The following is a 55,737-nucleotide window of genomic DNA, read 5'->3' as shown; positions in this document are numbered from 1 at the left end:
CATGAGCCTCGCCGACCTGCGCTACGAACTCACCCGCGAGCAGGCCTACACCCTGCTGCGCCTGTTCGGCGCGCAAGACTACGCCCTCGACCTGGACGCGCTGACCACGCCGCGCCACGCCGCGGGCGACCTGGCGACAGCGACGCTGGAGCCCGCCTACGATCACTTGCTGGCCGCCGCGGAACACCCCGATGGCGCCACGCCGGCGCAGGCCATCGCGCACAGCTACGCCGCGGCATTCGCGCCGGCTCAGACCGGCGCACGACGGCACGCACTCGGCGACCGCGACGCGGAATTCCTGTTCCGCGCGGCGGAGCTGGCCTTCCGCGCCACCGGCCAACCGGGCTACCTCGCCGACCTGCGCCGCGACTTCGCCGAACTCGAGCGTCGCCACCGCGTCGACCGCCCGCACGCCAGCGACTTCCACGACGCCTTGCTCGTCGCACACCGCGACGACGAAGCCCGCGCCCTGCTCGCCGCCTACCCCGTGGTCGAGCGCAGCCCGCCGCCGCAGATGCGCTCGTTCAGTCGCATCCGCGACGGCCAGCCCAGCCTGTGGGTCGCCACTCCGGGCGCGCGCAAGCGCGAGCTGGTGCGCTTCCGCTTCAACATCCGCGCGCCGGCGCAGGTGATCGTGCTGGCCTCGACCGGCTGCCACTTCTCCGCAACCGCCGCGCGCGACATCGAGGCCGATCCGTTGCTGCGCGAGGTATTCCGCCAATACGGACAATGGGTGGCACCGCCTGACGAGATCATCGCCTTCGATGCCGTGCGCGACTGGAACGAAGCACACCCCGCACTGCGCCTCGGCATCGCCTACGACGACGCCAGCCTGCCGATGGTCGAGCGCGTCGAGACGCCGGTGTTCTACTTCCTCGACCACGGCACCGTCGTCGACACGGTGGTCGGCTGGCCGCCCGGCGGCAACCTCGACGCGATCCGCAGCGGCCTGCGCAGGATCGACCTGCTGCGCTGACGCAGCCTCCACGGAGAAACCCATGCCCCGCCACGACACCGCCTTCCTGTTCGACCTCGACGGCACCCTGATCGACAGCGTCTACCAGCACGTGCTGGCGTGGAAGGAGGCCCTGGATCGCGAAGGCGTGGAGCTGTCGGTGTGGCGCATCCACCGCAAGATCGGCATGAGCGGCGGGCTGTTCACCAACATCCTGCTGCGCGAAACCGGGCTGGAGATCACCGCCGATCGCCTCGACCGCCTGCGCCAGTGGCATGCCGAGGCGTTCAACCGCCAGCACACGCAGGGCTCGGTGCGGCCGCTGCCCGGCGCGCGCGAATTGCTGACCTATCTCGGCGAGCAGCACATTCCGTGGGCGATCGCCACCAGCGGACGGATGGAAACCGCCGCGGCCAACCTGGAAGCGCTCGGCGTCGACCCGTCGAAGGTGCCAGTGGTGACGCGCGACCAGGTGCACCACGCCAAGCCCGACCCAGACCTGTTCCTCGCCGCCGCCGCGCGGCTGGGCGTGGACATCCAGCAGTCGCTGGTGATCGGCGACAGCGTGTGGGACATGCTCGCCGCGCAGCGCGCCCGCGCACTGGGCGTGGGCCTGCTGTCAGGCGGCTATGGCCATGCCGAACTGCAGCAGTCCGGCGCGTTCCGTGTGTACGCCGACCCGGCGGACCTGCTGTGGCATATCGACGAAGTGGCCGCACGCGACTGAGCGTCCGCGTGGCGAGGCTGAATCGCGCTGCCCGCATCATGAAAAATTAATCACCCGCATCCGGGCGCGCGCTAGGCTCGACGGCAGCCGTTTCAAGGAGCCACCCATGCGCCGCCTCGTCGCCAGCCTGCCGCTCGCCCTGCTGCTCGCCGCGTGCTCGCCCTCGCCGGCACCGCCGCAGTCCGACACCGCCAGCCAGCCTGCGCCGACGAATGCCGCACTTGGTTCCCCGGAGTGGTATGCGTGGGTCGATCGGTCGCTGCACATCGGCGACAACGGCCACGGCCCGGATCACGGCTCGGACGCATGGAACCGCGCGGTGCAGGAGAAGCTGGGCCAGGAAGCGCCGCAGTCGAAACCCGGTTCGCCGGAGTGGCAGCAGTCGGTGGACGCGCTGCTGCGCACGCGCTTACCGCCCTCGTCCTGAGCTGGCCGGGCGACGCGCCAAACGTCGCTACAGCCAGGGAAATGACGGGCCAAGCGACCAGTCACCCGATTCAGGCCAGGGACCCTGCAATTCCGGTCAGCCACGCAGTACGATGTTGATGCGCTGCAAGGAGGCTCAATGAAAAAACATCGGCCCAGCATCCTGCTCATGGCGATTGCTCTTCTCGCGCCGCCCATGGCGCAAGGCACCAGCGCAAATTCGAATGCTTCCAAGGGCAATCCGGAAGCCGCCGGAGGAGACCAACGCACCTATTGCTCGGACGGCTGGGAGCGGTTCCTTCCCGGGGATTATTACGCCTGCCGCGCGCGCTACCATCTGGACCGCAAGCATTTCCGCCAAGCCGTCGAGATGCTCAAGGTGGCAGCCTACTGGGCGAACAAGGACGCACAACACGCGCTCGGCCTGACCTACATCAATGGCGACATTCCCGGCTTTCCGGTCAATCGCCCACTGGGCATCGCATGGCTGGCCCTGGCGGCTGAGCGCAAGAATGCCGACTACGTGCGCGACTACTCGATCGCCGTCCTTCAAAGTTCACCCAGCGATATTTCAAGTGCGTCGAAAATGTATGTGGCGCTAAGCAAGACCTATGGCGACCGCGTCGCGGGAAAGCGGGCGACAAATCGTTTCACCCGGGAGGTCCAGCCACTGGACAACGCCGCCGCCATGGGCGGCAACTTTTACTACATCAGCGGACTGACGCCCCTCCCAGAAGGGGCTTTCGCGCTGTCCCAAAAAGTCCACAAACAGGCCGAAAAGGCTTTCGAAGGCCTGCAGGGCACGGTGTCGGTAGGCGTGCTCGAGCGCGTCGAGGCACCGAGTCCGGCCTTGCGCAAGCGATATAAAACCCAGCCATCCGAGAAGTAGTTCCGCCTTCCGTCGAGGTGAAGTGCCGGACCTCCGGGCCTGCTCAGCCCGGCGCCAGCAGCGCGTCCAGGTCGCCTTCGTCGAAGCTGAGCTTCTCGCGGCTGCCGCCGCCTTCGAGCACGGCGGCGGCCAGTTCGGCCTTGCGCTCCTTCAGCTGCTCGATGCGTTCCTCCACTGTGCCCGAGGTGATCAGGCGGAACACGAATACCGGCTTGTCCTGGCCGATGCGGTGCGCGCGGTCGGAAGCCTGCGCCTCGGCGGCGGGATTCCACCACGGGTCGTAGTGGATCACGGTGTCGGCCGCGGTGAGGTTCAGGCCGACGCCGCCGGCTTTCAGCGAGAGCAGGAACAGCGGCACCTCGCCGCTCTGGAAGCGCTGCACCGGCTCGGCGCGGTCACGGGTGTCGCCGGTCAGGGTGACGTAGCGGATGCGCCGGCGATCCAGTTCGGCCGCGATCAGTTTCAGCATGCCGGTGAACTGCGAGAACAGCAGCACCTTGCGGCCCTCGTCGAGCAAGGCCGGCAGCATGTCCATCAGCAGTTCGAACTTGGCCGACTCGTGCACGCCGCGCGCCGCCTCCAGTTTCACCAGGCGCGGGTCGCAGCAGACTTGCCGCAATTTCAGCAGCGCATCCAGCACCACGATGCCGGAGTGCGCGATGCCGCGCTGCGCGATCACCTCGCGCAGCTCTTCGGCCAGCGACAGGCGCAAGCCTTCGTACAGGTCGCGCTGGCGCCCTTCCAGCACCACGCGGCGGGTGATCTCGGTCTTCGGCGGCAATTCCTTCGCCACTTGCGCCTTGCTCCGGCGCAGGATGAACGGCGCGATGCGCAGGTTCAGCCGCTGCTGGCACTCCTCGTCATGCTGCTTCTCGATCGGGATGCGGTAGAAGCGGCGGAACGCGCCCTCGTCGCCGAGCAGGCCGGGCACCGCCAGGTCGACCTGCGACCACAGTTCGCCCAGGTGGTTTTCCAGCGGCGTGCCGGTGAGGCAGACGTAGCGCGGCGTGCGCAGGCTGAGCAGCGCGCGGCGTGCCTGCGTGCGCGGGTTCTTCACCTGCTGCGCCTCGTCCAGCACGATCAGCGCGAACGGCTGCTTGCGCAGCGCGACCACGTCGCGCGGCAGCAGCGCGTAGCTGGTCAGCACGATGTCCTGCGCGCCCAGCTGGGCGAATTCCTCGGCGCGTTGTGGCCCGTGCAGGGTCAGGACATGCAGCATCGGCGCGAAGCGCGCGATCTCCGCCTGCCAATTCGGGATCAGGCTGGTCGGCACCACGATCAGCGCCGGAAGGGTCAGCCCGCCGCTCTGTTTCAGCGCCAGCAGATGGGTGATCAGCTGCAGCGTCTTGCCCAGACCCATGTCGTCGGCGAGCACGCCGCCGACGCCGGCCTCGGCCAGCGCGTTGAGCCAGCGCAGGCCTTCGCGCTGGTACGGCCGCAGCTCCACGCTGAGTCCCTCGGGCACCGCGTCGCTGGCGCGCGCGGCGGCGTCGCGCAGGCGCGCGGCGAAGCCGAGCAGCGGCTCGGCCGCCTCCAGCGTGCCGCCACCGGGCATCGCCGCGGCCAGTTCCTCCAGCCGGCCGGCCTGCACTCGCGGCAGGTGCAGTTTCTGGCGCGGCTTCTCCAGGTACTCGGCCAGCGGTGCCAGCAGGCCGCGCAGTTCCTTCAGGCGCACCGGCACGCGCCGGCGCGCGTCGACCGGCGCATACCACACGGCGTCTTCCGGCTCGTTCGGCGCCGGGCGCAGGTTCAGCTGGTGCTCGGCCAGCGCCTGCGCCACGGCGGGCAGCAGGTTGTGGCGCTTGCCGTCCAGTTCGATGCCGATCTCCAGGTCGAAGGCGTGGTCGTCGGCGTCCTCCGCCGCCTGGCCGTACCAGCGCACCGGGCCTTCCAGCACCTCGAACGGGAAGCTCGGCGCGTACTCGACCTGGAAATTTTCCGCTTCGAGTTTCGGCCGCAGCGCCAGCCAGCGCGCCGGCGTGTTGACCTCCAGTGCGCCGGCGTAACCGGTGCCGGGGAACAACCAGGCGTCGTCGGGCAGGGTCTCGGCTACGTCCCACGGCAGGCCCTCGGTGTCCACGCCCGGGGTGAGGCCGGCACGTTCGAGCTGCTCCATCGCGCTGAGTTCCTCGGCACGACGGCGGGTGATCTCGACCAGTTGTCCGTTGCGCACGCGCCGCACCAGCGGTTCGCCGCCACGGGCGGGCAGGCGTTCGCCGGCGTAGTCGAAGGCCAGCCGCGCGTAGCCCAGCGGCGGCGTGCCGGCGGCCAGCCGCACGTGCCGGGTCAGCGCGTGCAGGGTCAGCACCGGCTTGGGCGCCAACGCGGAGCGGCGCACTTCATCGAACACCTGCGGCAACGGCACCCGCGTGGCCAGCCGGCTGCCGGCCAGACGATGGCGCAGGCGGCGACCGTGCTCGTGCTTCAGCGGCGGCAGCTCCAGCCAGCGGGTTTCCTCGACCGCCGCGTCGAAACGGCCCACAGTGGCGCGCTCGGCGTCGAGGTACCACAGGGCGTCGATGCGCAGCAGACGCTGGCTGTGCGGCAATACCGGCAACAGGCGCTGGCTGCCGTCCGGCTCCAGTTGCCAGTGCCAGTTGAGCGGGTGCGACTTGCCGCGCGACAGCCGCAAGCCAGCCAAGCCGCCGAGGAAGCACGGCGCGGTGTCCAGGATCTCCGCCAGCAGGGTGTCGCCGACGTGGCCGCCGAGGCGCGCGTAGCTGCGCCCCTTGCGCACGCTCTGCGGCAGGCCGAGCAGGGTCGCGGCGAGGCGCTGCTCATGCGGCGGCAGCGGCGAGGCGGCGAGGTGGCGGCTGTCCAGCGGTACCGGCCGCGCGTAACGGCCGTGCTCGGCCACCGCCAGCAATACCGGCGCCGCATCCAGCCGGGCGAACGCGGCGCCTTCCTCCGGAATCACTTCCAGGAAGAAACCCAGCACGCCGTGCTCGTCGGCCACCGCCGGCTTTGGCGCCGCCAGCAGCCGCCGCCAGGCCTGCGGCAGCGCTTCGTCCTCGCCGGAAGGCGCGCTGGCGAGGTGCTGTTTCCCGTCCGGTTGCTGCATGCGCATGCGGTCCGTGGCGACGACCAAAATATTGAGCTTAACAGTGCGCGGGCAGGATGCGATGGTCGCCAACGCGCCCGGGCCCGAACGCCCGGGTGCGCAACAACGGGTTCACGCCGCGCCGAACAGACCGTGCGGGTATTCCGGCTTCTGCTCGCGCGCCATCAGCGCCTTCAGTCCGTCGGCCGGGGTGACCTCGCCGTGCAGCACGGCGCGCACGCCGGCGCTGATCGGCAGGTCCAGGCCGTGCTTGTCGGCCAACCGTGCCACCTCGTCGGCGGTGAGGATGCTTTCCACCACCTGGCCGATCCGGCGCACTGCCTCGTCGATCGCCACGCCCTGGCCCAGCGCCAGGCCAAGCCGGCGGTTGCGCGAGAGGTCGCCGGTGCAGGTGAGCACCAGGTCGCCGAGGCCGGACAGGCCGATCAGCGTTTCCGGTCGCGCGCCCAGCGCCACGCCAAGGCGCAGCATTTCGTTCATGCCGCGGGTGATCAGGCCGGCGCGGGCATTCAGGCCCAGCTGCATGCCGTCGGCGATGCCGGTGGCCACCGCCAGCACGTTCTTCATCGCGCCACCGAGTTCGGCACCGAGCACGTCGCCGCCGGAATACGCGCGCAGGTTCGGCGCGTGCAGCAAGGTGGCCAGCTGCTGCGCGAACGCCGCGTCGTCCGAGTGCACGGTGACCGCGCTGGGCAGGCCCGCAGCGACTTCCCTGGCGAACGACGGCCCGGTGACCACTGCCGCGGCGCGGCCGGGCAGCCGTTCGGCCACCAGTTCGTGCAGGAAGCGGCCGGTGCCCGGCTCGAAGCCCTTGGTCGCCCACGCGATCGCGCTGCCGGCGTCGAGCAGCGGCGCGATCTCGTCGAGCATCGCGGCGAACGCGTGGCTGGGCACCACGATCAGCACGATCCCGGCGCCGCGCACGGCGGCGGCCAGGTCGGCCTCATAGGCCAGCTCCGCCGGCAGCTCGATGTCGGGCAGGTAGCGCCGGTTGCAACGGCTGGCCGCCATCGCCGCCAGCGCCTCGCGGTCGCGCCCCCACAGCCTGGTGGGCACGCCGTTGCGTGCGGTCAACGCGGCCAGCGCCGTACCCCAGGAGCCGGCCCCAAGGACGGTCAGCTTCGGGTTTTCAGCCATGGACACGGCTCAGCTGTTGAGCGTGGCCGGGGCGTCGTCGCCACCCATCATGCGGCGCTGCTGTTCGGCATACAGCGCATCGAAGTTGATCGGCTGCAGCAGGAACGGCGGGAAGCCGCCTTCCAGCACCAGCGAGGAAATCACCTGGCGCGCGTACGGGAACAGCAGGTTCGGGCAGTAGCTGCCGATGATCCCGGCGTGATCCGCCTCGCTGAAGCCGGCGATGCCGAACAGGCCGGCCTGCTCCACCTCGGCAAGATAGGCGGTGCGCTGGCCGATGGTGCAGGTCAGGGTGAGGCTGAGCACCACTTCGTACAGGTCGTTGCCGAGGTCGGTGGCCTTCTGGCCCAGGTTCAGCTGCACCTGCGGCTGCTCGTTCTCGCCAATCTCCTGGAAAATCTGCGGCGCGTTCGGCGCCTCGAAGGACACGTCCTTCACGTAGATCTTCTGCATCACCAGCTGCGGCTGACTGGCCTGGCCGTTGGCCTGGTCGTTGGTGATCTCTTGTGCCATCGGGGGTTCCTCGGGTCCGGGTCGTGTGTATAAAAGAGGTCGATTGTTCCATACATCCCCGCGGCGCGCACGCCGACGGACGCCGGCGGAGCCCCGCAAGATTGCGCACCGCCTTGTTTTTCTGCGAGAATACGGGGCTCGCCTCTGTCGGCCCGGTGTTTCCGGGCGGTCCGCCACGCGGTACGGACCCCACGATCATGCGTCGCGACAACTCCAGCATCGCGTGGCGCATGGCGCCGCTGGGCCGATCTCACCCTGGCCAACGGGTGTCAACCAAGAATTACGGAGCAAGTCATGGCCCGTGTATGTCAAGTCACCGGTAAGGGTGTGCAGAGCGGCAACAACGTCTCGCACGCCAACAACCGTACCCGTCGCCGCTGGTTGCCGAACCTGCATGAGCGTCGTTTCTGGGTGCCCAGCGAGAACCGCTGGATCAAGCTTCGCGTTTCCAACAACGCCCTGCGCACGATCGACAAGAATGGCATCGAGGCCGTGATTGCCGAGATGCGCGCCCGCGGCGAAAAGGTCTAAGGAGATCCGTCATGGCCAAGACTGCAAACGACAAGATCCGCATGATCTCCTCGGCCGGCACCGGCCACTTCTACACCACGCAGAAGAACAAGAAGAACACGCCGGAAAAGTTCGAGTTCAAGAAGTACGACCCGGTCGTGCGCAAGCACGTGATCTACAAGGAAGGCAAGATCAAGTGACGTCATGGCGCATTCGCGCATAGCGCGAATGCCCTTGCCATGACGTCATCCCTGCGAAAGCAGGGATCGCACTTGCCCCGCATCTGCGACATCGACGCCGAAAAGAAAACCCGCCTCCGTGGCGGGTTTTCTTTTGTCCGGCCGCCCCGCATCATCGGCCGCATGAGCCCCGCCCTGTTCCCTGCCCTGCTCGGCGACGACGCCTGGCGCGCGCTGCCGCCCGCGGTGCAGGCCATGCATGGCGACACGCCGCGGCTGCTTGCGCACGGCATGGCTGACGTGGCCGGCGCCGGCCACGCGCCGATGCGCTGGCTGCGCCGCCTGCTCGGCCTGCCGCCGCCGGGGCCGGCGCAGGCACTGCTCCTGACCATCGAGCGTCACGGCAGCTGCGAGACCTGGACCCGCCGCTTCGCCGGCCGGCGGATGCGCTCGGTGCTCGACCGCCGCGCCGGTTCGCCGCTGCTGTACGAACGGCTGGGGCCGGCCACGCTGGGCTTCGCGCTACGATGCGACGACGAGGCGATCGACTGGCAGCTGCGCAGCCTGTACGCGTTCGGCCTGCCGCTGCCGCACATGCTGCACGGCCGTGTGTTGTCGCGCAGCGGCGTGCGCGACGGCCGTTACCACTTCAGCGTCGACGTGCGCCTGCCGTGGCTGGGCCAGCTGGTCGGCTACCAGGGCTGGCTGGAACTTCTGCCGGATGACCGCTGAACCCGCCACGCCAGTGATCGTATTCGACGGTGTCTGCCTGCTGTGCAGCCGCTGGGTGCGCTTCCTGCTGAAACACGACCGCGCGGCGCGCTACCGCTTCGCCGCGATGCAGTCCGAAAGTGGCCGCGCGCTGCTGCTGGCGCACGGTCTGGACCCGGACTCGCCGCTGTCGTTCCTGCTGGTGGAAGACGACCGCGGCCATACCGACACCGACGCCATCGCGCGGATCCTGCGCGGCCTGGGCGCACGCCGCTGGCGCTGGCTCGGACGCGCCGTGTCGTGGCTGCCGCGCCGGCTGCGCGACCCCGCCTACCGTTTCGTGGCCCGCCACCGCTACCGGATCTTCGGGCGGAGCCGCTGCTGTTTCCTGCCCACGCCCGAGCAGCGCACGCGCTTCATGCCGTGAGCGCGTCCAATCGCGTACCGACCGCAAAACCGTCGAGCGCGGCCAGCGCCTCGTCCAGCGTGAACAGGCCCATGCACGGCATCGCCCCGCGCATGGGCAACCCGCCGTCGGCGAGCTTGCGCGCCAGCACCACAGCAGGCGTGGCCGGGATCTGCGGGCCATGGCCGGCAGCGGCGTCCAGCGACCAGCGCAGGCGCAGCGATTCGCCCCGCGCATCGCGGCCGGCCAGCTCCACCACCATGCCGCCCACGTCGCTGCCGGCGTCGCGAAACCACTCGCTGGCCCGGCGCAGGCGCGGCGCATGCCGGGCCAGGTCGCGGATCAAGCCCAACCGCACCAGCCAGGCGGCGGCCAGCGTGCCGAAGTGCAGGCGCTTCAGTTCCAGCCCGGCGCGGAACGCCACCTCGCGCACGCCGGGGTAGCGCGCGGGGAACAGTTCCAGGTCCGGTACGTCGCACAGTCCGACCCAGCGGCTGCCGAACGGAAACGCCTGTCGGCGCGTCGACATCCAGCCATGGCCGCGCTGCCAGCGGCCGCCGCGCCACAGCCGCAACGGGCGGCCGCAGTAGCCGAGGATCGCCGCCACCGTGGCGTCGCCGCGCGGCGTGCGGTTGCCCGGACTGATCGCGTGCCGGATGGTTTCCAAGACCGCGAACCGCGGCAGCAGGGCGTCCACCACCGCGCTGCTGAGCGCCGGCACGGTCGAGGCGCCGCTGACCAGCAGCCGCCCCGCGGCCCGCGCACGTTTGTCCAGGCGATGCACGCCGGCCACGAAATCGCGGCCGTCGGCGAGGTCGACGTAGTCGCTGCCGCAGGCCAGGCAGGCCTCGGCCACCCGATAATCCTGTGCCTGGAACGGGCCGGCGGCGTGGATCACCAGTTGCGGCCGCAACGCCGCCAGCGCGACGGCAAGGCGATCCGACGTCACGTCGAGCGCAGCCAGTCGCACGTCCGGGTCGCCGAGCCCATCGCGCAACGCCGCCTGGCTGGCCTGGTTCCGGCCGGCCAGGGTGAGCCGGAAGCGCGGGTCGCCGGCCAACCGGGCGGCCATCCGCGAACCGAACACGCCGGCGGCGCCGATCAGCACTATGTGCAAGGCCATCCACTCTTCTCGGTTGGATATCCCCAAAAAACAAAACCCGCCCGAAGGCGGGTCTTGCCGGAACCAGTCCGCGACCGCTCAGGCCGCGGCGACGCTGTAGCCCTTGAGCCGCTGCGCGAACTCCTGCAGCGCGCGGATGCCGCTCTGCTCGGCTTCGACGATCCACTGCTGCAGGCCCTTCAGCGCCTGCTCGGCGCCGCGCTGCTCCATCAGTGCCGCCAGTCGGGTGCGGAAATCGCACACGGTCTTCAGGGTCGGCCGCCTGGCCAGCACCGCCTGCATGCGGTCGCGGCCCTCGTTGTCCAGCCAACGGCCGCCGTCGGCCAACGCACGGCGCATGCGGCGCGGCACCGCCTTGAGGTTGTCGCCGGCGTGGGCCGCTTCGTCGCGCAGGGTGGGCACGATCACGTGGCGGTAGTAGTCGGTCATCGCCTGGAAGCGGTGGGTGAGCACGGCCTTCAGCGTATCGGCGTCGGGCAGGCGCACGTTCGGGCGCACGTCCAGCGTGGGCGCCACGCGCAGCACCTTGGCCAGGCCCACCGCGCGCAGCGCGCAGATCACCGCCCAGCCGATGTCGAACTCCCACTTGCGCAGCGCGAACTTGGCCGAGCTGGGGAAGGCGTGGTGATTGTTGTGCAGCTCCTCGCCGCCGATCCAGAAGCCCCACGGAATCAGGTTGGTGGCGGTGTCGGCGCTCTCGAAATTGCGGTAGCCCCACCAGTGGCCGATGCCGTTGACGAAGCCGGCGGCCCAGAACGGGATCCAGATCATCTGCACCGCCCACAGCGCGGCGCCGATCACGCCGAACAGTGCGACGCTGATGAACAGCATCAGGGTCGGACCCCAGTACGGGTGGCCGGTGTAGAGCTTGCGCTCGATCCAGTCGTCGGGGGTGCCGCGGCCGTACTTCTCCAGGTCTTCCTTCACCTCGCTGGCGTCGCGGTACAGCGACACGCCATCCCAGAACACCTTCTTGATGCCGTAGATCTGCGGGCTGTGCGGATCTTCCTCGGTCTCCACCTTGGCGTGGTGCTTGCGGTGCACCGCCACCCATTCCTTGGTGACCATGCCAGTGGTGAGCCAGCCCCAGAAGCGGAAGAAATGCTGCACGATCGGGTGCAGGTCCACGCCGCGGTGGGTCTGGCAGCGGTGGTAGTAGATCGTCACGGTGAAGATGGTGAGCTGGGTGACCACCAGCATGTAGACGAGAATCTGGCCCCAACTGGCGTGGGCAAGACCGTCGTTCAGGAAATTCAGCACAGCATCGAGCATGGAAGACACCGGGTGAGGGATGGGAGCAGTGTAGATCGGGGGTTTCCATACCCGCCAGCACGGCGAAACACGAATGATAACAGCGGGTCAAGAGGTGCACGCTAAGGTGACGTTATCCACGGCTCAGAACCGCACCTGTTGTCTAAATGGTGGGGCCGCCATGACAATCCAAGTCATGACCTCACCCATCCCTGCCTCGCCCCGCGTCGTGCTGTGCCTGGACCGTATCGGCCGCCGCCGCGCCGGGCGTGTCGCCGTGCAGGAGCTCAGCCTGGAGCTGCAAGCCGGCCAGGTGCTCGGCCTGCTCGGCGTGAACGGCGCCGGCAAATCCACCACCCTGGCGATGATCGCCGGCGCGCTCAGGCCGGACAGCGGCGGCATCGCGCTGAACGGCGAGGATTTCCTGGAGCATCCGGAACTGGCCCGCACGCAGATCGGCTGGCTGCCGGAGCGCGCGCCGGTATGGGCCGAACTTACGGTCGTAGAGCACCTCGACGCCCATGGCCGCCTGCGCGGACTGAGCGGCACCGCGTTGCGCACGGCACGCGCCGCCATCATCGAGCGATTGGAACTGCAGCCACTGGCCAGGCGCCTTGCCGGCGTGCTGTCGCAAGGCCAGCGCCAGCGCCTCGGCCTGGCCTGCGCGCTGCTGCACCGGCCGTCGCTGCTGGTGCTGGACGAGCCGGCTAATGCGCTCGACCCGGTGCAGGTGGCGGCGTTGCGCGCACTGGTCCGTGAGCAGGCCGCCGCCGGCACCGCGGTGATCCTGTCCACCCACCTGCTGGCCGAGGTCACCGCGGTATGCGACCGCGTGGCGATCCTGCACGAGGGCACGCTGCGCCACGACGGACCGGTGCGCGCCGGCGACCATGCGGCCCTCGAACAAACCTTCTTCGCCATCGCGATGAACGGCGTGGCGCGCGCCGCATGAGCCACGCTTTCGCGAACACCCTCGCCGTGACCCGGCTGGAATGGCGCCGTCTGCTGGTACGCCCGCTGGCCTGGGTGCTGGCCGCACTGACCGTGGCCTGGCTGGCATGGAACTTCACCCTGATGCTGGGCGGCTTCCTGGCCAGCCAGGTGCAGCGCGCCGCACAGCCCGACGGCCCCGGCTTCGTCGACCTGGTCGGTGTGCCGCTCCTGGGCATGCTGGCCCAGCTGGCGTTCCTGGTGGTGCCGCTGCTCACCATGTCCACGCTCGCCGGCGAACGCCGCAACGACACCCTGCCGCTGCTGTTCGCCGCCGGCGTGCCGGCCTCGCGCATCGTGCTGGGCAAGTACCTGGCGGTGCTGGGCTGGCTGCTGTTGTGGCTGGCGCTGGCCTTGGCGATGCCGCTGGCGCTGGCACACGCCACCCACATCGACTGGGGCAAGCTGGCCGCCGCCACGCTGGGCCTGGCGCTGATGCTGGCCGCGCTGGCCGCGATCGGCGTGGCCTGTTCGAGCTTCGCCTCGCACCCGGCGCTGGCTGCCGCCGCCGCGCTGGTGATCGCGCTGGCGCTGTGGAGCGTGAACCTGGGCGCGCAGATGGCCGGCGTCAACGGCGGCGCGATCAACTGGCTGGCGATGAGCACGCACCTGCAGCCGCTGCTGCGCGGGCTGGTCTCGAGCGCCGACCTCGTCTGGTTCGCGCTGCTGATCGTGCTGGCGCTGGCGCTGGCCACGCGCCGGCTGGCGGCCGACAAGGAGCGCAACTGATGGGCGCTCCGTTCAGACGTCTGGACGGCTGGTTGTTCACCCTGCTTCTGGTGCTGGCAGCTGGCGCGACCGGCTACCTCAGCACGCGCCATGCGTACCAGGCCGACTGGACCGCCAACGGCCGCACCGGCCTGTCGGCGGAAAGCCGCGCGGTGCTGGCGAAACTCGACGGCCCGGTGGAGATCACCAGCTACGCCAACCCGCAGGGCGACCTGCGCCAGACCGTGGCCGGTTTCCTGCAGCGCTACCAGGCGGTGAAACCCGATCTCACGCTGCGCTTCGTCGACCCGCAGCTGGACCCGGCGAAGATGCGCGAGCTGGGCATCACCGTCGACGGCGCGTTGATCCTGCACTACCAGGGTCGCGAGCAACGGCTGGACGAACTGTCCGAGCGCAGCCTCACCAATGCGCTGGAACGCCTGCTGCGCGGCAGCGACCGCATCGTGGCCTTCGTCACCGGTGATGGCGAGCGTCGCGCCGACGGCCAGGCCAACGCCGACCTCGGCACCTTCATGGCACAGCTGGAAGCGCGCGGCATGCGCGCGGTGCCGCTGAACTTCGCGCAGGTGACGGCGGTGCCCGAGCACACCGACCTGGTGGTGCTGGCCAGCCCCAGCCTGGCCCTGCCGCCGGCGGCGGTGCAGGCGCTGGTCGGCTACGTGCAGAACGGCGGCAACCTGCTGTGGCTGAGCGAACCCGGCAACGACGACCTCGGCCTCGCCCCGCTGGCCGCCGCGCTCGGCGTGCGCGTGCTGCCGGGCGTGCTGGTCGACGGCGGCGGCGCCGCGCTGGGCCTGGGCGACCCGCGCCTGATTGCGCTGGGCAGCTACCCGGCGCACGCGATCACCCGCGGCTTCACCCTGACCACGCTGTTCCCGCAGGCCTCGGCGCTGGCCCGGGTGACGCAGGGCGACTGGGCGGCGGCACCGTTCCTGCGCTCCGGCGCGCAGAGCTGGACCGAGTTCCAGCCGATCGACAACGCCAGGCCCTCGGGCATCCGCTACGACGCCGACGCCGGCGAGCTGAAAGGGCCGCTGGATTTCGGCCTCGCGCTGAGCCGGCTGTCGCCCAGCCCGGACAAGAGCGAGCAGCGCGTGGTGGTGATCGGCGACGGCGACTTCCTCTCCAACACGTTCCTGGGCAACGGCGGCAACCGCGCGCTGGGCGAGCGCGTGTTCGACTGGCTGCTCGGCGACGACAAGCTGGTGGACCTGCCGCCGCGCGGCGCGCCGGACCGCGTGCTGCAGATCTCGCAGACCGAGCTGAACCTGCTCAGCCTCGGCTTCCTGGTCGCGCTGCCGTCGCTGTTGCTGCTGGCCGGCGGGCTGATCGCCTGGCGCCGGCGGCGGCGATGAAACGCGCCGCACGCCAGCGCCTGGTCCTGCTGCTCGCGGTGGCGGCGCTGCTCGTGCTGGCCTTCACGCAATGGCGGCGCGACGCCCGCGGCGAAGCCGGCGAGCTCACCGCGCTCGATCCCGCCACCGTGGATCGCATCGCGCTCACCCTGCCCGGGGCGCCCACCGAACACTACGAAAAGCGCGCCGGCCACTGGTGGCGCACCGACGGCACGCCCGCGCGCGCCAGCGACGCCCGCCTCGGTGACCTCGCCGGTACGGCCGCGGCCCCCGTGCTGGAATGGCGAGCGGCCAGCGACTTCGACCTGGCGAAGATCGGCCTCGCGCCGCCGCGCGCCGTGCTGCAACTGGACGGCCAGGCGCTGGAGTTCGGCGAAACCTCGGTCACCGGCCCGCAGCACTACGTGCGCGTGGGCGCACGCATCGCGCTGGTGCCTGCGCGCTACATGCCGCGCTCGCCGGCCATCGCCACCACCGAGCTGCACTGAGCGCCGTGCCCGAGCTGCCCGAAGTCGAAACCACCCGCCGCGGCATCGCGCCGCACCTGGTCGGCCGTCGCGTCACTGGCGTGCTGCTGCGCCGGCCCGACCTGCGCTGGCCGATCCCGCCACAGATCGTCGAGCTGCTGCCCGGCCAGCGCATCGACGCGGTGGAACGCCGCGCGAAATACCTGCTGCTGCACACGCAGGCCGGCAGTGCGCTGCTGCACCTGGGCATGAGCGGCGTGCTGCGCGTGCTGCCGCCGGACGCGCCGGTCGGCAAGCACGACCACGTCGACATCGCGCTGGAACGCACGAGCACGCAGGCGCCGCGCATCCTGCGCTTCACCGACCCGCGCCGCTTCGGCTGCCTGCTGTGGCAACCGCCCGGCACGACCCACGAGCTGCTGGCCAACCTCGGCCCGGAGCCGCTGACCGACGCGTTCGACGGCGACCTGCTGTGGCACCTCTCGCGTGGCCGCACGGCGGCGGTGAAGCTGTTCCTGATGGACAACGCGGTCGTCGTCGGCGTGGGCAACATCTACGCCAGCGAGGCGCTGTTCCGCGCCGGCATCGACCCGCGCCGCGCCGCCGGCAGCGTGTCGCGCGCACGCTACGCACGGCTCGCCGCCGAGGTGAAACACCTGCTGGCCTGGGCGATCGAACGCGGCGGCACCACCCTGCGCGACTTCCTCAACCCCGACGGCGCGCCCGGCTACTTCTTCCGCGAACTGATGGTCTACGGCCGCGCCGGCGAACCGTGCCGCGTCTGCGGCACGCCGATCCGGCAGGTCGTGCTGGGGCAGCGCTCGACGTTCTGGTGTTCGCACTGCCAGCGCTGAACCGGCCACTCATTCCGGCCAGCGGAACTCGATGTGGGTGTTGTTGAACTCGGGGTCGTCGAGGCTGCCGCCCGGTTGCGCCACCAGGCCGCCGGGGAGGCCGTCCACGTCGAGTGGCTGGCCGGCGTCGAAGCGTGCGCCCAGCGCGAGCAGCTCCACCAGCTTCTCGCACAGCACGCCGGCGCGGTCGAGGTCGCGTTCGGGCACGTGGCGCAGGCTGAGGTCGGGGCGGCCGAACTTGCGCATGCCGCGGGTGTGCACCCAGAAGCGGTCGCCCGCTTCCGCGCTGCTCAGGATCAGCACGTGGTGGCGCGGCGGCGCGCCGTCCTTGATCAGGTAGTGGCGACGCCAGTGCGCGGCGTCGAACAGGGTGAGGATCTGCGGGTCGAGGATCGCGGTGCCGCCCACGTCGAGCATGCCGGCCAGCACGCCCAGCGTGTCGCGCAGGTAGTCGAGGCTGGCGGCATCCCCGAGCACGCCGCGCACCACCAGCACTTCCGGCGCGATGCGCGCCTGCTCGTACGCCTCCGGCGTGTCTTCCTTGATCAGCCCGCCCAGCGCGCCGTTCAGCGGATAGCCTTCCCACTGGCGCAGCACGGCGTTCTGGAAGCGCTGGATCTCCACCCCCGCGGGCAGCCCGGGGCTGCCGTAGCGCGGCGAGGGGATGCGCAGCTCCGGCTCGAACTTGCCGAACACGTAGAACTGCAGCACGGCCTCCTCCGTGCCGGGCTGCCAGTACGGCCGCGGCCAGCTGGGGGCGGGTTTGGCGTCGCTCATGCGGATTTCCTGGATGGGTTCATTCGCGCTCGCCCAGCGGCAGCACGGCCTGCTGCAGCTCGATGCGGCCGCGGCCTTCGGTGATCTTCTTGAATTCGGCGCGGCTCACCGAGACATAGCGCTCGTTGCCGCCGATCTCAACCTGCGGGCCGTCGGTGACCGCGCGGCCGTGTTCGTCCACGCGCACCACCATGGTGGCCTTGCTGCCGGTATGGCAGATCGTCTTGATCTCCTGCAGCTCATCGGCCCAGGCCAGCAGGTAGCGGCTGCCCTCGAACAGTTCACCGCGGAAGTCGGTGCGCAGGCCGTAGGCCAGCACCGGGATGTGCAGCCGGTCGACCACATCGCTGGCCTGCCACACCTGCGCCTTGGCGAGGAACTGCGCCTCGTCGACGAACACGCAGTGCAGCGGCCCGCGCGCGGCGACGTCGGCCTCGACCAGCGCGTACAGGTCTTCGTCGGCGGCGAAGCGCCGCGCGTTCGCCTGCAGGCCGATGCGCGAGGCGACCACGCCCTCGCCGTAGCGGTCGTCCAGCGCCGGGGTGAGGATCAGCGTGCGCATGCCGCGCTCGTGGTAGTTGTACGCGCTCTGCAGCAGCGTGGTGGTCTTGCCGGCGTTCATCGCCGAGTAATAGAAGTAGAGCTTGGCCATGGCGCCGCCGTGAAATCCGAAGCGCCCATGGTAGCGCGGCGAGAGGGCCTGCCTCCGCCGCGCGCGATTCAGGCCGCCGCCGCGAGGCGCGCGCGCTGCAGCGCCTGCTCCAGGTCGGCCCACAGGTCGTCGGCGTGCTCGACGCCCACCGAAAGCCGCAGCAGGCCGGGCGTGATGCCGCAGCGCTGGCGGGTGGCTTCGTCGAGCACGCGATGGGTGAGCCCGGCCGGGTGCTGGATCAAGGTGTCGACCGAACCCAGGCTCACCGCCGGGGTGGCCAGGCGCACCGCCGCCATCACCGCCGCCGCCGCGGCATGGCCGCCGTGCAGCTCGAACGCCATCAGGCTGCCCGGCCCGCGCATCTGGGTGCCCACCAGCGCGGCGTTGGCCACCGTGCCCAGCCCGGGATAGCAGACCTTCGCCACCGCCGGATGCGCCGCCAGCCGCTCGGCGAGGCGCTGCGCGTTCTCCTGCGCCTTCAGCACGCGCAGGCCGAGCGTGGGCAGGCCGCGATGCAGCAGATAGGCGCCCAGCGGATGCAGCAGGCCGCCGGTGGCGGCGCGCACGTGGCGCAGCGCGCTGGCCCACTCGGCATCGCAGGCGATCACCCCGGCGATCACGTCGCCGTGGCCGCCGAGGAACTTGGTGGCGCTGTGCAACACCAGTTTCGCGCCGCATTCCAGCGGCTTTTGCAGCACCGGCGTGGCGAAGGTGGAGTCCACCATCACCGGCACGCTGCCGGCGGCGCGCGCCACGGCGGCGATGTCGACCAGATCCAGCGTGGGGTTGGCCGGCGTCTCGACGATCACCAGCGCGGTGTCCGCGTCGACCGCCGCGGCGAGGCCCTCGACCGTGGTCCAGCGCACTGGAATTCCGAGCAGGCCCGAGTCCAGCAGGTGGTCGTTGGTACCGTAGATCGGGCGCACCGCCAGCACGTGCTTGCCGCGCTGCTTCGCTGCCAGCAGGCAGGCGCTCATCGCCGCCATGCCGGAGCCGAAGGCCACCGCGTCGCTGCTGCCTTCCAGTTGCGCCAGTGCCTGCTCGAAGCGCGCCACGGTGGGGTTGAACAGGCGTGCGTAGATCGGGTTGGCCGCGCTGGCGGCACCGCCCACCAGCGCATCGAAGCTCGCCGTGCCTTCGGCGAGGTCGCGCACCGGATAGGTGGTGGACAGGTCCAGCGGCGGCGCGTGCACGCCCAGCTCGGCAAAGTCCTCGCGCCCGGCATGTACCGCCAGGGTGTCCTGATGCAGCTCGCCGAGGTTTTGCATGTTCCGCTCCCGTGGGTTCGTGATAATCACCGGAGACTAGAACTTCGCCCGCCCATCAAGGCATGCTGCCGAACAATATTTCGAAAAGTACCCGGATCATGCACCTGGACCGAACCGACTTCGCCATCCTGCGCGAGTTGCGGAAGAACGCGCGGCTGCCGAACAAGACCCTGGCCGAACGCATCGGCGTGGCGCCCTCCACCGCGCTGGAGCGCGTGCGGCGGCTGCGCGAGGGCGGCGCGATCCAGGGCTTCCACGCGGAGGTCCAGCCGCGCGCGGTGGGCATCGGCCTGCAGGCGATGATCAGCGTGCGCCTGGCCCGCCACGCGCGCGGCGACGTCGACGCCTTCCACGCCTACCTGCTGACCCTGCGCGAAGTGCTCAGCTTCTACCACGTGGCCGGCGCCAACGATTACCTGGTGCACGTGGCGGTGCGCGACAGCGACCACCTGCGCGACTTCGCGCTGGACGCGTTCACCACCCGCTCCGAAGTGGCGCACATCGAGACCAGCCTGATCTTCAACTTCTACCGCAACGCCGACCTGCCGATCTACCGGGACGGCGCGCAGGCCGAATGAGGCCGACCGCGGCGCCCGGCCCGCCGCAGCCTGCGGATCCGCGCCAGCGCGGCGGCGACGCCATCCGCATCCGGCCGGACCGGACCGCTCTGCTACCATCGGCCGCCGCCTCACGTCCCGCCGCGCTCCATGCTCAATCCGCAACAATTGGCCGCCGTCGAACACTGCGATACCCCGCTGCTGGTGCTGGCGGGCGCCGGTTCCGGCAAGACCAGCGTGATCACGCAGAAGATCGCCTACCTGATCCAGCGGCGGAAGCTGGCGGCGTCGAAGATCGCCGCGATCACCTTCACCAACAAGGCCGCGCGCGAGATGCGCGAGCGCGTGGGCAAGCTGGTCTCGGGCGAGGACGCCGCCGCGCTCACCGTGAGCACGTTCCACGCGTTGGGGCTGAAGTTCCTGCAGATCGAGCACGCGCGCGCCGGCCTGCGCCGCGGCTTCTCGGTGCTGGACGCGGACGACAGCGGCGGCATCGTCAAGGAGCTGGCGCCGAAAGGGATCAAGAACGACGTGCTGTTTGGCCTGCGCAACCTGCTCAGCCGCGCGAAGAACGGCGGACTCTCGCCGGAGGAGGCGCTGGCCGCCGCGCGCAGCCCGCGCGAACTCGAAGCGGCGACGATCTACGACCTGTACCAGCAGCGCCTGGCCGCGTTCAACGCGGTGGATTTCGACGACCTGATCCGGCTGCCGCTGCGCATCCTGGAGTCGGACGACGAATGCCGCGCCGCCTGGCGCGAGCGCCTGCGCTACCTGCTGGTGGACGAGTACCAGGACACCAACGACGCGCAGTACCGCCTGCTCAAATGCCTGGCCGGCGAACGCGGCCACATCACCTGCGTGGGCGACGACGACCAGTCGATCTACGCCTGGCGCGGCGCCAACCCGGAGAACATCGACCAGCTCGGCCGCGACTGGCCGAACCTGCGCGTGATCAAGCTGGAGCAGAACTACCGCTGCGGCAAGCGCATCCTGCGCGCGGCCAACGCGCTGATCGCGCACAACCCGCACAGCCACGAGAAGAAGCTGTGGAGCGAGCATCCGGAAGGCGCACCGATCCGCGTGCTCGAATGCAAGGAGGCCGAGCACGAGGCCGAGAAGATCGCCTCGATCGCCACCACGCTGGCCGAGAAACACAAGGCGCGCTGGGACGACATGGCGATCCTGTACCGCGGCAACTTCCAGGCGCGGCCGCTGGAGAAGGCGCTGCGCCTGGCGCGCATTCCGTACCACCTCACCGGCGCCTTGAGCTTCCTCGACCGCGCCGAGGTGAAGGACGTGCTGTGCTACCTGCGCCTGCTGACCAACCCCAGCGACGATGCCGCGTTCCTGCGCGTGGTCAACGTGCCGAAGCGCGAGATCGGCGCGACCACGCTGGAGAAGCTGGGCCAGATCGCGCAGTCGCGCCACTCGTCCCTGCTCGACGCCACCCGCAGCGACGGCGTGCTGCGCCAGCTCACCCCGCGCCCGGCGGCGGCGCTGGCGTCATTCGCCAATCTGCTGGACGAACTGCGCAGCGCCTCGCTGCATGAAAGCGCCGCCGACCTGGTCGAGCGCATCCTGAAACGCACCGGCTACGCCGCACAGATCGCCGCCGCCACGCCCGACGCCGGCGTGCGCGAGCGCAAGCTGGGCAACCTGCGCGAGCTGGCCGACTGGTTCCGCGCGATGCAGAAAGGCAACAGTGCCGGCGACCTCGCCGCGCAGCTGGCCCTGCTCAGCCACGCCGACCGCGACGAACCGGGCAATGCCGTGCGCATGATGACCCTGCACGCGGCCAAGGGCCTGGAGTTCCGTTTCGTCTTCATCGTCGGTTGCGAGGATGGCACGCTGCCGCACGAGGGCGCGCTGGACGAAGGCCGCATCGACGAGGAACGCCGACTGATGTACGTCGGCATCACCCGCGCCAAGGAACTGCTCACGCTGTCGTGGTGCGCGCAGACCAAGCGCTACGGCGAGATCCACCGCAACCAGCCCAGCCGTTTCCTGCACGAGCTGCCGCAGGCCGACCTGCACTGGCAGGGCAAGGACCCGGAAGCGGACAAGGAAGTGACCCGCGAAACCGCCGAGTCGCACATGGCACGGATCAAGGCGATGCTGGCGGGCGGTTGAGCCTTTCGCCCCGTTGCGGTCGGTTCCGGCGACATGCCAACCGTTTTCCATGCCATGCCCTGGCGAGCGCAGCGCCCATGCAGCCGACAAGCATCAGGCCGACGCGCTCATCCGCCCCAGAAGGCCGGCGACGGCGGCAACAGGAAGCCTCCCTGCAGACTCACGCCATCGGGATAGTCGTGCTGCAGCCAGAGCGGGCCGTCCAGGTCTATGAACTCCGCTTCGCGCGCGATCTCCAGTGCTGGCGTGATGCCGAGCGAGGAACACACCACGCGTCCAGCGCATTGCGTGCGGCCCCCGGCGGCAGCCGCGCCTGCAGTTCGTCGCGCCCCATGCCGGCGACGAGTTCGCCGCGCAGCGCTTCCATTTCGTCGAGCACCGACGCCACCGACTCGCCGTAGCGGCCGTACGGAACGGACTCGCCGCGCCCGACCCGGTCGCCCTGGCGCAGTTCGACCGTCACCACGTCGGCGGCGTACTTGACCCCACGGGCAATGTGGAAAGGCGCCACCAGCGGGTAGCTGTGCCGGGTGATGCTCAGTTCGCGAAGCATGCAAACAGGTGGTCCACGATCGCTTCGACGCCCATGGTCACCGGGTCCTGGCAGGGCAGCTCGAGCAGCTCGCCGACCCGCTGGCAGGCCGCCAGTGCTTCCGGCGCCGACATGCCGGAGGTATTCAGCGCGACGCCGACCGCCCGGACGGTGGGATTGGTCAGGCGCGCGGCGGCGAGGTTCGCCTCCAGGCAGGACCTCAGCTCGGGAATCGGGTAACCCGGCAGGCCGCGCATGTGGCGCCGGGTAGGCTCGTGGCACAACACCAGCGCGTCGGGCTGCGCGCCGTGCAGCAGGCCCAGCGACACGCCGGCGTAGGAAGGATGGAACAGCGAGCCCTGGCCCTCGATCAGGTCCCAGCCGCCGTCGTCGCGGGCTGGGGAAATCCATTCGACGGCGCCCGAGATGAAATCGGCGACCACCGCATCGACCGGCACGCCGGCGCCGGCGACGAAGATGCCGGTCTGGCCGGTGGCGCGAAAATCCGCCGCGCAACCGCGCCGGCGCATGGCGCGCTCCAGCGCGAGCGTGGTGTACATCTTGCCGACCGAGCAGTCCGTGCCCACCGTCAGCAGCCGCCGGCCGGCGCGCGCGCGGCCGTTGCCGACCGGAATGCCGGGCGCGGGGTCGCGCGCATCGAACAGCACGCGGCCGTTGCGCCGGGCGGCGGCCACGATGTCCGGGTTCTCGCGCAGCTTCTGGTGCAGGCCGGCGACCACGTTGAGGCCGGCGTCGAGCGCTGCGATAGCGTCGGCGACGATCTCCGGCGCCATCACGCCACCGGCGTTCGCCGTGCCGATCAGCATGGTGTTCGCGCCCTTGGCCCTGGCTTCGGCCATGCCCATGTCGGGCAGGCCGAGCGTCGGCTTGCAGTCGGGATGCCGGTGCTGGCCGATACACCATTCCGGCCGCCAGTAGGCCACACCCCTGGCCGTCTTGATGGCCAGTTCGTCGGCCGGGTTGCCCAGGTACAGCAGGTAGGGCGGGCTCCACTGGCCGGGCAGCGCCGTATCACCATGCTTGGACATGAAAGGTCTACTCCACGCGGCGGCTGCCGCCGGTCAGATGAAAAGTTGCTGCGGCTGCCGTCGTGCGGAGAGGGAGGGGGCGGCGATGGCCGGGCGCCAGCCGTGCCGTGCGATGCCGGCCGTGGCCGGCACGCGGCTCAATGCATGGCTTCCACCTTGCCCAGGCCATCGGGATTGCGCGGGTCGCTGGCGGCGGTCTTGACGTTGGTGACCTTGTCCCAGACCACCACGTTCATGTTGCCCCACGACTCCCTGTCATTGATCTCGTAGCCCATCGCCTTCAATTTCGCCAGCACGTCGGCGGGGATGTCGCTGCCCTTTTCGATGTCGACGCGGTCGGGCAGGAACTGGTGATGGATGCGTTTCTGCGCGGTGATCTGGCCCGCGTCCTTGCCATCGATGAAGGCGAGGATCGCGCCGAACACCTGGGTGATGATGGTCGAGCCGCCGGGCGAGCCGATCACTGCCAGGCGATCCTTGCCGATGACGAAGCTGGGCGTCATCGACGACAGCATGCGCTTGCCGCCGACCGGCGCGTTGGCGGAGCCGCCGATCAGCCCGAACGCGTTGGGCTGGCCGGAGACCAGGGCGAAGTCGTCCATCTCGTTGTTGAGCAGGATGCCGGTCCTGCCCGCGACGAAGCTGGAGCCCAGGGTGGTGTTCACCGTGGCGGTCATCGAGACCATGTTGCCGTCCTTGTCGATGACCGAGTAGTGCGTGGTGTGCATGCCGGGGGCCTTGGCCTGCACCGACGGCAGCCAGGCGGACTTGGTCGCCTGATCCGGCAGGATGCTCTGGCGCAGGCCATCGGCGTAGTACGGCGAGAGCAGCATGTCCAGCGGCATCTTCACGAAATCGGGGTCGCCGAGGTATTCGTTGTGGTCGCGGAACGCGCGGCGCATCGCCTCCACCAGGTAATGGATGCGATGGGCCTCGTCCATGCTCTTGAGGTCGAGCGGCGCGAGAATGTTGAGCATCTCGGCGACGGCCACGCCGCCGGAAGACGGCGGCGGCGCGGTGATCACCTTGTAGCCGGCGTAGTCGAGCACGATCGGCTGGCGCTCTTTCGCGCGGTAGGCGGCGAGGTCGGCCAGGGTCCAGGTGCCGCCGGCAGCGCGCACCGACTTCACCAGTTCCTTCGCCACCGCGCCCTTGTAGAAACCGTCCGCGCCCTTTTCGGCCAGCGCCTTCAGCGTGCGCGCCTGGTCCGGGTCACGGAAGAGGTCGCCGGCCTGCGGGGCCTTGCCGCCGGGGAAGAACTTGGCTGCAGAGGCCGGATAGCGGCGCAGCACGTCAGCCTTGTGCTCGATCGAACGCAGCAGCGCGCCGCTGGGACGGAAGCCCTGCTCGGCCAGCCGGATTGCCGGGCGCAGCGACTCCGCGAGCGGCAACTTGCCGTACTTGCCGGCCATGTAGGCCAGGCCGGCCGGCATGCCGGGGATGCCGGCGGCGAGCGGGCCGTTGAGCGAGGTGTCGCGGTTGGGTGTGCCGTCCGCCTTCAGGTAGTCCTTCTCGCTGACTGCCTGCGGCGCCATCTCGCGCGCGTCGATGAAGGTGTTCTTGCCGGTGGCCGCGTCGTGGATCACGGCGAGGAAGCCACCGCCCATGCCCGAACCCTCCGGCTGCACCACCGACAGCGCCGTGCCCACCGCGATCGCCGCGTCCACCGCATTGCCGCCGCGGGAGAGCACTTCGAAGCCGGCTTCGGTGGCCAGCGCGTTGGCGCTGGCGATCGCGGCGGTCTTCGTCGCCGCCGTATCCTGTGCCTGGGCCAGCACGCCGAAGCTGCCGATCACCAGCGCCAGCAAGGTGCGGCGCCAGCGCGGCGCGCCAGACGCCGGCAGTCGGCGGGCGGTTTCGGCGCCGTCGTGCGGCGTGTTTCGTGCGGTCATTCGTTCACCCTCTGCGGTTCGGTTCAAACATGGTCACGAGCAGTCGTGCGCCACCCATGAAAAGACCATGGCATGGCGCGACAGACAGTGGCGGCGCGCGATCCGGCGCACGCCACGGCCGGCGAAGACCGCGTGGGGAGCGCGGCCTTCGCCGGCCGGCCAACACACTCACCAGCGGTACTGCACCTTGCCGTACACGAACGCCCCCATGAAGCCGAACGGTGAGCTGGACGAGTAGGGGAAGGCGCCGTTCTGGTCGTCCGTCTGCGGCACTTTCTTCGGATAGGTATTGAGCACGTTGTCGCTGCCCAAGGTGAAGGTCCACCGATCGCGGCTGTAGCTCGCCGCCACGTCGAGCAGCCACTTGTGCGGGTAGACGATGTCGTTGAGGTAACTGGTCGAGCCGTAGGTGGTGATGCGGCCGTAGCGGGTCAGCGTGCCGTTGAAGGTCCAGGGGCCGACACTGTAGGTCTCGTCGAGGATCAGCTTGCTGCGCGGTGCGGTGTCGGCCAGCAGGCCCTTGATCGCGCTGCGGTTGAGGCGCTGGAAGATCACGCCCAGCGAGTCGAGCACGGCCGGGTTCGGCTTGACGTCGGTGACCTTGTTCTTGTGGTAGCCGTAGCTGAGCGTGGAAAGCAGGTTGCCACTGGCGCCGACATCGTTGCGGTAGCTGGCCACCACGTCGGCGCCCTGGGTGCGCACGGTGCCGGCGTTGGTGAAGTAGGACAGGCCGCTGTATTGCAGGTTGGTGATGCCGTTGGCGGCCAGGTAGCTGATGACGGCCGGCGTCGACAGCGAGATCGAACTGGACAGCGCGATGCGGTTGTTGACGGTGATCTGGTAGGCGTCGAACGACAGGTTGAGGTCGTTGGTGGGGTTCCACACCACGCCCGCGGTGAAGTTGCGCGACTTCTCCGCCTTCAGCGGCTCGCTGCCGAGCAGCCGCGCCAGCGGGTTGTCCACCGGCACCAGTCCGCGCAGGTAGATGCCCGGCGGCAGGCCCAGCGAATTGCCGACACCGAAGGAGGCCGAGGTGGTTTCCGAGTAGTGCTGCTGGCCCAGGCCTGGCGCGCGGAAGCCGGTCGAGGCGCTGCCGCGCAGGGCGAACGAGTCGGTGAAGTCGAAGCGGCCGGACAAGGCGGCCGAGGTGGTGGCGCCGAAGTCCGAATAGTCCTCGTGGCGCAAGGCGGCGGAAAAGCCGAAGCGCTCGGTCAGGTTGCCTTCCAGCTGCAGGTACTCGGCCACGTCGTGCCGCGCCACCGAGATGGCGTCCTGCGGGCCCCAGCCGGCAAAGCCCTGCGCGCCGCCGCGCACGCCGGAGTTGCCCACGTAGTACGAACCGAGGTCGCCCGCCTCCACGTCGTAGCTCTGCCGCAGCCACTGCGTGCCGAACGACAGCGTCAGCGGATTGGCCAGCCAGCCGAAGGAGACGTCCTTGGAGATGTCGATGTCGAAGGTCTGCTGCTTGGCGGTCAGGATGCCGTCGTGGAAGCTGGTCGGGCTGCTGCCGAAATCGTTGAGCATGGCGTAGTTGACGGTATTGCGCGTGCTGTAGGAGACGCGGTTGCCGCCGTAGTTGCCGCTGACGTCCCAGCGCCAGCCGTTCCAGTTGCCGCGCAGGCCGACGACCAGCGAGGTGTCGGTCGAATCGCCGTGCTCGCGCGGCAGGAAGCCGTCCGGGTAGACCAGCCCGATCAGCGGGTTGTTCGGGTAAGGCGTGTTGCTGCCGTAGCGGTAGAAGCCGCGCGGCTCGCCGATGCGGCGCCCCCAGTGGCCAAACGCGTAGAGCTGCGCGTCGGGGCTGATGTCGTATTGCGTGTTGAGGAACAGGTTCTTGTTCTTGAACGACACGGTGCCGAAGTGGAACTTCACGCCGAGATGGGCCAGGCCCGGGCGACGGTCGACGCCAGCGCGGTTGCTCGGGCTCTGGTTGCTGTTTTCCGCGGTGATGCGCAGCCAGCCGCTGTCGCCGCCCAGCGGAACGCCGAAGTTCGCCGCACCCTGCCACTGCCGGCCGTCGCCGGCGGAGAACTGGCCGCCGCTGAGCTGCACGTCGCCGCCCTTGGCGCCCTTTTTCAGGATGATGTTGATCACGCCGGAAAGCGCGTCGGAACCGTACTGTGCGGAAGCACCGTCGCGCAGCACTTCGATGTGGTCGATCGCCGACATCGGGATCGTGTTGAGGTCGATGCCCTGCGAACCCTGGCCGATCTGGCCCAGGCTCAGCACCAGCGCGCCCGGATGCCAGCGCTTGCCGTTCACCAGCACCAGCACCTGGTCGGGCGACAGGCCGCGCAGCTCGAACGGACGCTGGAACGCGAAGGTGTCCGACGCGGGCGCGAACGGGAAGTTCAGCGAGGGGATCGCGCGCTCGAGCGCCTGGGTGAGATCGATCGTGCCGGTCTGCCTCAGCACGTCGGCAGAGATCACGTCGATCGGGGTCAGCGACGAGCTTTCCGTGCGGTTGCCTGCACGCGTACCGGTCACTACCACCGGGCCCAGGTTCTTCGCCCTGGCCTGGGCCTCCGTCGAGGTCTGGGCCGTTGCGTCGGCCGATGCCGCGGGCGGGTTCGCCTCCTGCGCTGCCGCCGTATGAGCGAGTGCAAGCAATACCGCAGCCGCCAGCAAGGTCGGCGCGATCCGACCGGAACGCTTGTTCATGAATGCTCCCCCAAGTTTTTTTGGCGCCATGTGACCGCCGCCGGCCAAAGCCATCACATGGCTTTGCCCATCGACGGATATGCCTTTGTGGATGGCCCTGCAGGCCGTTCCGGCTGCGAGCCCGATCGCGTGGGTGGCCGCAACGCCGCCTTGCACATGAAGCCGGCGACTGCAGCCGGCCTCCCCGGCCGGCCCTGCAGTTCGTCGTGGCGTGTTCCGGTCGGACATGCGTCACCCTTCCCCAGCACGAAGCCGAGCATAGTCACAGGCAAGCGAAAGCCACCAATGAAAAGACCGGCACTTTGCATAACTGGAGGTTGTGGACGTTCCCGCCCCGGACGGGCGAGCGGGTGCGGCGGCTTCAGCACGGCGACAGCACGCGCTGCCCCAGCTTTCGCACCAGGCCCAGGAAATGCTTCTGCACCGGGTTCAGCGGGCTGTCCTGCCGGTACAGCGCATACAGCACGACATCGAGCTGCGGCTTCAGCGGACGCGTCTGCACGACCTCCCCGCCGCCACGCGACGCGGTGAAGGGATCGACCAGCGCCAGTCCCTCGCCCTGTGCGACGAGCGAATACGCCAGCTGGTAGGTCTGCACCCAGATCGAGGTGCGCGGCGCCGGATCGACCTGGGCCAGGTGGTTCTGCAGCATGCGGCCCAGCGCATCCTGCATGGCGATGCCGATCATCGGCTGGCCGGCCAGCGCGGTGACCGGCAACGGCTGCGCCAGCTCCGCCGGCGACCACCAGCCGGGCGGGGCGATGACCATGACCTGCCCGCGGCACAGGGACTCCTGGCGCAGACCCTGGTGGCTGGCGTCCTGCAAGGTGAGGCCAATGTCGGTTTCGTGCAGCATCAGCGACTCGCACATTTCCGCCGAGTGCCGGGTGAACAGTTCAGCGGTCGTGCCGGGAAACGCCTTGCGCAGCTGCGTGGTCGCATCGGGTACCAGCGCCTGCGCCAGGGTCGGCGTGCAGGTCACGCGCAAGGGGTAGCTTTCCGGGCGGGCGATGTTCGCGGTGAGACGCTGCAGGTCGTGCAGCTCCTGGGCGATCTTCTCGACGCGGTGGCGCAACAGCAGCGCTTGCTGGGTCGGCTGCAGACGCCCGCGCACGCGACTGAACAAGGCGAAGCCGAGCTGCTGTTCGGCGTGCTGCAGCGCCTTGCTGGCGGCCGGCTGCGAAATGTTCAGCAGGTCCGCCGCGCCGGTCAGGCTGCCGGTGGTCAGCACGGCATGGAACAGTTCGATATGGCGCAGACGCATGTCGGGCTTTCGTCCCCCCACGCCATGACGGCGATGATGCCCGAGTGCAGCATAGGCGCCGCGGCGAAGCAAGCCGCTGCCGTGGACCCCGCACGCGGACCTACAGCAGCCGCTCGGCTTCCAGCTCGCTCTTCAGGTAGGCGTAGTAGATCGGCGCGGCGATCACGCCGGACAGGCCGAACGCGGCTTCCATCAGCAGCATGGCCACCAGCAACTCCCAGGCGCGGGCGCGGATCTGCGTACCCACGATGCGCGCGTTGAGGAAGTACTCCAGCTTGTGGATCAGGATCAGGAACGCCAGCGCGGCGATGCCCACGCCCAGCGAGACCGACAACCCGGCCACGGTGATCGCGGTGTTGGAGATCAGGTTGCCGATCACCGGCAGCAGGCCGACCACGAAGGTCACCACCACCAGGGTCTTGGCAAGCGGCACGTGGATACCCATCAGCGGCAGCACGCCGAGCAGGAAGATCGCGGTGAACAGGGTGTTGATCAGCGAGATCTTGATCTGCGCGAACACGATGTTGTGGAACGCCTCGGCCAGGCGCTGGCAGCGCAGGCTCAGCGCCGCCGCCAGCGGCCCCATCTGGTGCGCCGGGCGAGTACGGCTGAGCGCCACGATCGCGCCCAGCACCAGGCCGATGATGATGTGCACGAACACCCGCACCGCGCCCTTGCCGGCCAGCTGCAGGGCGGCTGCATGCCTGCGCGCCAGCTCGATCGCGCCCATGCGCAGGTCGTCGACGCTGTCCGGCAGGTTGTTCACCAGGATCGGCGGCAACTGCTGGCGCGCCTTCTCCACCAGCGGCATCAGCTGCTGCTGCCACAGCAACTGCGGGTTGCCGATCTCGCTGTGGAACAGGCTGATCGCGCCGAGGATCAGCAGGATCAGCAGGCCGACCACCACCGCGCCCAGCACGGCCACCACCACTACCCGCGCGCGATCGCCGGAAATGCGCCGGCCCAGCAGCGGGGCCATCGCCTGCACCAGCTCGAACACCAGCAGGCCGGCCAGCAGCGCCGGCAACAGGTGGATCTCGACAACCAGCAGCAGGGCCGCGGCCGCCAGCAGGTAGCTCGCGTAGCGGACGGCCGTCGAAGGCGGGCGCAGGACGGGCAAGGGGGAATCCATGCGGAACGAAACCGTGGGGAGCAGGAGCGCCAGTCTGTCAGCAGCCCGCCGTGGCTGCCAGCCCTGCCATGGGGCTGTCGTAAACTGCGTTCATTGTTTCGCTTCGCCGATTTTCCAAGGAACGTCTTCATGCAGCTTCGTCTTTCCGCGTCCCTGCTCGCGCTCGCCCTGCTGGCCGGCTGCGCCAGCTCGCCCCGCCAACCCGTCGCAGCGACGCCCGCCGCACCGGCGACGACGGTCGCCGTCGCCGCCAACGACAACCTGAATGCCGTGGCCTGGAGCCAGGCCGCGATCGAGCACGACCTGATCTACCTGCAGACCTACCGCGACGCCCAGGCGCGTCTGCTGGCCGCACTGCACGACCCGCACTGGGACGCGCTGGGCAAGGGCGACCGCACCACCCCGCTCAAGGGCCTGAAGCCGGCGGTGATCCTGGACATCGACGAGACCGTACTGGACAACTCGCCGTTCGCCGCGCGCATGGTGCAAGGCAACCGCGAATACAACGAGGCCGAGTGGGCCGCCTGGTGCCGGGAGGAAAGCGCCCGCGCGCTGCCCGGCGCGGTCGAGTTCACCCGCTTCGCCGCGCAGCACGGCGTCGAGGTGATCTACATTTCCAACCGCGCCAGGGACCTGGACCAAGCCACCCTGGCGAACCTGCGCAAGGCCGGGTTCCCGGTCAGCGGCCCGCAATCGTTCCTCGGCCTCGGCACCGTGGTCGAGGGCTGCGAGCAGGCCGGCAGCGAGAAGGGTTGCCGCCGCCAGCTGGTCGCGCAGCATTACCGCGTGCTGATGCAGTTCGGCGACCAGATCGGCGATTTCGTCGACGTCCTCGCCAACACCGCCGCCGGTCGCCGCCAGGCCGTCGCCGACTATCTGCCGTGGATCGGCACCCGCTGGTTCGTGTTGCCCAACCCCACCTACGGTTCATGGGAGCCCGCCCTGTTCGACAATGACTGGGGCGCTTCGCCCGAACAGCGGCGGCGACTGAAGATTGAGGCACTTCGCCGTCAATAAGAACATCAAAAACATTAAGTTATGAAGTAATACAAAAGTATTGCCTTAGCTTTAACGGACAAGTAATATCCCGTCTGCCAACCCTGCTGACCAAGACTTTTGCAGGCAAGGCCATTTCCCTTCCGGCACTGCCGGATTTCCCCGCGAGGCCAACGCCCGCGGGGTTTTCTTTTGGCATCGCGAAAACTTGCGCACCGCCCTTGTTTCGCTGCCGCCGCGCCCCTTACCCTGCGTGTTCACCCTGCCCCGTGGCGCCTTCCTCGCCACCGCCCACCGCGAGAGTCCGCCCGATGCGCCTGCCTTCCCTTCGCCACGCGATGCTGCTGTTTGCGGCGCTGCTGCTGGGCGCCTGCCACGACAAGGACCAGGCGGCGCAGGCGGGCGGCGGCACGCCGGAGGCGGCGGTGCAGGCCTCGATCGACCTGCTCAAGGCTGGCGATGTCGACGGCCTGTGGAAGCACGTGCTGCCGCCGGCCGATTACGCCAACATGCGCGCCGATTGGCGCCTGCAGCAACGGGACCTGCCGCCGCCCGCGGCCAGGGACCGCGCCCGTTTCGACGAGGCAATGCGGAAACTCACCGAACCGGACGCGGAGAACCGGTTGTACGCCGAACTGCAGCCGAAGCTGGCCGCGATGGAGCAGCAGTACGCAGATCAGTTGCCGGTACTGATCAGCGTAGGCGATGCGATGCTGAAAAGCGTCGTCGCGCAGAGCCGGACCCTCAGCGAAGCGCAGAAGGCCCAGGCCGGCAACGTGCTCGACGTGCTGCAGCCGTGGGCGCAGCAGACGCCGTGGTTCGACCGGGCCAGGGCGAAGCAGGCAGTCGGCGTGGCCGTGGCGACGGCGCGCCAGCTGGACCTGAAGGACCCCGACCAGCTGCGCGCGATGGATTTCGACGCCGCCATGGGCAAGTACGCCGTTGCCTGGGGCGGCCTCAAGCAGTTGCTGGCGATCTACGGCCTGTCGGTGGACGACACGCTGGACTCGGTCCGGCTCACCCCGCTCTCCAACCGCGATGGCCATGCCGTGGTGAGGATCGACTACACCCTGCTCGGCAAGCCGCTGTCGACCGAATCGACACTGGTGCAGGAAAACGGCCGCTGGTACAGCGAAGACCTGCTGCAGAACGCGCGCCAGTCGCACCGGCAGCTGCAGCAGCAGGCCGCCGCGGCCGGTGCCGCCGACACCGTTACGAAAGACTGAACGACGCAGCCGTTAGAATAAGCGGATGCAAATGACTACCGTCGCGGACTCCCCCGCCCGTCCACGCGCCCCCTGGTGGTTCAACCTGGCCGGCCAGCTGCTGCAGCCGTGGGTGCGCATCCGCCGCGATCCGGCCGAGCCCGCCTCCCTGCTGCGCGCCGGCGTGCCGGTCTGCTACGTGATCGAGCGCGATGGCTTCTCCGACGCGCTGATCCTGCAGCGCGCCTGCCGCGAGGCCGGCCTGCCCAACCCGATGCAGCCGCTGGCCGGCACCCGCCGGCGCCGCTCGGTGTTCGCGCTGGCCCGGCGCGACGGCAGCCTGCTCGGCCGCAACCGCAAGCGCAACCCGAACGAGCCGCTGCGGCAGCTGGTGCACTCGCTGGAAGGCATGCCCGAGCGCGACATCCAGATCGTGCCGGTGTCGATCTACGTCGGCCGCGCGCCCAGCCGCGACAGCGGCTGGTTCCGCGTGCTGTTCTCGGAAAACTGGGTGATGGTGGGCCGCTTCCGCCGGATGCTCGCGCTGCTGCTGAACGGGCGCGACACGGTGGTGCATTTCTCCGCACCGGTGTCGCTGCGCCAGACACTGGACGAATCCGGCGGGATCACCCCGGAGCGCTTCTCGCGCAAGGTCGCGCGGGTGCTGCGCACGCACTTCCATCGCATCCGCGCCGCGGTGATCGGGCCGGACCTGTCGCATCGGCGCACGGTGGTCGACGCGGTGCTGAACGCCGAGCCGGTGCGCGCCGCGATCGCCGCCAGCGCCGCCAAGGAAAAGACCAGCTACGCCAAGGCCTGGCGCAAGGCGCACAAGCTGGTGCTGGAGATCGCCGCCGACTACTCGCATCCGGTGGTGCGCTCGGCCTCGTTCCTGCTCGGCAACTTCTGGAACAAGCTGTACGACGGCATCTCGATGCACCACTTCGACAAGGCCCGAGCCGCCGCGCCCGGCCACGAGGTGATCTACGTGCCCTGCCACCGCAGCCACGCCGACTACCTGCTGATGAGCTACCAGCTGCACGTGTCCGGCGTGGTGGTGCCGCACATCGCCGCCGGAGTGAACCTCAACCTGCCGGTGATCGGGCCGATCCTGCGCCGCGGCGGCGCGTTCTTCCTGCGCCGCAGCTTCAAGGGCAACGCACTGTACTCGGTGATCTTCAACGAATACGTGGCGCAGCTGATCGACCGCGGCGTGCCGATGGAGTACTTCATCGAGGGCGGCCGCTCGCGCACCGGCCGCCTGCTGGCGCCGCGCGCCGGCATGCTGGCAATGACCATCCGCGCGTTCCTGCGCGCGCCGCGCCGGCCGGTGCTGTTCCAGCCGGTGTACATCGGCTACGAGAAGCTGATGGAGGGCAAGAGCTACATCGGCGAACTTTCCGGCCAGCCGAAGGAGAAGGAATCGCTGCTCGGCCTGCTGCGCGGCCTGAAGGTACTGCGCGAACGCTACGGCCACGTGGCGCTGAACTTCGGCGAGCCGATCGAGCTGACCCCGCTGCTGGACGCGGCCAGCAATGACTGGCGCGCCGCCGGCACCGACCCCGAGACGAAGCCGGAATGGCTCGGGGCGGTCACCGACCGCCTCGCCGAACAGATCCAGGTCAACATCAACCGCGCCGCCGACGTCAACCCGATCAACCTGCTGGCGCTGGCCCTGCTGGCCACACCGAAGCACGCGATGGCCGAGAGCGACCTGCTGACCCAGCTCGAGCTGGGCAAGGCGCTGCTGGAGGAGCTGCCGTATTCGGATCGGATCACGCTGACCCCGATGAACCCGACCGCGATCGTCGCCTACGGCGAGCAGATGGGCTGGATCCAGCGCGTGCGGCACCCGCTCGGCGACGTGCTCACCGCCACCGGCGAGCGCGCGGTGCTGCTCAGCTACTTCCGCAACAACGTGCTGCACCTGACCGCCACCGCTGCGTGGGTGGCCTGCTGCTTCCTCAACAACCGCCGCATGTCGCGCCCGTCGATCCTGCGGCTGGGCCGGATCATCTACCCGTTCATCCAGGGCGAGCTGTTCCTGCCGTGGGACGCCGACGGCTTCGTCGCGCAGCTGCAGGCCACCATTGATTTCTTCGTGCGCCGCGGCCTGCTCGAATCCACCAACGACGGCCGCAGCCTCGAGCGCAGCCCCGGCCAGGACGACGGCGCCTTCCAGCTCAAGGTGATCGCGCGCAGCCTGGTCCAGGCCTTCGAGCGCTACTACATCACCATCGCCGCGCTGGCCAAGAACGGCCCGCACACGATGACCGCCGCCGAGCTGGAGAGCGCCTGCACGCTCACCGCGCAGCGGCTGTCCCTGCTCAACGAGCTGACCGCGCCGGAATTCTTCGACAAGGCGCTGTTCCGCGGCTTCATCCAGAAGCTGCGCGAGCGGCGCATCGTGTGGACCGACGACGCCGGCAAGCTCGACTACGACGCCGCGCTGGAAGGCATGGTGCGCGACGCGCGGGTGATCCTCTCGCGCGAGGTGCGCCATTCGATCCTGAAGATCACCCCCGGCGGCGACCGCGAAGCCACCGAGCCCGCCCGCCTCCCCGCCGACAGCGACGTCGCCGCGCTGCACGAACGCCACGTCGACGCCGAACGCCGCGAACACGAGCGGCGCAGCGGCGACGACCGTCGCGACCCGTCGTCCGACGACTGACCACGGCGTTCCTGTAGCATTGCCCGCCATGAACGAACAGCCCCGAACCCCGCCCGGGTCGACCACCCACTTCGGCTTCCGCGACGTGCCGGTCGCCGACAAGCAGAAACTGGTCGGCCAGGTGTTCACCTCGGTCGCGAAGAGCTACGACCTGATGAACGACCTGATGTCGTTCGGCATCCACCGGCTGTGGAAGCGGCACTTCGTGGCGGTCAGTGGCGTGCGCCGCGGCGACCGCGTGCTGGACCTGGCCGGCGGCACCGGCGACATCGCCGCGCTGCTCAAGCCGGTGGTGGGCGACGAGGGCGAGGTGGTGGTCGGCGACATCAACGCGGCGATGCTCGGCGTGGGCCGCGACCGCCTCATCGACCGCGGCCTGGTCGGCGGGCTGCGCTGGGCCCAGCTGAACGCCGAGGCGCTGCCGTTCCCGGACAACAGTTTCGACGCGGTGACCATGGCGTTCGGCCTGCGCAACGTCACCGACAAGGACAAGGCACTGGCCGACATCTGCCGCGTGCTGAAGCCCGGCGGCCGCGCGCTGGTGCTGGAGTTCTCGAAAGTGCAGAACGAGCTGTTCGGCAAGCTGTACGACTTCCACTCGTTCAAGGTGCTGCCGAAGCTGGGTCAGTTGTTCGCCGGCGACGCCGACAGCTACCAGTACCTCGCCGAGTCGATCCGCAAGCACCCCGACCAGGAAACCCTCAAGGGCATGATGGAGCGCGCCGGCTTCGGCCGCGTCGAGGTGCGCAACCTCACCAACGGCGTGGTGGCGATCCATCGCGCGTACAAGTTCTGAGCGTCTGATCCAGATCAGTGGCCGCCGGCGGGGTGCGGCGTATGTTGGGCGCTCCCTTACTGCGAGCACCCACTCATGTCCATCGATGCCGTTGCCGAACAGCACACCCACCTCTTCGACGCCCGCGGCGTGGCGCGGCGCTTCCGTCACTCGGCGATCTTCGGTGCGATCGGCGCGCTGCGCTCGGGCGAGACCATGCGCTTCGTCAACGACCACGACCCGATCCCGCTGATCGCCCAGCTGCGCGAGCGCCTCGGCGACAACCTCACCGTGACCTATCGTCAGCGCGACGCCGACGCAGTGGTGATCGACTTCGGCATCACCGGCCTGCCGACCGAGTGAGCGGCGCCGACGCATGAACTATCCCGCGTTCTACGACCAGGCGCCGCGCATCCGCATGCGCGACCCGCTGGCGGCCTTCCTCGGCGCCGCCGACGACGGCCTGCTGGAATATGCCTACGTCGACGCCGTGCGGCTGGCCGGCCATTCCTGCCCCACCGTGGCCGGCGCCTGGTTGATGGCGCGCAGCGCACTGCAGGCGTTGTATCCGGACGAACCGGCCGAGCGCGGAGGCATCACGGTGCACATGCCGGCGGCCGAGAGCGAGGGTGTCACCGGCGTCATCGCGCAGGTGCTGACCCTGGTCACCGGCGCCGCGGCCGGCAACGGCTTCCACGGCATCGGCGGTCGTTTCGTGCGCCAGGCGCTGCTGAGCTACGCGGCCGCGTCGGGTGCCGGCGCGGTGCAGTTCCGCCGTCGCGACAACGGTGCCACCGTGGCGGTGGAACTGGACCTGTCCACGGTGCCGGCGGCGCCGAACCTGCGCGAACTGATGGTTGGCGCATTGCAGCCCGGCGCCGGCGCGGAGCAGCGTGCCGCTTTCGCGCAAGCCTGGCAGGGCCGCGTGCAGCGCCTGCTGCTGGAGCACGCGGACGACCCGCAGGTGCTGCGCCTGACCCGGCTGAACTGAGCGGCCGCCTTCAGGCCTGTTCGCAGGTCCGCGCACACGACGCTGCCGCGACCGCCGTCGGCGGCGCCGGGCGCCGCCGCGCGTTCGCCAGCACCACGCCGCCCACGGTGATCGCGCCGCCGACCAGGATCAACGCGTTCGGCACCTCGTGCAGCCACAGCCAGCCGATCAGCAGCGCGATCGGCGGCGACAGGTAGATGAAGCTGCTGACCCGCGACGCCGACGCGCGGTTCACCGCCATGTTCCACGCCAGGTAGCCGACGAAGGTCGGCGCGATGCCCAGCCACAGCAGCGCGCCGATGCGCGCCCACGACGCCGCCGCCAGCGCCTGCGGCAGGTGCCAGCCGAACGGCAGTGCGGCGAGCGTGCCGGCGTAAAACGCGAACGCGGTGACGCCGAGCATGCTGTTGCGCGCGAACAAGGCCTTCTGGCCCACGAAGAAGATTGCCGAGACAGCCACGCACACCAGCACCAACAGGGCATGCGGATCCATCTCCACGCGCTGCCCGCTGGCCAGCACCACCAGCACGGTGCCGAGCAGGGCCACCGCCAGGCCGATCCAGGTGCGCAGCGTCAGCCGTTCGCGCAGCCACAGCGCCGACACCGCCGCGGTCGCGGCCGGCACCAGCGAGATCAGGATCGAGGCGGTGCCGCTGGCGATCCGCGTCTCGGCGTAGTTCAGGCACAGGTGGTAGACGGTGAGACCAAGCACGCCGAGCAGCGCCAACTGCGGCCAGTCGCGCCGCGCCGGCAATGGCACGCGCTTCACCCGCAGCAGCGCGGCGAAGCACAGTGAGCCGATCGCCAGCCGCGCGAACGCCACTTCGCCCGGGGTGAACGCGGGCAAGGCATAGGCGATCGCGGCGTACGCCGACGACCAGGTCAGCAGGGCAATCGCGATGGCGAGCAGGGCGCGGCCATCGAGACGTTCAACGGTATCCATGGGGACGGATTCCTGGGGCGGGGAAGTGCGCATCCTAGTCTTGCCGGTGGCGCCGGTGAATAATGCATCGACGTGTTTTCCCGCTGTTTCGCCAGCGATCGAATCAACTCGCAAGGTATTCCGCCATGGAATCGAAGGTCATGGACACCAGGCCCGAACTGGACGGCAAGGACTGGCAACTGCTGGAAGCGCTGCAACAGGACGCGCGCCTGGGCTATGCCGAACTGGGCCGCAAGGTGCGCCTGTCCGCGCCGGCGGTGGCCGAACGGGTGAAGCGGCTGGAAGAGGCCGGGGTGATCAGCGGCTATCGCGCCACGGTCGACCCGAAGCGCCTCGGCTACGGCATCAGTGCGATGATCCGGCTGCGCTGCGACGGCGCCACCTGCGCGCGCATCGGCGCGCTGGTGGAAGACATTCCCGAGGTGCTCGAATGCCGCCGCCTGGCCGGCGAGGATTCGGCCCTGCTGCACGTGGTGGCGATGTCGATCGGCCATCTCGAAGCCGTGCTCGACCGGCTGCTGAAGACCAGCGCCAGCACCAGCACCACCACCCTGATCGTGCTGCAGACGCCGCACGAGCACCGCCCGCTGACCCGCGCGATGTGGACCGCGGCGCGCGCGATGTCGACCGACTGACCCCTTTCCTCTTCGCAAGACCAGGCCAATGACCGATCCGACCGACCGACCGCACCCGCCACCACCCGCCGACGGCCCGGCCAATCCCGAACGCCGGCGCCTGCTCGGCGGCCTCGCGCTGGCTGGCGCCGCGCTCACCGTCGGCGGCTGCAAACCGTTCGGCGAACGCCCGCCGGCGTCGGCCTCCACGGCCGCCGACGCTGCGCTCGACGCACTGCTGCGCCGGCACATCCGCCACGTGGTGGTGCTGTACGCCGAGAACCGCAGCTTCAACAACCTGTTCGCGGGCTTCCCCGGCCTGGCCCAGCCGCTGCAGGCGCTCGACTCGCCGGCCTATCGCCAGCGCGACCGCGACGGCCGCCTGCTCGACGCGCTGCCGCCGATCTGGGGCGGCCTGGCGCCGCAACCGCAAATCGTCGACGGCCGCCACTACCAGATCGACGAACAGGCGATCAGCGGCCTGCCGAACCGCCCGTTCGCGCTCGCCACGCCGGACGGCGCGCCGCTGCCGCACGGCGTGATCACCCGCGACCTGGTGCACCGCTTCTACGAGAACCAGCTGCAGATCAACGGTGGCCGCAACGACGGCTTCGTCGCCTGGGGCAATACCGGCGCGATGACCATGGGCCACTACGCCGACAGCGCGGCGAAGCTGCGGCTGTGGCAGCTGGCCCGCCGGTACACCTTGTGCGACAACTTCTTCATGGGCGCGTTCGGCGGCTCGTTCCTCAACCACCAGTACCTGGCCGCGGCGCAGCCGCCGTTCTACCCGCACGCGGACCGCAGCCCGGCGAAACTCCAGATCGCCACGCTGGAAGGCAGCGACCCCACCGGCATCCGGCCGAAGCTGGCCGAGGACTCGCCGGCCAGCGCGATGCAGGGCCGCGCGAAATTCGTCACGTACGACGCGCTCACGCCCGACTTCTGGGCGGTCAATACGATCGGCCCGGCCTACGCACCGGGATTCAGCCGCGACCAGCACGACCCGCGCCTGGCCGACGCGACCAGCCCGAACACGCTGCCCGCGCAGGACCACGCCACCATCGGCGACGTGCTGTCCGCCGCCGGCGTCGACTGGGCCTGGTACGCCGGCGCCTGGCAGCTGGCGCTGGACGGCCGCGGCGACGGCGACCACCGCGCGTTCCCGGAGGTGCCGAACTTCCAGCCGCACCACCAGCCGTTCAACTACTTCCGCCAGTTCGCGCCCGGCACGCCGGCGCGCGCGCGGCACCTGCGCGACGCCGGCACCGGCAGCGAGGCGGCCACCAACCACTTCATCGCCGCGGCCGCCGCCGGCACGCTGCCGCCGGTGACGTTCTACAAGCCGCAGGGCGACCTCAACATGCACGCCGGCTACGCCAGCGTGGACGCCGGCGACCGCCACCTGGCGCAAGTGGTCGAGGCGCTGCAGGCCAGCCCGCTGTGGCCGAACATGCTGGTGCTGATCACCGTCGACGAGAACGGCGGCTGGTGGGACCACGTGGCGCCGCCGAAGGGCGACCGCTGGGGGCCGGGTACGCGCATTCCCGCGCTGGTGGTGTCGCCGTTCGCGAAAAAGGGTTTCGTCGACCACACGATCTACGACACCGGCTCGATCCTGCGCTTCATCACCCGCCGCTTCGGCCTGCAGAAACTGCCCGGCCTCGCGCTGCGCGAGGAAGCGATGATCGCCGCCGGCGGCCCACCGCCCGGCGACCTCACCGCCGCGTTGCAATTCGACTGAGAAGAGCACCCCCTCCCAACCTCCCCCTGCAGGCAGGGGGAGGAGCAAAGCAAGTCGCCGCTATTCCCTCCCCTGCTCCGCAGGGGAGGGTAGGGTGGGGTCCCCGCCCAAAACCCCATCGAAGTCCGATTTGGGAACCCCAAAACTTCCCCGTAAGCTGCAACCTTCGAGCGAAACACCAGGAACCGCCATGCGCGAGCTGTACCCCGAGATCGAGCCATACCGTACCCACCGCATCGCCGTCGACGCAGTACACACCCTGTACGTGGAGGAATGCGGCAACCCTGCCGGCCTGCCGGTGGTGTTCCTGCATGGCGGCCCGGGCGCGGGGCTGTCGGCCTATCACCGCCGCTTCTACAACCCGGCCTACTACCGCATCGTGCTGTTCGACCAGCGCGGCGCCGGCCAGTCCACCCCGTTCGCCGAACTCACCGACAACACCACCTGGCACCTGGTCGCCGACATCGAGACGATCCGCGAGCAGTTGGAGATCGAGCGCTGGGTGGTGTTCGGCGGCTCCTGGGGCTCGACCCTGGCGCTGGCCTATGCGCAGACGCACCCCGAGCGCGTGCTCGGCCTGGTGCTGCGCGGCATCTTCCTGGGCCGGCCGCAGGAGCTGCGCTGGTTCAACGAGCTGGACGGCGGCGCCTCACAGATCTTCCCCGAGCGCTGGGAGCGTTTCCTCGATTTCATTCCCGAGGCCGAGCGCGGCTCGATGCTGGATGCCTACTGGAGCCGCCTGACCAGCGACGACGAAGCCACCCGGCTCGCCGCGGCGCGGGCGTGGAGCGCGTGGGAGGGCGGCTGCACCACGCTGCTGCACGATCCCGAGGCCGGCGGCGACTTCGAGGACCCGCACAAGGCGGTCAGCCTGGCGGTGATGGAGGCGCACTATTTCCGCCACAACATCTTCCTCGAACCCGACCAGCTGCTGCGCGACATCGGCCGCATCCGCCACCTCCCCGCCACCATCGTGCACGGCCGCTACGACATCATCTGCCCGATGAAGAGCGCCTACGACCTCGCCCGGGCCTGGCCCGAGGCGCAGCTGCACGTGGTGCTGGCCGGCCACAGCGCCACCGACCCGGCGATCGTCGACCAGCTGGTGGAAGCCACCGACCGGCTGGCGGACCGCTACTGCTGAAGCCGCCAGCCACCCGGGAGGGAAGCTTGCGCCTGCCGGGCAGGCCCGCCCTCCTCCCGGTGATCGCCACGTTCTGGCTGATGGTGGCCAAGCCGGCGCTGTGGGGTTGAGCATCGTTGCTCAAGCGTCGCTGGCGGCAACGTGCCCGACCACCCAGCGGCGGAAACCGGCGTCGTCGAGCGGGCGGCTGATCAGGTAGCCCTGCAGGCCATCGCAATCCATCTGCTCCAGCGCCAGGCGCTGGAACGCGCTCTCCACGCCCTCGGCCACCGCCACCATGCCCAGCCGGTGCGCCACGTCGATGATGAAGCCGGCCAGCGGGTTGCCGCTATCGGCGTGCAGCTCGCCGACGAAGGCACGGTCGATCTTGATCACGTCCAGCGGCAGGCGCTGCAGGTAGCTCAGCGAGGAGTAGCCGACGCCGAAGTCGTCCAGCGCCAGCTTGAAGCCGGCGCCGGCCAGCTGGCGCAGCGTGGCCTGCGCGCCATCGAAGTCCTGCAGCAGGGCGCTCTCGGTCAGCTCCAGGGTCAGCCGCTCCGGCGCGACGCCGGCTTCGCGCACCTGCGCGACGAGCCGGGTGGCGTAGTGCGGGTGGGCGAGCTGCCAGGCGCTCACGTTGACCGCCAGGGTCCGGCCGCAGGGGACGCCGTCGCGATCCCACGCGCGCAGGTGGGCGCAGGCCTCGTCGACGACCCAGGCGCCGAGCGCGTGGATCAGGCCGGTCTCCTCGGCCAGCGGGATGAACTTCTCCGGCGCCACCTCGCCCAGTTGCGGGTGCCGCCAGCGCAGCAGCGCCTCGGCGCCCAGCAGTTCGCCATCGACGCTGATCTGCGGCTGGAAATGCAGGGCGAACTGCGTACCCATGCAGTCCTGTTCCAGCGCCGCGCGCAGGCCGCGCTCCAGGCTCAGGCGGCGGTCGGCTTCCTGCTGCATCGGCGGCAGGAACACCCGCACGGTGTTGCGCCCGGCCGCCTTGGCCCGGTACAGCGCGATGTCGGCCCGGCGCAGCAGGTCGGCCACGTCCGCTTCGCCGTCGGGATACACCGCCACGCCCACGCTGGCGCCCACCCCGAGCACGTGCCGCTCCTCCGTCACCGGCTCGGACACCACCGCGATCATGTCCTGCGCCACCCGTTCGGCGCGCACCAGCATCTCCGGCGGCGTGCGCTCGCGCAGCCCCAGCATCAGCACGAACTCGTCGCCGCCCAGACGCGCCAGCATCGCATCGGGCGGCGTCGCGGCGCGCAGGCGCCCGGCCATGGCCTGCAGCAGGCGGTCGCCGACGTGATGGCCGAGGCCGTCGTTGATGGTCTTGAAGTTGTCCAGGTCGATCAGCAGCAAGGCGCCGCAACCGCCGTAGGCCAGCGCGTCGCCATGCCACTCGGCAAGGCGCTTCAACGCGCTGGCGCGGTTGGGCAGGTCGGTGAGGCCGTCGTGGTAGGCAAGATGGCGCAGGCTCTGCTCGGCGGCGCGGCGGGTATGTTCTTCGACCTCCAGTTGCCGCCGGGCATGTTCGAGCTGCACCGTGCGCTGGTGCATCCGCGCCGCCAGCGACAGGCTCATCAGCAGCACGAAGGGCAGGAAGGCGAAGGCATCCAGGTACGGGGCCCGGTGCCTGAGCAGGTCGACCACGATGTCGCCCCACAGCAAGGCGACGAACTGCGCCAGCAGGCAGCCGCCGAGCAGTACCGCACGCAGCGCATCGCCGCCGTGATACTGCGCCCACGCGCGGCCGAGCGCCCACAGGAAAACCGCGTAGCTGGCCACATGGAACGCGATGCCCCAGGCCGACCCCGCGCCGATGACGCTGTACAGCTGCTCGCCCCAGGGCAGCACGACGGGCTGGCCGGCTTCCAGTTGCGAGAAGAACAAGGTGTTCGGCGCGGTCTGGTTGGCCCACAGTAAAACCGCCACCAGCAGGCTCATCCCGACCAGCGCGCGCCAGCGGGTGCCGGCACCGGTGTAGGCGCGGATGAACACCACCATCGGCACGAAACTGGCGATGGCCGCCGCGATCATCCAGCGCAAGGCGGCGGTGGCCTGCGCCAGGTCGCCGGCACGGAACAGCAGCACGTTGCCCAGCGCCAGCCCGGCAATGCACAGGCACAACGCCGCGTAGGAAAGATAGATGCCCTCGCCCCGCCGCCACAGGCCGATGACCATGAACTGCACGCCGGAGGCGAACGCGATGCCGGTGGTGGCGATCAAGGCCGCGATGAAGTAGCCGGTCGCCGGTGCATCTGCGCCAATCAGCATGCCTCCCTCCCTCAGGTCCAGGCTACCGACGCGCCGCCGTCGGTCATGACGCCACCCGCTCGGCAAGCTAGCACCTTTCGTCGACAAGAAAACAGTTCGCGCGGCACGCCATCCGCCACCGGGCCTGACCTTCCGTCACGGGCCAGCCAGGGCGATGCGGTGGCATACTCGCCTTTCCCCCGCATCCGGAGCCGCTGCATGCGCCTGCTTTCCGTCCTCGCCCTCGGCACCCTCGTGCTGCCGTTGGCCGCCCGCGCCAACGACCCGAACTCCTACGCCCAGCCCGAGCAGGTGCGCGTGACGCATCTGGACCTGGACCTGACGATCGACTTCCCGCGCAAGCAGCTCGACGGCCAGGCCACGCTGAAGCTGGACTGGATGGATCCGAAGGCGCAGTCGCTGGTGCTGGACACGCGCGACCTGCAGATCGCCAAGGTCGAGGCGCTGGCCGCCGACGGCAAGGCCACGCCACTTAAGTACGCGCTGGCCCCGCGCGACAAGGTGCTGGGCAGCAAGCTGACCATCGCCACGCCGAAGCGCCCGGCGCTGGTGCGCATCGTCTACACCACCTCGCCCGAGGCGTCCGGCCTGCAGTGGCTGACCCCGGTACAGACCGCCGACAAGAAGCTGCCCTTCATGTTCTCGCAGTCGGAATCCATCCACGCGCGCTCGTGGGTGCCGCTGCAGGATTCGCCGGCGGTCCGCTTCACCTACGACGCCCGCGTCACCGCGCCGAAGGACGTGCGCGTGGTGATGAGCGCGATCAACGACGCGAAGCATCCGCTGGATGGCGATTTCAAATTCGACCAGCCGCATCCCATCCCGTCCTATCTGCTGGCGATCGCCGCCGGCGACCTCGCGGTGAAGGAGACCGGGCCGCGTTCGGCGGTCTATGCGGAACCGTCGGTGGTCGACAAGGCCGCCCATGAATTCGAGGACACCGAGAAGCTGATCGCCGCCACCGAACAGCTGTACGGCCCGTACGCATGGGGCCGCTACGACATCCTGGTACTGCCGCCGTCGTTCCCGTTCGGCGGCATGGAAAACCCGAACATGACCTTCGCCACGCCGACCGTGCTGGTCGGCGACAAGAGCCTGGTCTCGCTGGTCTCGCACGAGCTGGCCCACTCGTGGTCGGGCAACCTGGTCACCGCGGCGGCATGGCGCGACATCTGGCTCAACGAGGGCTTCACCACCTACGTGCAGGGCCGCATCACCGAGTCGGTGTACGGCAAGGCACTGGCCGACGAGGAGGCGCTGCTGTCGGCGCGCGCGCTGCAGAAGAGCATCGGCGCGATGCCGGCCAACGCGCAGAAGCTGGCACCCGATCCGCGCGGCATCGGCGCCGACGACTCGCTGTCCGACGTGGCCTACGACAAGGGTTCGTGGTTCCTGCGCACGCTGGAGCAGCGCTTCGGCCGCACGGCGTTCGACGCCTACCTCAAGGGCTACTTCCACCACTTCGCGTTCCGGAGCATCACCACCGAGCAGATGCTCGACTACCTGAAGCCGAACCTGATCGAAAAGCACCCCGGCAAGATGGGCTGGGACGAGGTGAAGGCCTGGGTCTACGGCGAAGGCATCCCGCAGAATGCGCCGCTGCCCGACTCGCCGCGCTTCAACGCGATCGACCGCGAGCGCAGCGACTTCCTCGCCGGCAAGCTGGCTGCGGGCTCGCTCGACGCCAAGGGTTGGAACACGCAGGAATGGATGTACTTCCTCGACCGCCTGCCCGACGCGCCGCCGCTGGCGAAGATGCAGGAACTCGACGCCGCCTGGCACCTCACCGGCACGCCGAACGCGGAAATCGGCATGCGCTGGTACAGCCACGCGATCGCCGCCGGCGACAAGGCCGTGTGGGACGCCGCCGCCGAGCACATGACGCGGATCGGCCGCATCTACCTGACCACGCCGCTGTACAAGGCGTTCGCGAAGACGCCGGAAGGGCTGGCCTACGCCGAGCAGGTCTACGCCAGGGCCAAGGCCGGCTACCACCCGCTGACCCAGCAGGTGATCGAAGGCATCCTCGCCAAGGCGAAGCAAGCGAAGTGATTGCTGCTCCTCCCCCTGCTCCGCAGGGGGAGGCTGGGAGGGGGTAGCGCTTTTGATCTTCGACCAGGGTCAAGAGCGACCCCACCCCAACCCTCCCCTGCGATGCAGGGGAGGGAGCCCAACCTGCCACATTCCAAGAAGCCACCATGCCGCCATCGACGAACAGCACCACCCCGCTCTGGAAACGCATGCTGCTGCGCCGGCTGAAATTCCTGGCGTGGCTGGTGGCGCTGCTGGTCATCGTGCTGGGCGGCAGCTACCTGTTCGCGCCGCAGTGGCTGCTGCAGGCGAACGTCACCCGCGAGGCGATGGCCGCGCACCTGGAGAAGCATTCGGTGCAGGCCGGCGACACGCACTGGGTCTACTACGAAGGCGGCCAGGGGCCGACCATCCTGCTGCTGCACGGCTTCGACGCCGACAAGAGCGTGTGGCTGCAGACGGCGAAGCTGCTCACGCCGCACTTCCACCTGATCATTCCCGACCTGCCCGGCTGGGGCCACTCCTCGCGGGTGCCCGGGGCCAGCTACGACATCGACGCCCAGGCCGGGCGCCTCGACGCGTTCGTGCAGACCCTGGGCCTGCAGCGCTTCGTGCTGGTCGGCCACTCGATGGGCGGCGCGATCGCCGGCGTGTACGCCAGCGACCATCCCGAACACGTGGCCGCACTGGCCCTGCTCGACGCGTTCGGCCTGAAGGGCAAGGAGAACGCGTTCGACCGCGATGCGCTGGCCGGCAGGAACCCGTTCGTGTACGACGACCGCGCCGGTTTCGAACGCGCCACCGCGCTGGCGTACGCGCAGCCGCTCGACCTGCCCGGCCGCTTCGTCGACGTGTTCGTCCAGCGCAACCAGCGCAACCGCAGCTTCATTGAGCGTACCTTCGACGAACTGCGCGAGCCCGGTCAGTACCTTTCCGTGCAGAAGCGGCTCGGCCGGCTCAGCATGCCGGTGCTGGGCCTGTGGTGCCATGACGACAGGATCGTGGACATTTCCGCGCTGGACAGCCTGCGCAACGGCCTGACCGCCGCCAGCGCGATCAGCACCAGCACCATCAACGGCTGCAACCACATGCCGATGCAGGAAAAGCCCGAGCAGACCGCGCAGATCCTCACCGGCTTCGCGCTGTCGCACTGAGCCATGCACGACATCCGCATGCAGGATGCTGAACGGACCACCGCCGCCCTCCCATGGCATTGTGAAATGCGTGTGACACCATGGGAGAATGCGGCGGTGACGCCGCAGTCTGGCGTACCCATGCGCGTGAAGGCAGGACGGTGCATCAAGTGATGAAGCGGAACCCTTGGCGCATCTTCGTGGACGCGGTCGTGCGGATGTCCGCCACCCGCGCCAATTACTGGGCCGAGTTCGGCGTGGACAGCGTGCTGTGCCTGTTGCTGCTGGTGCTGGGCTGGCGCAGCCATGCCGACGGCCCGCTGATCGCACTGCTGGCGCTCGGCCTGGGCCTGTTCGCCTTCAGCTTCATCGAGTACTTCTTCCACCGCTGGATGTTCCACACGCGGATCCCGCTGTTCGCGCAGGGTCACGAGCTGCACCACCAGCGGCCGCTGGGCTACGACTCGCTGCCGTTCTTCCTGCCGCCGGCGGTACTGCTGGCGCTGGCCGGCGTGTTCGTGCTGGTGATGCCCACCGGCTTCGCCCTGCTGCTGGCCAGCGCAATCACCTTCGGCTACATCGTCTACGGCCTGAGCCACTTCATCATCCATCACGTGCGCTTCAAGCAGCCGCTGCTGCGGCGCTGGGCCGGCGCCCATCACGTGCACCACTATCACCCCGAGAGCAACTTCGGCGTCACCACGCCGCTGTGGGACGTGCTGCTGGGTACGAAGTACGTGCGCCAGCCCAGAAACCACTGAGACGGCCGCACGCAGGCGTCAGTCGGCCACGTCGTCGATCAGGCGGTCGAGTTCGGCCTTCAGGATCGCGCCGTGCTGGCGCAGCCAGTCGCGCTGTTCGCGCCAGTCCGGGAACAGGTTCTCCACCTGAGTCCAGAAGCGCGGCGAGTGGTTGCGCACCTTGAGGTGACACAGCTCGTGCGCCAGCACGTAGCGCAGCGCGGCCGGCGGCGCCAGCGCCAGTGCGAGGTCGAGGTTGATGCGGTCGCGGGTGTCCAGGCTGCCCCACAGGCTCTTCATCGGACGGATCTTCAGAGCGGTGGGCGCCAGCCCCAGCTGCGGCACGTAGCCGGCCAGCCAGCGCGAGACGTCGCGGCGGATCAGCGTTTCCAGGTGCGAGGCCAGCAGGCCGCGGGCGATCGGCAAGGCACGGGTATGCGGACGCGGGATCACCAGGGTCAGCCCGGTCGCGTGCGGCTCGATCTTCGGGTAGGCGCCTTCCGCCCAGTCCAGCTCGGCCAGCTCGCCGCGCAGCGGGAAACTGCACGGGTAGCCCACGCGCAGCGGCGGCAGCGGTTCCACGATCAGGTTCAGCTCGTCGAGCTTCTGCTCCAGCCAGTCGGCGTGGCTGCGCAGGAACGCGCTGACCTGGGCGGGATGGGTGCCGAGCGGGTAAGTGACCCGCGCGCCTTGCGGGGTTACCGTGAGGCGCAATCGACGGGCACGTGGATGGGCGGCCTTCAGCACCCGGATGATGCTGCCGCCCACGGTGGCCAGTTCCAGCCAGTCGCCTTCCAGATGCTGCGCCATGATCCTGCCTGCTTCTTGCCCGGGCCTGTGTGATCAACGGGGGAATCCGCCGCCCGCAAGCGGCCGGACGCCCAGTATGGCGCGCCGGGCGTCCCGGCGATATGGCTTTCTCGTTCAGCTATCGGCCGGGCGCGGCAGGCCGAACCACTCCTCCAGCTTGCCCAGCAGCCGCTCCAGTTCCAGCGTCAGCAGGGCAAAGCCGGCGTCCAGTTCGGCATGGGCGTCCTCGTGGCTGTCGCCCAGCTCGTCCATCACCACGTCGAGGAACTTCAGCTTGCGGATGACCAGGTCCTCGCCCAGCACGAAACTGATCCTCTCATCGAAGGTGAGACCGAGCATGAATACCTGCTTGCCGTTGCGCAGGTGCTCCTTGACCTCCTCGGCGTCCAGGTCCTGCCGGCGGCAGCGGGCGATCGCGCCGGTGGCGGTGGCCGGGTCGCGCAGCTCGCACTCGTCGCCCAGGGCAAGGCCGGCCGGCAGGTTGCCGTTGGCCAGCCAGTCGGTCATCAGCACGCGCGGGCCTTCCTCCGGCGCCAGCGGCACCGCCGGGAAGCTGCCCAATGCCTCGCGGACCTGGGTCAGTGCGTTCTCGGCCGACTTGCGGCTGGCGGTGTCCAGCACCAGCCAGCCGTGTTTCCTGTCGACATAGGCCGACATCCGCGAGTTGCGCACGAACGCGCGCGGCAGCAGTTCGGTGAGCAGGTCTTCCTTGATCCGCTTGCGCTCGCGGCCGCCGACCTTGCGGCCTTCTTCCTCGGCGATCTTCTGCACCCTGCGATGCAGCTCGTCGTTGATCACCGCCGCCGGCAGCAGCTTGTCCTCGCCGCCCACGGTCAGCAACGTGCAGTGCTTCACCGTGTGGGTGAGCGGCTCGCCCTCGCCGCGGCCGACCGGCGGCACGAAGCCCCGGGTGAACATTTCCAGCGGCCCGCACGGGCGCAGACGGTGCTCGGCCAGCGCTTCGTCGAGGTGGTTCAGATCGGTGGCGACGGTGGGGGAAAAGCGGAACAGCGTGAGATTGCGAAAGAACATTCGGTATCCGGATCAGGGCTGCCGGGAGGCAGGGAGTTTGGCCGTCACTCCGGCGAGAGCCGGGGTGACGGCCGGGGAGGTCAGCGGCAAACGGCGGCAACCGCCGCGGCCACCGTGTCGAGGTTGGCCTGGTTCAGCGCGGCCACGCAGATGCGCCCGCTGTCCAGCGCGTAGATCGCATGCTCGTCGCGCAGACGGTGCACCTGCGCCTTGCTGAGGCCCGAGTACGAGAACATGCCGGCCTGGCGGTTGATGAAGCCGAAGTCCGGCGCGCCGAGCGCGGCCAGTTTCTCGACAAAGCCTGCGCGCATCGCATGGATGCGCTCGCGCATGCCGCCCAGCTCGGCCTCCCAGCGCGCGCGCAGCTCGACGCTGCCGAGCACGCCGGCGACCAGCGCGGCGCCGTGGGTGGACGGGCTGGAGTAGTTGGCGCGGATGGTCTGCTTGATCTTGGACAATAGCCGCGCCGCCTCGTCGCGGTCGGCGCCGACCATCGACAGCGCGCCCACGCGCTCGCCGTAGAGCGAGAACGACTTGGAATACGAGTTGGCCACCACGAATGCCTCGATGCCCGATTCGGCCAGCAGGCGCACGCCGGCGGCGTCGGCGTCGGCACCCTGGGCGAAGCCCTGGTAGGCCATGTCCACGAACGGCAGCAGCCGGCGCTCCTTCAGCAGCGCGATCAGCTGCGCCCACTGCGCCGCATCCAGGTCCACGCCGGTGGGGTTGTGGCAGCACGCGTGCAGCAGCACCACGGTGCCTGCTTCGAGCCGACCGAGGTCTTCCAGCATGCCTGCGAAGTCCAGCCCGTGGCTGGCCGCGTCGTAGTAGCGGTAGTCGAGCAGGGCGAAGCCCGCGGTGCGGAACACCGCGTGGTGGTTGCCCCAGCTGGGGCTGCTGATGGCGATCTTCGCGCCCACCCCGGCCACCTGCTTGAGCAGGTCCGCCGCCACCCGCAGCGCGCCGCTGCCGCCGACGGTCTGCGCGGTGGCCACGCGGCCGGCGGCCAGCAGCGGCGAGTCGGCGCCGAATACCAGCCGCTGGGTCAGCTGGTTGTACGCCGGCATGCCGTCGATCGGCAGATAGCCGCGCGGCTTCGCCGCCGCGGCCAGCGCCTGCTCCACCTCGCGCACGCTCGGCAGCAGCGGGATGCGGCCCTGCTCGTCGACGTAGATGCCCACGCCGAGGTTGATCTTGCCCGGGCGCGGATCGGCCAGGTAGGTTTCGGTGAGGCCAAGGATCGGATCGCCCGGGGCCATTTCAACGGATGCAAAGAAGGACACGGCGGTTACTCGACTCAGGTAGTGGGTGGGTGGAAAGGCTCAAGCCTGCGTGGATGCGGCGTCATCCGCCGCGTCGTCGGGCCAGACCGGCGCCGCGGCGGATGACACGCCGAAGCTGAAATCGAACAGCCGGCGATCGGCCAGCTGCGAGGGCGATACGTGGCCCAGCGCGCGGAAGATGTTCTCGCTGCGCCCGGGCTGTTGCCGTTCCCATTCGGCCAACATGCGCTGCACCGCCCGGCGCTGCAGGTTGTCCTGCGAACCGCACAGGTTGCACGGAATGATCGGGAATTGCCGCTGCGCCGCGTACTCGGCGATGTCGCTTTCACGGCAGTACGCCAGTGGGCGGATCACCACGTGGCGGCCGTCGTCCGAGCGCAGCTTCGGCGGCATCGCCTTCAGCTGCGCCTGGTAGAACAGGTTGAGGAAGAACGTGGCGAGGATGTCGTCGCGGTGGTGGCCCAGCGCGATCTTGCTGATGCCGTTGGCCGCCGCCCAGGTGTACAGCGCGCCACGGCGCAGCCGTGAGCACAAGCTGCACAGGGTCTTGCCGGCGGGGATCACCCGCGTCACCGTGCTGTAGGTGTCCTGCTCGATGATGTGGAACGGCACGCCGCGCGCACTCAGGTAATCCGGCAGCACGTGCGCGGGAAAACCCGGCTGCTTCTGGTCCAGGTTCACCGCGACCAGTCCGAAGCGCACCGGCGCCTTCGCCTGCAGTTGCAGCAGCAGGTCCAGCAGGGTGTACGAATCCTTGCCGCCGGACAGGCACACCATTACCTGGTCGCCGTCCTCGATCATGCCGAAGTCGCCGATCGCCTGGCCGACCTGGCGGCGCAGGCGCCGGGCCAGCTTGTCGGCCTCGGCAAGCGGCGCATGGGGTATCTCGAGCTGGACGGACATGACGGCCGATCGGACGGAGAAGAACGCCCATTGTAGCCGTCCGGACGCCCCGCTATCGCCCCACAAACGGCGTTAAACTAGAGCGACCGTCCCAGTCGTCGCCCTTCCATGCAAGTTCAAGATCACGCCGAGATCGTCCATCTCCTGGCCGAATTGCGGATGGAACACCGCGATCTCGACGCGGCGATCGAACAGTTGGCCTCGGCGATCGGTCGCGACGAGCTGCAACTGACCCGGCTGAAGAAGCGCAAGCTGCTGCTGAAGGACAACATCGCCCGGCTCGAGAGCAAGCTGATCCCCGACCTCGACGCCTGAACGCCACACCGGACCGCCCATGACCCCGTTCGCCCCGACCCGTCTGCATGACGAATACGTCGTGCTGGAACCCTTGAGCCTCGACCACGCCGCAGCGCTGGAAGCGGCCGCCGCCGACGGCGAACTGTGGAACCTCACGGTCACCAGCGTGCCGCCGCCGGGGCAGGCGCGCGGCTATGTCGAAAAGGCGCTGCAGGGCCAGGCCGAGGGCCACATGCTGCCGTTCGCCGTGCGCGAGGCGCGCAGCGGCGAGATCGTCGGCAGCACCCGCTGCTACGAGATCGACACCGGGGTGCCGCGGCTGGCCATCGGCTACACCTGGTATGCGAAGCGCTGGCAGAAGACCCATCTCAACACGGCCTGCAAGCGCCTGCTGCTGGAGCACGCGTTCGAGACGCTGGGCTGCGCGGCGGTGGCCTTCCACACCGACGAGCTCAACGAGGATTCGCAACGCGCGATCGAACGCCTCGGCGCACAGCGCGAGGGCGTGCTGCGCGCCCACAAGCGCCGCACCGACGGCAGCCTGCGCAACACCGTCTGCTTCAGCATCCTCGCCGACGAATGGCCGCACGTGGCGAACTGGCTGGGCATGCGGCTGGACCGGCTCGCCGCGCCGTAGGGCGGGCACCGCCCGCCGCTTTCGCCGCGGCGCATCGAAAAACCGGTGGGCATTGCCCGCCCTACGAAACTTGCCGCGCAATCGTAGGAGCGCACCCTGTGCGCTCCTACAGCAACCGATTGACCAGCCGGTCCAGCCGCACGCGGTTCACCCGACGCAGCAGCCGGCGCACCTCGGCCGGGTAGCGCCGCGGGCTTTCCAGCGCACGGTCGTCGCCCAGCCGCGTGGCATGCCGGCGCAGGGCCGCCCACTCCGCCGCATGCTTCGCCTGCAGCAGGTGCGCCGGGTCACGCAGTACCAGGGCGTTCTCCAGGTCCAGCGACCACGCGCGCGGGTTGAGGTTGTGGCCGGTCAGCACGGCCACGTCGTCGTCGACGAACAGGCCTTTCAGGTGGTAGCTGTTGTCGCCGTCGCGCCACAGGTGGATGTTCAGCTGGCCGCTGTCGATCTGCCGGCGATGCGCCCGCGCGAAGCGGCGCAGGTTGTTCTCGTACAGGTACGGCAGCAGGCCGATGGTTTTGAACGGTTGCCCCGGCGGGATGTAGAAATCATTCGCGGTCTTGTCGCCGACCATGATGTCGATGCGGCAGCCGCGCCGCAGCAGCTGGCCCAGCAGCAGCCGCAGCGGCCGCGGCAGGTTGAAGTACGGCGTCAACACGATCAGTCGCTCGCGGGCGCCGCGCAGCAGCTCCAGCAGCGCCTCGTTCAGCGCGTTGTCGGTGCGGCCGAAGCCCAGCAGCGGCGTCACCGCGACCTCGCCGCCGGCCAGCGTCGCCGACGGCACCTCGTAGGCCGCCCCCTGCAGCTGCTGGCGGAATTCGCGGATCGCCGGCTGCAGTGATTTCGTGGACGGCACTCCGGCCAGATCCAGCCGCCGCACGGCATCGCTGCCGACAAAGTGGCGCTGCACGACCCCGGCCATCGCATCGGCCAGCCCGGCATGCTGCAGCAGGTGGTAGCGGTCGAGCCGGTAGCGTCCGTGCCGGACCAGGTAGACGTCGTTGAGGCTGGCGCCGCTGTACAGCACCGCGTCATCGATGATGAAACCCTTCAGGTGCAGCACGCCGAACAGCTCGCGGTTCTGCACCGGCACGCCGTGGATGTCGACGCCCGGGCCGAAGCGCGCGGCGTACTCGCGGTACATGCCCGCATTGCCTTCGCTCTTCTGCTTGCCGATCAGGCCGCGCCGCGCACGATGCCAGTCGACGAACACCGATATCTGCAACGCCGGCAGGCGCGCCTTCGCCGCGTACAGCGCATCGAGCACCTCGCGGCCGCCGTCGTCGTCCTGCAGGTACAGCGCCACGATCACGATGCGCCGGCTGGCCTGCGCGATCAGCCGCAGCAGCGTCTGGCGGAACGCGGCAGGATCCGGCAGCACGGCGATGGCGTCGGCCGGTACCGCGAAGAACGGCAGGTCGGCGTGCGTCTGCGGCCTGCGCCGGAACGGCAGCATGCGGCGCGCGAGACGGCCCGGTGCGGTGATCAGCTTGTTCATGGCGACATCGGCAGACAGCAGACCGCATCATCGCAAACCACGCACGGTACGCCTATCGCTGCTGCCTGCGGCCATACGCGATTGCACCTCGACGGCGCGGCGGTGATGGCTCGGCGCAACGCCGCCGCTCGCGTTCACGGCACCACCGCAGCGGTATCGTTTCAGCTGTCCACCCGCAGCGAACCAGAAGTGACCGCACTGCGGCTCCCGGTCACCGCACCTCGACGAACCGGACACGCGCCGGACCGGATGCGGGTATCTAGCCGTCAGGTCGCTGCCGGACATGGCGTTCCAGCCACTGGTCCTGCTCCCACAGCACGTGCAGTACCGACTCGCGCGCGCGGTAGGCATGGCTCTCGCGCGGCAGCAACACCAGGCGCGCCGGCGCGCCCAACGCCTTCAGCGCGTCGAAGTAGCGCTCGCTCTGCATCGTATGGGTGCCGGCGTTGCCGTCGTCCTGGCCGTGGATCAGCAGCAGCGGCGTTTTCATCCGCCCGGCATGCAGGAACGGCGACATGCGTTCGTAGACCTCGGGGGCCTGCCAGTAGGTGCGTTCCTCGCGCTGAAAACCGAATGGGGTCAGCGTGCGGTTGTAGGCACCGCTGCGCGCGATGCCGGCGGCAAACCAGTCGGTATGGGTCAGCAGGTTGGCGACCATGAACGCACCGTAGGAATGCCCGCCGATGGCGACCCGTCGTCGGTCGATGTAACCGAGCGCATCCACGGCATCGATCGCAGCCTTGGCGTTGGCCAGCAACTGCGGCAGATAGGTGTCGTTGGGCTCGCGCCCGCCCGTGCCGACGATCGGGAAGGCGGCCTGGTCGAGCACCGCATAGCCGCGGGTGACCCAGTACACCGGCGATTTGAAGTCGAGCCGCGTGAAGCGGTTCGGGTTGGCCGTGACCTGCGCGGCACTGCCCTTGTCCTTGTATTCGACCGGGTAGGCCCAGATCAGCAACGGCAGCTTGTCCTGGCCGCGGCGGTCGTAGCCTGCCGGCAGATACAGCACACCGCTCAATCCCACACCGTCGGCGCGCCGATAGTCGAGCAGCTGTTTGTGCACGCCGTGCAGCGATGGGTAGGGCGCACCGAAGCGGGTCAGCTGCCGTGGCGGTGCGGTCGTCGCCAGAGTGCGCAGGTAGTAGTCGGGATAATCGCCGGGTGACTCGATCCGCACCAGGGCGGTGGTGGCTGCGGTGCCGGCCAGCTCCACGATGGTTTCGGCGCGGTTGCGCAAGGCAGAACGGTACAGGCGCTGGCGCTGCCCGGTCGCCAGATCGATCCGGTCGACGAACGGGAACTGCCCCTCGGCACTGTAGCCCTCTCCGACCAGCCAGGCACGATCACCGTCCAGGCGCAGTACCGATTCACCCTGGCCATTGCGAATCATCGAAAAGCGACCCGGGTCGGCATAACGATCCTGCGCATCACGCCGGAACAGCAACCGCGGCGACGCCGGATGCACCGGAGAAAACACGTAGGTGCGGGTCTCGCGCGTGTCCCACCATTCATCGTCGACGACGGCATGGTCGTCGTCACCCCAGAGCACGCCCTTGAAACGGTTGACTGTCTTCAGCAACAGGCGCGGCGCGGCATTGAACGGTGCCGCCCAGTCATACAGCCCGTCGCGAAACGCGGCCGGGCTGGCCGGATCGCCGCGATCGAGAGCTTCGACCCAGACCAGGGTCGCCGCGGCGTCGGCGCGCCAGCCCAGGTTGCGCCGGCCTTCCCGTACCGCCATGCGCCCGCGCGGCAGGTTGTCGCTGCGCGGCGCCTGCGCCACGGTCAGCACCGGTTTGCCGTCACGATCGAGCAAGTCGTGGCGCGCAGGAAACCG

51 protein-coding genes (2 of these 51 only partly in view) are annotated in these 55,737 nt (G+C 69.5%); 29 read left to right on the top strand and 22 right to left on the bottom strand.

All coding sequences use genetic code 11. The features are described from left to right. The 4 genes from R5H19_RS01240 to R5H19_RS01225 all read left to right on the top strand — a co-directional run. A protein-coding gene (locus R5H19_RS01240) for a hypothetical protein (RefSeq protein ID WP_318157151.1) crosses the window boundary here: on the top strand, positions 1-976 show its 3' portion. Its footprint begins 269 nt before the window's first position; 976 of the gene's 1,245 nt are visible here — the last part of the coding sequence; the start codon falls outside the window, past its left edge; the stop codon is at positions 974-976. A 22-nt stretch (positions 977-998) separates the two neighbouring features. Further along, the gene (locus tag R5H19_RS01235; RefSeq protein WP_318157150.1) at positions 999-1,682 is read left to right on the top strand and encodes an HAD family hydrolase; all 684 of its coding nucleotides are present in this window, start codon (positions 999-1,001) and stop codon (positions 1,680-1,682) included. 106 nt (positions 1,683-1,788) lie between these two features. Then, entirely contained in the window at positions 1,789-2,109 is a 321-nt protein-coding gene (locus R5H19_RS01230; RefSeq protein WP_318157149.1) for a hypothetical protein, read from the top strand. Positions 2,110-2,247: 138 nt separating this feature from the next. Then, positions 2,248-2,997: a hypothetical protein gene (locus R5H19_RS01225; protein WP_318157148.1), complete on the top strand. Its 750-nt coding sequence runs from the start codon at positions 2,248-2,250 to the stop codon at positions 2,995-2,997. A 43-nt stretch (positions 2,998-3,040) separates the two neighbouring features. On the opposite strand, the gene R5H19_RS01220 is transcribed toward R5H19_RS01225, so the two are convergent. From R5H19_RS01220 to secB, 3 genes are all read right to left on the bottom strand, one after another. Then, positions 3,041-6,058, bottom strand: a complete 3,018-nt coding sequence (locus R5H19_RS01220; RefSeq protein WP_318157147.1) for a DEAD/DEAH box helicase — start codon at positions 6,056-6,058, stop codon at positions 3,041-3,043. A 111-nt stretch (positions 6,059-6,169) separates the two neighbouring features. Further along, on the bottom strand, positions 6,170-7,195 hold the full coding sequence (locus tag R5H19_RS01215) for an NAD(P)H-dependent glycerol-3-phosphate dehydrogenase (RefSeq protein WP_318157146.1): 1,026 nt from the start codon (positions 7,193-7,195) through the stop codon (positions 6,170-6,172). Positions 7,196-7,204: 9 nt separating this feature from the next. After that, positions 7,205-7,708 (bottom strand): protein-export chaperone SecB, encoded by a 504-nt coding sequence (secB, locus tag R5H19_RS01210; protein ID WP_318157145.1) that lies wholly within the window; start codon positions 7,706-7,708, stop codon positions 7,205-7,207. Positions 7,709-8,002: 294 nt separating this feature from the next. Between secB and rpmB the strand changes: the two genes are divergently transcribed. From rpmB to R5H19_RS01190, 4 genes are all read left to right on the top strand, one after another. Then, a complete protein-coding gene (gene rpmB / locus R5H19_RS01205) occupies positions 8,003-8,239 on the top strand; it encodes a 50S ribosomal protein L28 (RefSeq protein ID WP_007513766.1) in 237 nt (78 codons plus the stop codon). An 11-nt stretch (positions 8,240-8,250) separates the two neighbouring features. Further along, the gene (gene rpmG, locus R5H19_RS01200; protein WP_008438511.1) at positions 8,251-8,418 is read left to right on the top strand and encodes a 50S ribosomal protein L33; all 168 of its coding nucleotides are present in this window, start codon (positions 8,251-8,253) and stop codon (positions 8,416-8,418) included. 162 nt (positions 8,419-8,580) lie between these two features. Continuing rightward, positions 8,581-9,129 carry a DUF4166 domain-containing protein gene (locus R5H19_RS01195; protein WP_318157144.1) on the top strand — a complete coding sequence of 183 codons (549 nt, stop codon included), beginning with the start codon at positions 8,581-8,583 and terminating at the stop codon, positions 9,127-9,129. Beyond that, positions 9,119-9,535: a thiol-disulfide oxidoreductase DCC family protein gene (locus R5H19_RS01190; RefSeq protein WP_318157143.1), complete on the top strand. Its 417-nt coding sequence runs from the start codon at positions 9,119-9,121 to the stop codon at positions 9,533-9,535. The genes R5H19_RS01195 and R5H19_RS01190 overlap by 11 nt, the downstream gene beginning before the upstream one ends. Here R5H19_RS01190 and R5H19_RS01185 read toward each other — a convergent pair. Together R5H19_RS01185 and R5H19_RS01180 are read right to left on the bottom strand one after the other, a co-directional pair. Next, on the bottom strand, positions 9,525-10,637 hold the full coding sequence (locus tag R5H19_RS01185) for a saccharopine dehydrogenase NADP-binding domain-containing protein (RefSeq protein WP_318157142.1): 1,113 nt from the start codon (positions 10,635-10,637) through the stop codon (positions 9,525-9,527). The genes R5H19_RS01190 and R5H19_RS01185 overlap by 11 nt on opposite strands. A gap of 78 nt (positions 10,638-10,715) precedes the next feature. Then, entirely contained in the window at positions 10,716-11,909 is a 1,194-nt protein-coding gene (locus R5H19_RS01180) for a fatty acid desaturase (RefSeq protein ID WP_318157141.1), read from the bottom strand. A gap of 175 nt (positions 11,910-12,084) precedes the next feature. Between R5H19_RS01180 and R5H19_RS01175 the strand changes: the two genes are divergently transcribed. From R5H19_RS01175 to mutM, 5 genes are read left to right on the top strand one after another with little or no spacing between them, the layout of a single operon-like run. Beyond that, positions 12,085-12,840, top strand: coding sequence for an ABC transporter ATP-binding protein (locus R5H19_RS01175; RefSeq protein WP_318157140.1), 756 nt, complete (start codon positions 12,085-12,087; stop codon positions 12,838-12,840). Beyond that, positions 12,837-13,607, top strand: coding sequence for an ABC transporter permease (locus tag R5H19_RS01170; RefSeq protein WP_318157139.1), 771 nt, complete (start codon positions 12,837-12,839; stop codon positions 13,605-13,607). The genes R5H19_RS01175 and R5H19_RS01170 overlap by 4 nt, the downstream gene beginning before the upstream one ends. Next, positions 13,607-14,962 (top strand): DUF4350 domain-containing protein, encoded by a 1,356-nt coding sequence (locus R5H19_RS01165; protein ID WP_318157138.1) that lies wholly within the window; start codon positions 13,607-13,609, stop codon positions 14,960-14,962. Before R5H19_RS01170 ends, R5H19_RS01165 begins: the two co-directional genes overlap by 1 nt. Beyond that, positions 14,959-15,450 (top strand): hypothetical protein, encoded by a 492-nt coding sequence (locus R5H19_RS01160; protein WP_318157137.1) that lies wholly within the window; start codon positions 14,959-14,961, stop codon positions 15,448-15,450. The genes R5H19_RS01165 and R5H19_RS01160 overlap by 4 nt, the downstream gene beginning before the upstream one ends. A 5-nt stretch (positions 15,451-15,455) precedes the next feature. Further along, positions 15,456-16,283: a bifunctional DNA-formamidopyrimidine glycosylase/DNA-(apurinic or apyrimidinic site) lyase gene (gene mutM, locus R5H19_RS01155; protein WP_318157136.1), complete on the top strand. Its 828-nt coding sequence runs from the start codon at positions 15,456-15,458 to the stop codon at positions 16,281-16,283. Between the two features lie 9 nt (positions 16,284-16,292). On the opposite strand, the gene R5H19_RS01150 is transcribed toward mutM, so the two are convergent. The 3 genes from R5H19_RS01150 to R5H19_RS01140 all read right to left on the bottom strand — a co-directional run bounded on the left by R5H19_RS01150 (position 16,293) and on the right by R5H19_RS01140 (position 18,980). Further along, positions 16,293-17,060 (bottom strand): hypothetical protein, encoded by a 768-nt coding sequence (locus tag R5H19_RS01150; protein ID WP_318157135.1) that lies wholly within the window; start codon positions 17,058-17,060, stop codon positions 16,293-16,295. A gap of 19 nt (positions 17,061-17,079) precedes the next feature. Continuing rightward, a complete protein-coding gene (locus tag R5H19_RS01145) occupies positions 17,080-17,712 on the bottom strand; it encodes a thymidine kinase (RefSeq protein ID WP_318157134.1) in 633 nt (210 codons plus the stop codon). A 68-nt stretch (positions 17,713-17,780) separates the two neighbouring features. Further along, positions 17,781-18,980 carry an aminotransferase class I/II-fold pyridoxal phosphate-dependent enzyme gene (locus tag R5H19_RS01140; protein WP_318157133.1) on the bottom strand — a complete coding sequence of 400 codons (1,200 nt, stop codon included), beginning with the start codon at positions 18,978-18,980 and terminating at the stop codon, positions 17,781-17,783. A gap of 98 nt (positions 18,981-19,078) precedes the next feature. On the opposite strand from R5H19_RS01140, the gene R5H19_RS01135 reads away from it, so the two are divergent. Both R5H19_RS01135 and R5H19_RS01130 read left to right on the top strand, forming a co-directional pair. Beyond that, positions 19,079-19,558 carry an Lrp/AsnC family transcriptional regulator gene (locus R5H19_RS01135; protein WP_318157132.1) on the top strand — a complete coding sequence of 160 codons (480 nt, stop codon included), beginning with the start codon at positions 19,079-19,081 and terminating at the stop codon, positions 19,556-19,558. A gap of 129 nt (positions 19,559-19,687) precedes the next feature. Then, positions 19,688-21,667 carry a UvrD-helicase domain-containing protein gene (locus R5H19_RS01130; RefSeq protein ID WP_318157131.1) on the top strand — a complete coding sequence of 660 codons (1,980 nt, stop codon included), beginning with the start codon at positions 19,688-19,690 and terminating at the stop codon, positions 21,665-21,667. 208 nt (positions 21,668-21,875) lie between these two features. On the opposite strand, the gene R5H19_RS01125 is transcribed toward R5H19_RS01130, so the two are convergent. From R5H19_RS01125 to R5H19_RS01100, 6 genes are all read right to left on the bottom strand, one after another. Next, positions 21,876-22,220 carry a hypothetical protein gene (locus tag R5H19_RS01125; RefSeq protein WP_318157130.1) on the bottom strand — a complete coding sequence of 115 codons (345 nt, stop codon included), beginning with the start codon at positions 22,218-22,220 and terminating at the stop codon, positions 21,876-21,878. Continuing rightward, entirely contained in the window at positions 22,205-23,248 is a 1,044-nt protein-coding gene (gene dgcN / locus R5H19_RS01120) for an N-acetyltransferase DgcN (RefSeq protein WP_318157129.1), read from the bottom strand. The genes R5H19_RS01125 and dgcN overlap by 16 nt, the downstream gene beginning before the upstream one ends. A gap of 137 nt (positions 23,249-23,385) precedes the next feature. Beyond that, positions 23,386-25,140 (bottom strand): gamma-glutamyltransferase, encoded by a 1,755-nt coding sequence (gene ggt, locus R5H19_RS01115; RefSeq protein WP_318157128.1) that lies wholly within the window; start codon positions 25,138-25,140, stop codon positions 23,386-23,388. Positions 25,141-25,308: 168 nt separating this feature from the next. Beyond that, positions 25,309-27,801 carry a TonB-dependent receptor gene (locus R5H19_RS01110; RefSeq protein WP_318157127.1) on the bottom strand — a complete coding sequence of 831 codons (2,493 nt, stop codon included), beginning with the start codon at positions 27,799-27,801 and terminating at the stop codon, positions 25,309-25,311. Between the two features lie 361 nt (positions 27,802-28,162). Further along, positions 28,163-29,065, bottom strand: coding sequence for a LysR substrate-binding domain-containing protein (locus tag R5H19_RS01105; RefSeq protein ID WP_318157126.1), 903 nt, complete (start codon positions 29,063-29,065; stop codon positions 28,163-28,165). 100 nt (positions 29,066-29,165) lie between these two features. After that, positions 29,166-30,197, bottom strand: a complete 1,032-nt coding sequence (locus tag R5H19_RS01100; protein ID WP_318157125.1) for a hypothetical protein — start codon at positions 30,195-30,197, stop codon at positions 29,166-29,168. Between the two features lie 129 nt (positions 30,198-30,326). Here R5H19_RS01100 and R5H19_RS01095 point away from each other — a divergent pair, with 129 nt between their 5' ends. The 6 genes from R5H19_RS01095 (at position 30,327) to R5H19_RS01070 (ending at position 36,835) form a co-directional block, all read left to right on the top strand. Continuing rightward, complete coding sequence (locus R5H19_RS01095; protein WP_318157124.1) at positions 30,327-31,214, top strand: HAD family acid phosphatase; 888 nt, start codon at positions 30,327-30,329, stop codon at positions 31,212-31,214. 290 nt (positions 31,215-31,504) lie between these two features. After that, on the top strand, positions 31,505-32,419 hold the full coding sequence (locus R5H19_RS01090) for a hypothetical protein (RefSeq protein ID WP_318157123.1): 915 nt from the start codon (positions 31,505-31,507) through the stop codon (positions 32,417-32,419). Positions 32,420-32,450: 31 nt separating this feature from the next. Next, on the top strand, positions 32,451-35,069 hold the full coding sequence (gene plsB, locus R5H19_RS01085; protein ID WP_318157122.1) for a glycerol-3-phosphate 1-O-acyltransferase PlsB: 2,619 nt from the start codon (positions 32,451-32,453) through the stop codon (positions 35,067-35,069). A 28-nt stretch (positions 35,070-35,097) separates the two neighbouring features. After that, positions 35,098-35,865 (top strand): bifunctional demethylmenaquinone methyltransferase/2-methoxy-6-polyprenyl-1,4-benzoquinol methylase UbiE, encoded by a 768-nt coding sequence (gene ubiE, locus R5H19_RS01080; RefSeq protein WP_318157121.1) that lies wholly within the window; start codon positions 35,098-35,100, stop codon positions 35,863-35,865. A gap of 75 nt (positions 35,866-35,940) precedes the next feature. Then, positions 35,941-36,207: a DUF2249 domain-containing protein gene (locus R5H19_RS01075; RefSeq protein WP_318157120.1), complete on the top strand. Its 267-nt coding sequence runs from the start codon at positions 35,941-35,943 to the stop codon at positions 36,205-36,207. A gap of 13 nt (positions 36,208-36,220) precedes the next feature. Next, positions 36,221-36,835 (top strand): FmdE family protein, encoded by a 615-nt coding sequence (locus tag R5H19_RS01070; RefSeq protein ID WP_318157119.1) that lies wholly within the window; start codon positions 36,221-36,223, stop codon positions 36,833-36,835. A 10-nt stretch (positions 36,836-36,845) separates the two neighbouring features. Here R5H19_RS01070 and R5H19_RS01065 read toward each other — a convergent pair whose 3' ends face one another. Continuing rightward, the gene (locus tag R5H19_RS01065) at positions 36,846-37,778 is read right to left on the bottom strand and encodes an EamA family transporter (RefSeq protein ID WP_318157118.1); all 933 of its coding nucleotides are present in this window, start codon (positions 37,776-37,778) and stop codon (positions 36,846-36,848) included. A gap of 140 nt (positions 37,779-37,918) precedes the next feature. On the opposite strand from R5H19_RS01065, the gene R5H19_RS01060 reads away from it, so the two are divergent. The 3 genes from R5H19_RS01060 to pip all read left to right on the top strand — a co-directional run bounded on the left by R5H19_RS01060 (position 37,919) and on the right by pip (position 41,280). After that, positions 37,919-38,413 carry an Lrp/AsnC family transcriptional regulator gene (locus tag R5H19_RS01060; RefSeq protein WP_318158129.1) on the top strand — a complete coding sequence of 165 codons (495 nt, stop codon included), beginning with the start codon at positions 37,919-37,921 and terminating at the stop codon, positions 38,411-38,413. A gap of 28 nt (positions 38,414-38,441) precedes the next feature. Further along, positions 38,442-40,136 (top strand): acid phosphatase, encoded by a 1,695-nt coding sequence (gene acpA, locus R5H19_RS01055; RefSeq protein ID WP_318157117.1) that lies wholly within the window; start codon positions 38,442-38,444, stop codon positions 40,134-40,136. 190 nt (positions 40,137-40,326) lie between these two features. Further along, positions 40,327-41,280 (top strand): prolyl aminopeptidase, encoded by a 954-nt coding sequence (gene pip, locus R5H19_RS01050; RefSeq protein WP_318157116.1) that lies wholly within the window; start codon positions 40,327-40,329, stop codon positions 41,278-41,280. Positions 41,281-41,400: 120 nt separating this feature from the next. On the opposite strand, the gene R5H19_RS01045 is transcribed toward pip, so the two are convergent. Then, positions 41,401-43,536 (bottom strand): EAL domain-containing protein, encoded by a 2,136-nt coding sequence (locus R5H19_RS01045; RefSeq protein ID WP_318157115.1) that lies wholly within the window; start codon positions 43,534-43,536, stop codon positions 41,401-41,403. Between the two features lie 198 nt (positions 43,537-43,734). On the opposite strand from R5H19_RS01045, the gene R5H19_RS01040 reads away from it, so the two are divergent. The 3 genes from R5H19_RS01040 (at position 43,735) to R5H19_RS01030 (ending at position 47,461) form a co-directional block, all read left to right on the top strand. Beyond that, a complete protein-coding gene (locus tag R5H19_RS01040) occupies positions 43,735-45,588 on the top strand; it encodes a M1 family metallopeptidase (protein ID WP_318157114.1) in 1,854 nt (617 codons plus the stop codon). Positions 45,589-45,776: 188 nt separating this feature from the next. Further along, positions 45,777-46,721, top strand: coding sequence for an alpha/beta fold hydrolase (locus R5H19_RS01035; RefSeq protein ID WP_318158128.1), 945 nt, complete (start codon positions 45,777-45,779; stop codon positions 46,719-46,721). A gap of 152 nt (positions 46,722-46,873) precedes the next feature. Continuing rightward, the gene (locus R5H19_RS01030) at positions 46,874-47,461 is read left to right on the top strand and encodes a sterol desaturase family protein (RefSeq protein ID WP_318157113.1); all 588 of its coding nucleotides are present in this window, start codon (positions 46,874-46,876) and stop codon (positions 47,459-47,461) included. 18 nt (positions 47,462-47,479) lie between these two features. Here the strand turns inward: R5H19_RS01030 and R5H19_RS01025 are convergent, their stop codons facing one another. From R5H19_RS01025 to ttcA, 4 genes are all read right to left on the bottom strand, one after another. Then, positions 47,480-48,250 carry a YgjP-like metallopeptidase domain-containing protein gene (locus R5H19_RS01025; RefSeq protein ID WP_318157112.1) on the bottom strand — a complete coding sequence of 257 codons (771 nt, stop codon included), beginning with the start codon at positions 48,248-48,250 and terminating at the stop codon, positions 47,480-47,482. 114 nt (positions 48,251-48,364) lie between these two features. After that, positions 48,365-49,282, bottom strand: coding sequence for a recombination-associated protein RdgC (locus R5H19_RS01020; protein WP_318157111.1), 918 nt, complete (start codon positions 49,280-49,282; stop codon positions 48,365-48,367). An 80-nt stretch (positions 49,283-49,362) separates the two neighbouring features. After that, positions 49,363-50,565: an amino acid aminotransferase gene (locus R5H19_RS01015; protein WP_318157110.1), complete on the bottom strand. Its 1,203-nt coding sequence runs from the start codon at positions 50,563-50,565 to the stop codon at positions 49,363-49,365. 39 nt (positions 50,566-50,604) lie between these two features. Further along, on the bottom strand, positions 50,605-51,468 hold the full coding sequence (gene ttcA / locus R5H19_RS01010) for a tRNA 2-thiocytidine(32) synthetase TtcA (RefSeq protein WP_318157109.1): 864 nt from the start codon (positions 51,466-51,468) through the stop codon (positions 50,605-50,607). 108 nt (positions 51,469-51,576) lie between these two features. Between ttcA and R5H19_RS01005 the strand changes: the two genes are divergently transcribed. Together R5H19_RS01005 and R5H19_RS01000 are read left to right on the top strand one after the other, a co-directional pair. Then, entirely contained in the window at positions 51,577-51,783 is a 207-nt protein-coding gene (locus R5H19_RS01005) for a DUF465 domain-containing protein (RefSeq protein WP_027484175.1), read from the top strand. A 19-nt stretch (positions 51,784-51,802) separates the two neighbouring features. Next, positions 51,803-52,402, top strand: a complete 600-nt coding sequence (locus R5H19_RS01000; protein WP_318157108.1) for a GNAT family N-acetyltransferase — start codon at positions 51,803-51,805, stop codon at positions 52,400-52,402. Positions 52,403-52,508: 106 nt separating this feature from the next. Here the strand turns inward: R5H19_RS01000 and pssA are convergent, their stop codons facing one another. After that, on the bottom strand, positions 52,509-53,900 hold the full coding sequence (gene pssA, locus R5H19_RS00995; protein ID WP_318157107.1) for a CDP-diacylglycerol--serine O-phosphatidyltransferase: 1,392 nt from the start codon (positions 53,898-53,900) through the stop codon (positions 52,509-52,511). 259 nt (positions 53,901-54,159) lie between these two features. Then, on the bottom strand, positions 54,160-55,737 hold the 3' portion of the coding sequence (locus R5H19_RS00990) for a prolyl oligopeptidase family serine peptidase (RefSeq protein ID WP_318157106.1). It continues 873 nt past the right edge of the window; 1,578 of the gene's 2,451 nt are visible here — the last part of the coding sequence; its start codon lies off the right edge, out of view; the stop codon is at positions 54,160-54,162.

Origin of the sequence: Rhodanobacter sp. KK11, assembly GCF_033345435.1 — a bacterium.
Classification (GTDB): Bacteria; Pseudomonadota; Gammaproteobacteria; order Xanthomonadales; family Rhodanobacteraceae; genus Rhodanobacter.
Note: the sequence above shows the minus strand (reverse complement) of the source record. Positions and strands in the feature narration are given on the sequence as shown.

Bases quoted from the DNA above. Each gene is read 5' to 3' on its own strand.
- R5H19_RS01220 (WP_318157147.1), bottom strand. From the start codon at position 6,058: ATGCAGCAACCGGACGGGAAACAGCACCTCGCCAGCGCGCCTTCCGGC.
- R5H19_RS01090 (WP_318157123.1), top strand. From the start codon at position 31,505: ATGCGCCTGCCTTCCCTTCGCCACGCGATGCTGCTGTTTGCGGCGCTG.
- ttcA (WP_318157109.1), bottom strand. From the start codon at position 51,468: ATGTCCGTCCAGCTCGAGATACCCCATGCGCCGCTTGCCGAGGCCGAC.
- R5H19_RS01040 (WP_318157114.1), top strand. From the start codon at position 43,735: ATGCGCCTGCTTTCCGTCCTCGCCCTCGGCACCCTCGTGCTGCCGTTG.
- R5H19_RS01005 (WP_027484175.1), top strand. From the start codon at position 51,577: ATGCAAGTTCAAGATCACGCCGAGATCGTCCATCTCCTGGCCGAATTG.
- plsB (WP_318157122.1), top strand. From the start codon at position 32,451: ATGACTACCGTCGCGGACTCCCCCGCCCGTCCACGCGCCCCCTGGTGG.
- R5H19_RS01135 (WP_318157132.1), top strand. From the start codon at position 19,079: ATGCACCTGGACCGAACCGACTTCGCCATCCTGCGCGAGTTGCGGAAG.
- R5H19_RS01165 (WP_318157138.1), top strand. From the start codon at position 13,607: ATGGGCGCTCCGTTCAGACGTCTGGACGGCTGGTTGTTCACCCTGCTT.
- acpA (WP_318157117.1), top strand. From the start codon at position 38,442: ATGACCGATCCGACCGACCGACCGCACCCGCCACCACCCGCCGACGGC.
- R5H19_RS01160 (WP_318157137.1), top strand. From the start codon at position 14,959: ATGAAACGCGCCGCACGCCAGCGCCTGGTCCTGCTGCTCGCGGTGGCG.
- R5H19_RS01060 (WP_318158129.1), top strand. From the start codon at position 37,919: ATGGACACCAGGCCCGAACTGGACGGCAAGGACTGGCAACTGCTGGAA.
- R5H19_RS01075 (WP_318157120.1), top strand. From the start codon at position 35,941: ATGTCCATCGATGCCGTTGCCGAACAGCACACCCACCTCTTCGACGCC.
- R5H19_RS01025 (WP_318157112.1), bottom strand. From the start codon at position 48,250: ATGGCGCAGCATCTGGAAGGCGACTGGCTGGAACTGGCCACCGTGGGC.
- R5H19_RS01100 (WP_318157125.1), bottom strand. From the start codon at position 30,197: ATGGATTCCCCCTTGCCCGTCCTGCGCCCGCCTTCGACGGCCGTCCGC.
- R5H19_RS01140 (WP_318157133.1), bottom strand. From the start codon at position 18,980: ATGCAAAACCTCGGCGAGCTGCATCAGGACACCCTGGCGGTACATGCC.
- R5H19_RS01180 (WP_318157141.1), bottom strand. From the start codon at position 11,909: ATGCTCGATGCTGTGCTGAATTTCCTGAACGACGGTCTTGCCCACGCC.
- R5H19_RS01000 (WP_318157108.1), top strand. From the start codon at position 51,803: ATGACCCCGTTCGCCCCGACCCGTCTGCATGACGAATACGTCGTGCTG.
- R5H19_RS01110 (WP_318157127.1), bottom strand. From the start codon at position 27,801: ATGAACAAGCGTTCCGGTCGGATCGCGCCGACCTTGCTGGCGGCTGCG.
- R5H19_RS01190 (WP_318157143.1), top strand. From the start codon at position 9,119: ATGACCGCTGAACCCGCCACGCCAGTGATCGTATTCGACGGTGTCTGC.
- R5H19_RS01225 (WP_318157148.1), top strand. From the start codon at position 2,248: ATGAAAAAACATCGGCCCAGCATCCTGCTCATGGCGATTGCTCTTCTC.
- R5H19_RS01020 (WP_318157111.1), bottom strand. From the start codon at position 49,282: ATGTTCTTTCGCAATCTCACGCTGTTCCGCTTTTCCCCCACCGTCGCC.
- R5H19_RS01150 (WP_318157135.1), bottom strand. From the start codon at position 17,060: ATGAGCGACGCCAAACCCGCCCCCAGCTGGCCGCGGCCGTACTGGCAG.
- R5H19_RS01130 (WP_318157131.1), top strand. From the start codon at position 19,688: ATGCTCAATCCGCAACAATTGGCCGCCGTCGAACACTGCGATACCCCG.
- R5H19_RS01035 (WP_318158128.1), top strand. From the start codon at position 45,777: ATGCTGCTGCGCCGGCTGAAATTCCTGGCGTGGCTGGTGGCGCTGCTG.
- secB (WP_318157145.1), bottom strand. From the start codon at position 7,708: ATGGCACAAGAGATCACCAACGACCAGGCCAACGGCCAGGCCAGTCAG.
- R5H19_RS01145 (WP_318157134.1), bottom strand. From the start codon at position 17,712: ATGGCCAAGCTCTACTTCTATTACTCGGCGATGAACGCCGGCAAGACC.
- R5H19_RS01095 (WP_318157124.1), top strand. From the start codon at position 30,327: ATGCAGCTTCGTCTTTCCGCGTCCCTGCTCGCGCTCGCCCTGCTGGCC.
- R5H19_RS01230 (WP_318157149.1), top strand. From the start codon at position 1,789: ATGCGCCGCCTCGTCGCCAGCCTGCCGCTCGCCCTGCTGCTCGCCGCG.
- R5H19_RS01070 (WP_318157119.1), top strand. From the start codon at position 36,221: ATGAACTATCCCGCGTTCTACGACCAGGCGCCGCGCATCCGCATGCGC.
- R5H19_RS01170 (WP_318157139.1), top strand. From the start codon at position 12,837: ATGAGCCACGCTTTCGCGAACACCCTCGCCGTGACCCGGCTGGAATGG.
- ubiE (WP_318157121.1), top strand. From the start codon at position 35,098: ATGAACGAACAGCCCCGAACCCCGCCCGGGTCGACCACCCACTTCGGC.
- R5H19_RS01125 (WP_318157130.1), bottom strand. From the start codon at position 22,220: ATGCTTCGCGAACTGAGCATCACCCGGCACAGCTACCCGCTGGTGGCG.
- R5H19_RS01185 (WP_318157142.1), bottom strand. From the start codon at position 10,637: ATGGCCTTGCACATAGTGCTGATCGGCGCCGCCGGCGTGTTCGGTTCG.
- R5H19_RS01175 (WP_318157140.1), top strand. From the start codon at position 12,085: ATGACCTCACCCATCCCTGCCTCGCCCCGCGTCGTGCTGTGCCTGGAC.
- dgcN (WP_318157129.1), bottom strand. From the start codon at position 23,248: ATGTCCAAGCATGGTGATACGGCGCTGCCCGGCCAGTGGAGCCCGCCC.
- R5H19_RS01065 (WP_318157118.1), bottom strand. From the start codon at position 37,778: ATGGATACCGTTGAACGTCTCGATGGCCGCGCCCTGCTCGCCATCGCG.
- R5H19_RS01235 (WP_318157150.1), top strand. From the start codon at position 999: ATGCCCCGCCACGACACCGCCTTCCTGTTCGACCTCGACGGCACCCTG.
- pssA (WP_318157107.1), bottom strand. From the start codon at position 53,900: ATGAACAAGCTGATCACCGCACCGGGCCGTCTCGCGCGCCGCATGCTG.
- R5H19_RS01045 (WP_318157115.1), bottom strand. From the start codon at position 43,536: ATGCTGATTGGCGCAGATGCACCGGCGACCGGCTACTTCATCGCGGCC.
- rpmB (WP_007513766.1), top strand. From the start codon at position 8,003: ATGGCCCGTGTATGTCAAGTCACCGGTAAGGGTGTGCAGAGCGGCAAC.
- pip (WP_318157116.1), top strand. From the start codon at position 40,327: ATGCGCGAGCTGTACCCCGAGATCGAGCCATACCGTACCCACCGCATC.
- R5H19_RS01215 (WP_318157146.1), bottom strand. From the start codon at position 7,195: ATGGCTGAAAACCCGAAGCTGACCGTCCTTGGGGCCGGCTCCTGGGGT.
- R5H19_RS01030 (WP_318157113.1), top strand. From the start codon at position 46,874: ATGAAGCGGAACCCTTGGCGCATCTTCGTGGACGCGGTCGTGCGGATG.
- rpmG (WP_008438511.1), top strand. From the start codon at position 8,251: ATGGCCAAGACTGCAAACGACAAGATCCGCATGATCTCCTCGGCCGGC.
- R5H19_RS01105 (WP_318157126.1), bottom strand. From the start codon at position 29,065: ATGCGTCTGCGCCATATCGAACTGTTCCATGCCGTGCTGACCACCGGC.
- ggt (WP_318157128.1), bottom strand. From the start codon at position 25,140: ATGACCGCACGAAACACGCCGCACGACGGCGCCGAAACCGCCCGCCGA.
- R5H19_RS01195 (WP_318157144.1), top strand. From the start codon at position 8,581: ATGAGCCCCGCCCTGTTCCCTGCCCTGCTCGGCGACGACGCCTGGCGC.